50 protein-coding genes and 1 pseudogene (1 of these 51 running past the window's edge) are annotated in these 57,210 nt (G+C 66.2%); 27 read left to right on the top strand and 24 right to left on the bottom strand.

All coding sequences use genetic code 11. From position 1 onward, the window contains the following. Positions 1–199, bottom strand: partial view of a LysR family transcriptional regulator gene (locus tag AOZ49_RS23935; protein ID WP_049054069.1) — the start only. Its footprint begins 701 nt before the window's first position; the window shows 199 of its 900 coding nt (coding positions 1–199); its start codon is at positions 197–199; the stop codon falls past the left edge of the window. Positions 200–307: 108 nt separating this feature from the next. On the opposite strand from AOZ49_RS23935, the gene AOZ49_RS23930 reads away from it, so the two are divergent. The 6 genes from AOZ49_RS23930 to AOZ49_RS23905 all read left to right on the top strand — a co-directional run bounded on the left by AOZ49_RS23930 (position 308) and on the right by AOZ49_RS23905 (position 5,997). Beyond that, complete coding sequence (locus AOZ49_RS23930) at positions 308–1,300, top strand: Bug family tripartite tricarboxylate transporter substrate binding protein (RefSeq protein WP_054478141.1); 993 nt, start codon at positions 308–310, stop codon at positions 1,298–1,300. A 91-nt stretch (positions 1,301–1,391) separates the two neighbouring features. Next, complete coding sequence (locus AOZ49_RS23925) at positions 1,392–2,378, top strand: Ldh family oxidoreductase (RefSeq protein ID WP_242609097.1); 987 nt, start codon at positions 1,392–1,394, stop codon at positions 2,376–2,378. A gap of 27 nt (positions 2,379–2,405) precedes the next feature. Further along, complete coding sequence (locus tag AOZ49_RS23920; RefSeq protein ID WP_054478138.1) at positions 2,406–3,377, top strand: Bug family tripartite tricarboxylate transporter substrate binding protein; 972 nt, start codon at positions 2,406–2,408, stop codon at positions 3,375–3,377. A gap of 4 nt (positions 3,378–3,381) precedes the next feature. Continuing rightward, positions 3,382–4,152, top strand: coding sequence for an MBL fold metallo-hydrolase (locus tag AOZ49_RS23915; protein WP_054478136.1), 771 nt, complete (start codon positions 3,382–3,384; stop codon positions 4,150–4,152). Positions 4,153–4,202: 50 nt separating this feature from the next. Next, on the top strand, positions 4,203–4,997 hold the full coding sequence (locus AOZ49_RS23910; protein WP_197286770.1) for a transporter substrate-binding domain-containing protein: 795 nt from the start codon (positions 4,203–4,205) through the stop codon (positions 4,995–4,997). 151 nt (positions 4,998–5,148) lie between these two features. After that, positions 5,149–5,997, top strand: a complete 849-nt coding sequence (locus tag AOZ49_RS23905) for a class I SAM-dependent methyltransferase (protein WP_054478135.1) — start codon at positions 5,149–5,151, stop codon at positions 5,995–5,997. Positions 5,998–6,773: 776 nt separating this feature from the next. On the opposite strand, the gene AOZ49_RS31940 is transcribed toward AOZ49_RS23905, so the two are convergent. The 3 genes from AOZ49_RS31940 to AOZ49_RS32695 form a co-directional block, all read right to left on the bottom strand. Beyond that, positions 6,774–6,986, bottom strand: a complete 213-nt coding sequence (locus AOZ49_RS31940) for a hypothetical protein (protein WP_082380569.1) — start codon at positions 6,984–6,986, stop codon at positions 6,774–6,776. 544 nt (positions 6,987–7,530) lie between these two features. After that, a complete protein-coding gene (locus AOZ49_RS32700; protein WP_156355736.1) occupies positions 7,531–8,637 on the bottom strand; it encodes a hypothetical protein in 1,107 nt (368 codons plus the stop codon). A 66-nt stretch (positions 8,638–8,703) separates the two neighbouring features. Then, on the bottom strand, positions 8,704–9,603 hold the full coding sequence (locus AOZ49_RS32695) for a hypothetical protein (RefSeq protein ID WP_197286769.1): 900 nt from the start codon (positions 9,601–9,603) through the stop codon (positions 8,704–8,706). A 395-nt stretch (positions 9,604–9,998) separates the two neighbouring features. On the opposite strand from AOZ49_RS32695, the gene AOZ49_RS23895 reads away from it, so the two are divergent. Both AOZ49_RS23895 and AOZ49_RS23890 read left to right on the top strand, forming a co-directional pair. Continuing rightward, positions 9,999–12,011 (top strand): DUF4034 domain-containing protein, encoded by a 2,013-nt coding sequence (locus AOZ49_RS23895; RefSeq protein WP_054478131.1) that lies wholly within the window; start codon positions 9,999–10,001, stop codon positions 12,009–12,011. Positions 12,012–12,047: 36 nt separating this feature from the next. Further along, entirely contained in the window at positions 12,048–12,920 is an 873-nt protein-coding gene (locus tag AOZ49_RS23890; RefSeq protein WP_054478130.1) for a leucine-rich repeat domain-containing protein, read from the top strand. A 93-nt stretch (positions 12,921–13,013) separates the two neighbouring features. On the opposite strand, the gene AOZ49_RS23885 is transcribed toward AOZ49_RS23890, so the two are convergent. Further along, positions 13,014–15,131 (bottom strand): TonB-dependent siderophore receptor, encoded by a 2,118-nt coding sequence (locus AOZ49_RS23885; RefSeq protein ID WP_054478123.1) that lies wholly within the window; start codon positions 15,129–15,131, stop codon positions 13,014–13,016. 427 nt (positions 15,132–15,558) lie between these two features. On the opposite strand from AOZ49_RS23885, the gene AOZ49_RS23880 reads away from it, so the two are divergent. Continuing rightward, positions 15,559–16,344, top strand: coding sequence for a helix-turn-helix transcriptional regulator (locus AOZ49_RS23880; RefSeq protein WP_231690427.1), 786 nt, complete (start codon positions 15,559–15,561; stop codon positions 16,342–16,344). A 37-nt stretch (positions 16,345–16,381) separates the two neighbouring features. Here AOZ49_RS23880 and AOZ49_RS23875 read toward each other — a convergent pair whose 3' ends face one another. Then, the gene (locus AOZ49_RS23875; protein ID WP_197286768.1) at positions 16,382–18,562 is read right to left on the bottom strand and encodes a TonB-dependent siderophore receptor; all 2,181 of its coding nucleotides are present in this window, start codon (positions 18,560–18,562) and stop codon (positions 16,382–16,384) included. Positions 18,563–18,779: 217 nt separating this feature from the next. Between AOZ49_RS23875 and AOZ49_RS23870 the strand changes: the two genes are divergently transcribed. From AOZ49_RS23870 to AOZ49_RS23855, 4 genes are all read left to right on the top strand, one after another. Beyond that, on the top strand, positions 18,780–19,712 hold the full coding sequence (locus tag AOZ49_RS23870; protein WP_054478116.1) for a helix-turn-helix transcriptional regulator: 933 nt from the start codon (positions 18,780–18,782) through the stop codon (positions 19,710–19,712). Positions 19,713–19,834: 122 nt separating this feature from the next. Continuing rightward, positions 19,835–20,467 carry an RNA polymerase sigma factor gene (locus tag AOZ49_RS23865; protein WP_082380565.1) on the top strand — a complete coding sequence of 211 codons (633 nt, stop codon included), beginning with the start codon at positions 19,835–19,837 and terminating at the stop codon, positions 20,465–20,467. After that, on the top strand, positions 20,457–21,488 hold the full coding sequence (locus AOZ49_RS23860) for a FecR family protein (RefSeq protein WP_082380564.1): 1,032 nt from the start codon (positions 20,457–20,459) through the stop codon (positions 21,486–21,488). Before AOZ49_RS23865 ends, AOZ49_RS23860 begins: the two co-directional genes overlap by 11 nt. 100 nt (positions 21,489–21,588) lie before the next feature. After that, positions 21,589–24,108, top strand: coding sequence for a TonB-dependent siderophore receptor (locus AOZ49_RS23855; protein WP_197286767.1), 2,520 nt, complete (start codon positions 21,589–21,591; stop codon positions 24,106–24,108). A gap of 116 nt (positions 24,109–24,224) precedes the next feature. On the opposite strand, the gene AOZ49_RS23850 is transcribed toward AOZ49_RS23855, so the two are convergent. Continuing rightward, on the bottom strand, positions 24,225–26,138 hold the full coding sequence (locus AOZ49_RS23850; protein WP_054478111.1) for a B12-binding domain-containing radical SAM protein: 1,914 nt from the start codon (positions 26,136–26,138) through the stop codon (positions 24,225–24,227). A 255-nt stretch (positions 26,139–26,393) separates the two neighbouring features. Between AOZ49_RS23850 and AOZ49_RS32690 the strand changes: the two genes are divergently transcribed. The 4 genes from AOZ49_RS32690 (at position 26,394) to AOZ49_RS23830 (ending at position 30,387) form a co-directional block, all read left to right on the top strand. Further along, positions 26,394–26,801: a hypothetical protein gene (locus AOZ49_RS32690; RefSeq protein ID WP_054429750.1), complete on the top strand. Its 408-nt coding sequence runs from the start codon at positions 26,394–26,396 to the stop codon at positions 26,799–26,801. Positions 26,802–27,005: 204 nt separating this feature from the next. Further along, complete coding sequence (locus tag AOZ49_RS23840; RefSeq protein ID WP_231690426.1) at positions 27,006–28,001, top strand: AraC family transcriptional regulator; 996 nt, start codon at positions 27,006–27,008, stop codon at positions 27,999–28,001. A gap of 296 nt (positions 28,002–28,297) precedes the next feature. Next, positions 28,298–29,332 carry a DUF1254 domain-containing protein gene (locus tag AOZ49_RS23835; RefSeq protein WP_054429751.1) on the top strand — a complete coding sequence of 345 codons (1,035 nt, stop codon included), beginning with the start codon at positions 28,298–28,300 and terminating at the stop codon, positions 29,330–29,332. A gap of 35 nt (positions 29,333–29,367) precedes the next feature. Further along, entirely contained in the window at positions 29,368–30,387 is a 1,020-nt protein-coding gene (locus tag AOZ49_RS23830; protein ID WP_054478092.1) for an AraC-like ligand-binding domain-containing protein, read from the top strand. 22 nt (positions 30,388–30,409) lie between these two features. Here the strand turns inward: AOZ49_RS23830 and AOZ49_RS23825 are convergent, their stop codons facing one another. The 7 genes from AOZ49_RS23825 to AOZ49_RS23795 all read right to left on the bottom strand — a co-directional run bounded on the left by AOZ49_RS23825 (position 30,410) and on the right by AOZ49_RS23795 (position 37,083). After that, complete coding sequence (locus tag AOZ49_RS23825) at positions 30,410–31,243, bottom strand: hypothetical protein (RefSeq protein ID WP_231690425.1); 834 nt, start codon at positions 31,241–31,243, stop codon at positions 30,410–30,412. Further along, the gene (locus AOZ49_RS23820) at positions 31,240–32,073 is read right to left on the bottom strand and encodes an acid phosphatase (protein WP_054478088.1); all 834 of its coding nucleotides are present in this window, start codon (positions 32,071–32,073) and stop codon (positions 31,240–31,242) included. Before AOZ49_RS23820 ends, AOZ49_RS23825 begins: the two co-directional genes overlap by 4 nt. Positions 32,074–32,323: 250 nt before the next feature. Beyond that, positions 32,324–32,782 carry a carboxymuconolactone decarboxylase family protein gene (locus tag AOZ49_RS23815; RefSeq protein WP_054429755.1) on the bottom strand — a complete coding sequence of 153 codons (459 nt, stop codon included), beginning with the start codon at positions 32,780–32,782 and terminating at the stop codon, positions 32,324–32,326. A gap of 63 nt (positions 32,783–32,845) precedes the next feature. After that, positions 32,846–33,832, bottom strand: a complete 987-nt coding sequence (locus AOZ49_RS23810; RefSeq protein WP_054478087.1) for a Bug family tripartite tricarboxylate transporter substrate binding protein — start codon at positions 33,830–33,832, stop codon at positions 32,846–32,848. A gap of 69 nt (positions 33,833–33,901) precedes the next feature. Beyond that, entirely contained in the window at positions 33,902–34,900 is a 999-nt protein-coding gene (locus AOZ49_RS23805; RefSeq protein ID WP_054478086.1) for a cyclase family protein, read from the bottom strand. A 51-nt stretch (positions 34,901–34,951) separates the two neighbouring features. Continuing rightward, positions 34,952–36,202: a CaiB/BaiF CoA transferase family protein gene (locus AOZ49_RS23800; protein ID WP_054478084.1), complete on the bottom strand. Its 1,251-nt coding sequence runs from the start codon at positions 36,200–36,202 to the stop codon at positions 34,952–34,954. A gap of 35 nt (positions 36,203–36,237) precedes the next feature. Continuing rightward, positions 36,238–37,083, bottom strand: a complete 846-nt coding sequence (locus tag AOZ49_RS23795; protein ID WP_054478083.1) for an HpcH/HpaI aldolase/citrate lyase family protein — start codon at positions 37,081–37,083, stop codon at positions 36,238–36,240. 85 nt (positions 37,084–37,168) lie between these two features. Between AOZ49_RS23795 and AOZ49_RS23790 the strand changes: the two genes are divergently transcribed. From AOZ49_RS23790 to AOZ49_RS23775, 4 genes and pseudogenes are all read left to right on the top strand, one after another. Next, a complete protein-coding gene (locus AOZ49_RS23790) occupies positions 37,169–38,050 on the top strand; it encodes a LysR family transcriptional regulator (RefSeq protein ID WP_054478081.1) in 882 nt (293 codons plus the stop codon). Then, a pseudogene (locus AOZ49_RS23785) lies at positions 38,051–38,821 on the top strand (prephenate dehydratase); the annotation flags it as partial. It abuts the gene before it with no gap. A 169-nt stretch (positions 38,822–38,990) separates the two neighbouring features. After that, positions 38,991–39,434, top strand: a complete 444-nt coding sequence (locus AOZ49_RS23780; protein ID WP_054478080.1) for a DUF695 domain-containing protein — start codon at positions 38,991–38,993, stop codon at positions 39,432–39,434. 128 nt (positions 39,435–39,562) lie between these two features. Beyond that, complete coding sequence (locus tag AOZ49_RS23775) at positions 39,563–40,555, top strand: quinone oxidoreductase family protein (protein WP_054478079.1); 993 nt, start codon at positions 39,563–39,565, stop codon at positions 40,553–40,555. A 15-nt stretch (positions 40,556–40,570) separates the two neighbouring features. Here the strand turns inward: AOZ49_RS23775 and AOZ49_RS23770 are convergent, their stop codons facing one another. From AOZ49_RS23770 to AOZ49_RS23755, 6 genes are all read right to left on the bottom strand, one after another. Continuing rightward, on the bottom strand, positions 40,571–41,020 hold the full coding sequence (locus AOZ49_RS23770; RefSeq protein ID WP_369815858.1) for a TonB-dependent receptor domain-containing protein: 450 nt from the start codon (positions 41,018–41,020) through the stop codon (positions 40,571–40,573). Between the two features lie 63 nt (positions 41,021–41,083). Beyond that, entirely contained in the window at positions 41,084–42,034 is a 951-nt protein-coding gene (locus tag AOZ49_RS32685) for a hypothetical protein (RefSeq protein WP_156355733.1), read from the bottom strand. Positions 42,035–42,173: 139 nt separating this feature from the next. Beyond that, the gene (locus AOZ49_RS32680) at positions 42,174–43,400 is read right to left on the bottom strand and encodes a TolB-like translocation protein (protein WP_156355732.1); all 1,227 of its coding nucleotides are present in this window, start codon (positions 43,398–43,400) and stop codon (positions 42,174–42,176) included. Between the two features lie 341 nt (positions 43,401–43,741). Then, on the bottom strand, positions 43,742–44,302 hold the full coding sequence (locus tag AOZ49_RS23765; protein WP_231690424.1) for a hypothetical protein: 561 nt from the start codon (positions 44,300–44,302) through the stop codon (positions 43,742–43,744). 100 nt (positions 44,303–44,402) lie between these two features. Beyond that, complete coding sequence (locus tag AOZ49_RS23760; RefSeq protein WP_054478074.1) at positions 44,403–45,077, bottom strand: hypothetical protein; 675 nt, start codon at positions 45,075–45,077, stop codon at positions 44,403–44,405. Positions 45,078–45,232: 155 nt separating this feature from the next. Next, positions 45,233–46,378 carry an alpha-hydroxy acid oxidase gene (locus AOZ49_RS23755; RefSeq protein ID WP_054478073.1) on the bottom strand — a complete coding sequence of 382 codons (1,146 nt, stop codon included), beginning with the start codon at positions 46,376–46,378 and terminating at the stop codon, positions 45,233–45,235. 182 nt (positions 46,379–46,560) lie between these two features. Between AOZ49_RS23755 and AOZ49_RS23750 the strand changes: the two genes are divergently transcribed. From AOZ49_RS23750 to AOZ49_RS23725, 6 genes are all read left to right on the top strand, one after another. Beyond that, positions 46,561–47,781 carry a CaiB/BaiF CoA transferase family protein gene (locus AOZ49_RS23750; protein ID WP_049073302.1) on the top strand — a complete coding sequence of 407 codons (1,221 nt, stop codon included), beginning with the start codon at positions 46,561–46,563 and terminating at the stop codon, positions 47,779–47,781. Positions 47,782–47,816: 35 nt separating this feature from the next. Beyond that, positions 47,817–48,614: an enoyl-CoA hydratase/isomerase family protein gene (locus AOZ49_RS23745; RefSeq protein ID WP_156355731.1), complete on the top strand. Its 798-nt coding sequence runs from the start codon at positions 47,817–47,819 to the stop codon at positions 48,612–48,614. A 95-nt stretch (positions 48,615–48,709) separates the two neighbouring features. Next, positions 48,710–49,933 (top strand): CaiB/BaiF CoA transferase family protein, encoded by a 1,224-nt coding sequence (locus AOZ49_RS23740; RefSeq protein ID WP_054478071.1) that lies wholly within the window; start codon positions 48,710–48,712, stop codon positions 49,931–49,933. After that, positions 49,930–52,260: an acyl-CoA dehydrogenase gene (locus tag AOZ49_RS23735; protein ID WP_082380561.1), complete on the top strand. Its 2,331-nt coding sequence runs from the start codon at positions 49,930–49,932 to the stop codon at positions 52,258–52,260. Before AOZ49_RS23740 ends, AOZ49_RS23735 begins: the two co-directional genes overlap by 4 nt. A 44-nt stretch (positions 52,261–52,304) precedes the next feature. After that, the gene (locus tag AOZ49_RS23730; protein ID WP_054478069.1) at positions 52,305–53,276 is read left to right on the top strand and encodes a tripartite tricarboxylate transporter substrate binding protein; all 972 of its coding nucleotides are present in this window, start codon (positions 52,305–52,307) and stop codon (positions 53,274–53,276) included. A gap of 63 nt (positions 53,277–53,339) precedes the next feature. After that, a complete protein-coding gene (locus AOZ49_RS23725; RefSeq protein ID WP_049073298.1) occupies positions 53,340–54,302 on the top strand; it encodes a LysR family transcriptional regulator in 963 nt (320 codons plus the stop codon). Between the two features lie 13 nt (positions 54,303–54,315). Here the strand turns inward: AOZ49_RS23725 and AOZ49_RS23720 are convergent, their stop codons facing one another. From AOZ49_RS23720 to AOZ49_RS23705, 4 genes are read right to left on the bottom strand one after another with little or no spacing between them, the layout of a single operon-like run. Beyond that, positions 54,316–55,212 (bottom strand): amidohydrolase family protein, encoded by an 897-nt coding sequence (locus AOZ49_RS23720; RefSeq protein ID WP_054478059.1) that lies wholly within the window; start codon positions 55,210–55,212, stop codon positions 54,316–54,318. Continuing rightward, positions 55,209–55,823: a carboxymuconolactone decarboxylase family protein gene (locus tag AOZ49_RS23715; protein ID WP_054478155.1), complete on the bottom strand. Its 615-nt coding sequence runs from the start codon at positions 55,821–55,823 to the stop codon at positions 55,209–55,211. Before AOZ49_RS23715 ends, AOZ49_RS23720 begins: the two co-directional genes overlap by 4 nt. Positions 55,824–55,836: 13 nt before the next feature. Beyond that, entirely contained in the window at positions 55,837–56,451 is a 615-nt protein-coding gene (locus AOZ49_RS23710) for a glutathione S-transferase family protein (RefSeq protein WP_054429769.1), read from the bottom strand. Between the two features lie 37 nt (positions 56,452–56,488). Further along, the gene (locus AOZ49_RS23705; protein ID WP_054429770.1) at positions 56,489–57,133 is read right to left on the bottom strand and encodes a flavin reductase family protein; all 645 of its coding nucleotides are present in this window, start codon (positions 57,131–57,133) and stop codon (positions 56,489–56,491) included. Between the last annotated feature and the right edge of the window lie 77 nt (positions 57,134–57,210).

The raw sequence follows: 57,210 nt of genomic DNA, 5'->3' as shown, positions 1-57,210 counted from the left end.
CAAAGCCGCGGCCGATGGTGGTCAGCTCGACCTTGCGCGTGGTGCGCGTCATCAGCTGCACCCCCAGCGCCGCCTCCAGCTTGTCCACGCGGCGCGACAGCGCCGACTGCGACAGGTGCAGCGCCTCGGACGCCGCGCGAAAACTGCCCAGGTCGGCCACCGCCAGAAAGGCGCGCAAATCGGCAAGGTCGAAATTCATGCGTTTTCATCAAGAATTGAACGAATTTTTGCACTTTACTCGATTCCGGGCGCGGGGCACGATGTCTCCCAGCCGCAACCAATAGCGGCCTGAACAGGAGACCCGCCCATGAAGCCGTTACGGAGAGCCTGCCTGCGCACCGCGCTGGCGCTGGCCGCCGCCCCCTTGTTGTCGTCCGCCCCCTTCTCGGCCCACGCCGACACTTGGCCGCAACGCCCCATCCGCCTGCTGGTGCCCTACGGCCCGGGCGGCAGTTCCGACGTGGTGGCGCGCGCCGTCGCGGTGGAAATGTCGCGCGACCTGGGCCAGCAGGTCATCGTCGAGAACAAGGGCGGCGGCCAGGGCAGCATCGCCACGGTGGAAGCGGCGCGCGCCCGGCCCGATGGCTACACGCTGATCCTGGGCCACGTCGGCACCCTGGCGGTGAACCCGACCATGATGCCCAACCTGTCGTATAACCCGCGCCGCGACTTCGCCCCGATCATCCTGCTGGCCAAGCTGCCCATGGTGTTCGCCGTGGGCGCCAAGGTGCCGGCCGCCACCCTGCCCGAATTCGTGGCGCTGGCGCGCGCCAGGCCCGGCGTCCTGAACTACGGCTCGGCCGGCAACGGCAGCGCCGGCCACCTGGCCTTCGAAATGCTCAAGACCGCCGCCGCCATCGACGTGGTGCACGTGCCGTACAAGGGCACCGGCGCCCAGGTCACCGACCTGCTGGCCGGCAACATCGACGCCGCCGCGGCCGGCATCCCCGGCCTGCTGCCGCATGCGCAGGCCGGCAAGATCAAGATCGTCGCCGTCGGCTCGGCCCAGCGCCTGCCAATCCTGCCGGACGTGCCCACCGTGGCCGAGCAGGGCTACCCCGGCTTCGAAAGCTCGCAATGGTTCGGCCTGCTGGCCCCGGCCGGCACGTCGCAGGAAGCGATCTCGCGCCTGCAGGCCGCCGCCCAGCGCGCCCTGCAGACCGACGCCGTGCGCCAGCGCCTGGCCCATGACGCCGCCGAGCCTTCCGGCGCCGGCCCGGCCGAATTCGCCGCCTTCATCGACGCCGAAGAGCGCCGCTGGAGCCAGGTGGTGAAAGACGCCCGTCTTTCCGCCGAATAAGCCCCCTCTTTTTTCACACAAGGATTGCTGATCATGGCCGCCACTGCTGGCTCCCCCTCCCTCGTCCCGGAAACCGAACTGCGCGCTTGGCGTGCGCGCCTTCGAAGGCCTGGGCCTGCCGCGCCAGGACGCCGTCGACGTGGTCGACATCCTGGTGCTGGCCGATCTGTTCGGCCTGTCCACCCACGGCCTGTCGCGCATCGAATCGTATGGCGAGCGCCTGCAGGTCGGCGGCATCAACCGCCAGGCCCGCATCCGCGTGGACAGCCCTGCCCCCGCGCTGCGCCTGGTCGATGGCGACAACGGCGTCGGCCCGCTGGTCGGCATGCACGCGCTGCGCGCCGCCATGCAGGCTGCCAGCGAATGCGGCGTGGGCCTGGCGTTCGCCCGCCAGAGCAACCATTTCGGCCCGATCTCGCCCTACGGCCTGATCGCCGCCGAGGCCGGCTACGCCAGCATCATCGGCAGCAACGCCACCACCACCATCGCCCCCTGGGGCGGCACCGACGCGCGCGTCGGCAACAGCCCCATCGGCTTTGCCGTGCCGAACCCGGACGGCGCCCACTTCCTGCTCGACATGGCCATGAGCGTGGTCGCCCGCGCCAAGATCCGCAACGCCCTGAAGGCCGGCCAGGCCATCCCCGACACCTGGGCCACCGACGCCCAGGGCCAACCGACCACCGATCCCAGACAAGCGCTGGACGGCTTCCTGCTGCCGATCGGCGGCCACAAGGGCTACGGCCTGGCGCTGATGGTGGACCTGTTCGCCGGCCTGCTGTCCAACGCCGCCTACCTCACCCACGTCAAATCCTGGGTCGACGCGCCCGACGAACCGCAAAACCTGGGCCACTTCTTCCTGCTGATCGACACTCGCCGCCTGGGCTCGACCCAATGGCTGGCCGAACGCATGAACGACTTCGCCGCCATCCTGCACGCCAGCCCGGCCGCCGACCCGGCCCGCCCCGTGATCCAGCCCGGCGAGATCGAACTGGCAAAGCTGGCGCGCCAGCGCGCCCACGGCATCGAAGTGGCCGCGGACGTCCTGGCCCTGCTGCGCCAACACGCCGGCCAGGGCTGAGCCAGCATCCCGGAGGAGACCGACAACATGAAGAACATCGCCCGACTCACCCTGGTCCTGGCGGCGACCCTGGCCGCGCCGCTGGCCCGCGCCGCCGACTACCCCAGCCAGCCGATCCGCCTGATCGTGCCGTACGTGGCCGGCGGCGCGGCCGACATCACCGCGCGCGTGGTCGCGGCCCGCATGGCCAAGACCCTGCAGGGCACCATCGTGGTCGAGAACAAGCCCGGCGCCAACGGCATGATCGGCACCGACTTCGTCGCCAAGGCCGCGCCCGACGGCTACACCCTGCTTCTGGACGCCAGCGGCCCGCTGGTGGTCAACCCGTCGCTGTACAAGAAAACGCCCTATGACCCGCTGAAGGATTTCGCCCCGATCAGCCAGATCACCAGCTACCAGTACGCGCTGGTGGTGCCGCGGCAATCGCCCGCGCGCAGCATCGACGACCTGCTCGCCGCCGCCCGCAAGAAACCCGGCGCGGTCACCTATGGCTCGGCCGGCCTGGGCGCCGGCGGCCACCTGGCCGGCGAACTGCTGGCCCTGCGCACCGGCACCCAACTGACGCACGTGCCCTACAAGGGCAACGCCCAGGCCCTGACCGACGTACTGGGCGGACAACTGTCGTTCACCTTCGACACCACCGTCACCGCCACCCCGCACATCCAGTCCGGCAAGCTGCGCGCCTATGCCGTCACCGGCCCGCGCCGCGCCTCCAGCCTGCCCGACCTGCCCACCATGCAGGAACTCGGCTACAAGGACTTCGTCATCACCCAGTTCCAGGGCCTGCTGGCGCCCGCCGGCACCGATCCGCGCATCATCGCCACCCTGCATGACGCCGTGGTCCAGGCGGTGAAAGACCCGGAAGTGGTGCGCAAGCTGGCCACCGAAGGCGGCAACGAAATCATCGCCGGCACGCCCGAGGAATTCACGCGCCAGCTGCGCGACGACCTGCAACGCTACCGCCAGCTGATCAGCGAAGCCCACATCACCGCGGAGTGACCCCATGTACCAGATCGACATCCTGATCCAGGGCTACCCGGGCCGCGCCGTCTGCCATGGCGGCCTGGGCTGGAGCACCAGCACCCTGCTGCGCTCGGACCGCCACAGGATCCTGGTGGACGTCGGCGCGTTCGGCGTGCGCCACCTGCTCGGCCGCCACCTGGACGCCTGCGGCGTCGCGCCGGCCGACATCACCGACGTCGTCCTCACGCACGCCCACTACGACCACGCCGTCAACTTCACGCTGTTCCCCAACGCCACCGTCTGGATCGGCGCGCGGGAACTCGAATGGGCCGCCGCGCAGCCACCGGGATTCAACCCGCTGCCCGAACTGTACGTGCGCGAACTAGACCAACTGGACCGCGTGCGCCGTATCGACGACGGCGACGCCTTCCTGCCCGGCATCACCGCCATCGCCGCGCCAGGCCATACCCCCGGGCATCTGCTGTTCTACGTCGATGACCCGCGCCAGCCCATCCTCTTCACCGGCGACGCCGCCAAGAACCGCGCCGAGCTGGTCTCGGGCCAGGTGGCCGACACCGCCGACGCCGACGCCAGCCACGCCAGCCTGGAACGCATCTGGGAATGGTGGCGCAAGCGGCCCGATACCCTGCTGGTGCCGGGACATGACTTGGGCATGAAGCTCGACGCCCATGGCGCGCCGGTCTACGTCGGCGAACGCCGCGCCGCGATCAATGCGTGGTTCGGGGACGATCTGGAGCCGCAACGGATCGACCTGTGCTGTGCGCCGGGTGCGGGGCGGTACAGCGTGTGAGTTGGCTGCCACCACCTTTGAATTTCCCACCGTCCTTTGCCATGACCACCATGACCGCGATTTCCAACACTACCGCCCGTTCGGACGCCCACGCGCATTCCGGCACCGCCAACATCCCCGCCGACATCATCCAGGCCTTCACCCCCACCGGCGTGCTGCGCGCCACCATCAACCTCGGCAACCCCATCCTGGCCACCCGCGACGGCAGCGGCGCGGCCGCCGGCGTCTCCGTCGACCTGGCCCGCGCCTTCGCGCAGCGGCTCGGCGTCGCCCTGGAACTCATCGTCCTGGACAGCGCCGGCAAGGCCGTCGACACCGTCAGCCAGGAAGCCGCCGACATCGGCTTCTTCGCCATCGACCCCAAGCGCGCCGCCGGCATCGCCTTCACCGACGCCTACGTCCTGATCGAAGGCGCCTACCTGGTGCGCAACGATTCGCCCCTGCGCGAGATCGCCGAGGTCGACGACCCGCGCCACCGCGTCACCGTCGGCCTGGGCAGCGCCTACGACCTTTACCTGACGCGCGAACTGCAACGCGCCGCCATCACCCGCGCCGCCACCTCGCCCACCGTGGTTGACACCTTCCTGCAGACCGGCACCGACGTCGCCGCCGGCGTGCGCCAGCAACTGGAAGCCGACGCCCTCCGCCTGGGCGGCCTGCGCCTGCTGCCCGGCAGCTTCATGACCATCCGCCAGGCCATGGGCCTGCCGCGCGGGCGCGGCGAAGCGGCGGCGCGCGTCCTGGCCGACTTTGTCGAAGACATGAAACGCAGCGGCTTCGTGGCCCAGGCCCTGGCCCGCCACGGCATCGACGGCGCCGCCGTCGCGCCGGCCGCCGGCGGATAACCGCCGGGTAGTCGGCCGACCCGCGCACGGCTCAACGCCAAACAGGCCCACCCTGTCGGCAGCCGGACGGAAAGCCAGCGGTTTTCGTTAAAATGACGCTTTCCGCCTATTCATGCGCCCCGCCCCACGCGGGGCGCATTGCCTTACCCCCATGTCCGACAAAACCCACGACATCCGCCCCGGCCAGTCGATCGAACTGCTCAAGGCCCTGCACATCCTGACCCGCGACGGCAAGATGAACCAGGACAGCCGCCGCAAGCTCAAGCAGGTCTACCACCTGTTCCAGTTCATCGAACCGCTGCTCAAGGACGTCCAGCAACAGCGCGGCGCCGTCACCCTCGCCGACCACGGCGCGGGCAAGTCGTACCTGGGCTTCATCCTGTATGACCTGTTCTTCAAGGAACAGCCCGACGCGCTGAAGAACGGCTCGCACATCTACGGCATCGAAACCCGCGAGGAACTGGTCAAGTCATCGGAAGAACTGGCCAAGCGCCTGGGCTTTGGCGGCATGTCGTTCCTGAACTTGTCGGTGGCCGAATCCATCACCTCCGACAAACTGCCCGCGACCATCGACGTCGTCACGGCCCTGCACGCCTGCAACACCGCCACCGACGACGCGATCCATTTCGCGCTGGAGAAAAAGGCCAAGTACATCGTGGTCGTGCCCTGCTGCCAGGCGGAAGTGGCGTCGGTGCCGAGGAAGAACAAGGTCAAGGCGCTGGCCGATCCGCTGGCGGAGATCTGGCGGCATCCGCTGCACACGCGGGAGTTTGGCAGCCAGATCACGAACGTGCTGCGGTGCTTGCAACTGGAAGCGCACGGGTATCAGGTCAGCGTGACGGAGCTGGTGGGGTGGGAGCATTCGATGAAGAATGAGCTGATCATTGCGCAGTACAAAGATCTGCCGCGTCGGAAACCGGCGGACCGGCTGACGGAGATGCTGGATCGGATTGGGTTGCAGGAGTTGAAGGATCGGTTTTTCCTGCCGCAAGCGGCTTGAGAATTGAAAAAGGACCCTGTGGGGTCCTTTTTGTTTTGAACGCTCGTCTCGGATAGGGATGAGAATGTCACTCTTGGCATTGCTGCCAATGTGCGTCACGCCCATACTCATCTTGCGATCGCAACAACGATCGTCCGGATTGACAGCCGGAATGACCTTGGGCGGACAGCCGCTGCAATAGCGGCGTTTTCATGTTCGTAGGCTGACGCACGTCCCTCCTATGGGCGAGCCTAGGCTGGGGCACGTTCGCGTGCGCCGGTTTCCCTTGGTCATCGGTCTGTCAACCCGGCCTTGCGCTCGCCCACCCCGACTGACAACGGGGGCGTGGGCTTAACGACTGAGGCAGCCGCGATGAACGACCACTCCTACACCCTTGACCGCTGGGCCACGCCGGATGATCCGGAGAGCGTCCCTATTCGATTTGCTGATCTTCGGAAGATTGAACGGGCTTGCCAGGGAATCTGGGCCATCGCCCGGATTGTGGGGAACAGCGCGACGGAACCCGAGAGTACCGGGGCGGAACCGCTGGAACCGTGGATCAGCGCCAACTTGCTAGGCGGGATTGAGAGCCTCTGCGATCACATTGCGGATCTTGCAGAGACGGCTATGGACGGGGCGCATTTGGAGCTTAGGGTAGCAATGACGGAAGGGTCATTGCATTGATTGGCGCGGTTGCGGTGTGCTTGGCGCCATCGGGATGCCAGCACGTCGCCAGAGTGGGCAATCGACAGGATGCCGGGCCATCAGCCGCGCCACCGCCAGCGCTGAGCTATCGCTCAATCCCCCGAGCTTCTACGCAACCGATCGGTCGAGGCCTTGTTCAGGCGCTTCGCTTCCGCTTCTGCGTAGTCTTCTTCGCCTTGTTCATACTTGCCGTCGTACATGCAGCTACTGCGGTTCCACCGGCATTCGTTGGTCAGGGAACAGCCGGAACTCAGCGCGGCGAGAAACAGAACGACACCGCAACGGCCTAGGGTTTGAATCGACATGGGGCTCCTTGGTTGTCGGGGTAGTGTACGGGATGGGGATGAGGGGTGACGGGCGACTCGCTTAATTCTTACTATTTCTCGGCAGCACCTACAAAATACTGGGTTCATCGATCCACTGATTAACGAATCGTGACTGTAGCCTCTTACACCTCGACGTATGTGTGTTGAAAAATCGAAAAAACTTGCTTCGACTCGACAACTTCACTTTATGCTCACTTCTAAATTTTTCGATAGCATCACTGACCTCCAGATTAGCGGCAAGAAAAGTGAACAGCCGCCGAAAAGGCGGCAACTCACTTCGACACGCCGATTCAAATCCGTACATAAGAGACTCTAAGCTAACGATTGCTTGGATGACCAATATCGCTTTCGATCGGCTCAGCGGCTAGCATCTCCCCCACCTTATCAATAGTGCCTGGGGAGTTTTATGACAAAAGAGTGGTAATAAATTTCCCAAATCCAGGAAGCGGCTCCAATCTAAGGAGACTGGAAAAGTCGGCTTACCGAGCATCGATTCGACACAACACATCTATTCCCTAAGTTCTCATACTTTCGCTCTTTCCAGCCCGACTGTATTCGCAGCCGCACTCAACAATTCATCCCCTGGCGTAACGATGAGTTGGTGCCGTTCATAGATTCGACCTGGAGGATTCGCTATTGTCGCCAGTGTATCGCCGCAAAGTTTAGCCAAAGGAGAATTTTCCGCGGCCGAATTGACAATATCTGCCATTTGCTTCTGGAATCCTTGAAATGAAGCAGCAATGGCAGCCTTGTATCCATAGTCTTCCTCCAATCGCTTGGCGAGAGCAGCCTCCCGGCTGGCATGCATGGCAAGCCAAATCAGGGCTGCTGCTATAGGTAGGCGCGCCAGCCACAACCTGCCCAATTCACCCCACGTAAGTGAATTACCCGTGTTGTAAATATTCCATAGTCCAGACAAGGCAAGCAGAACCAGCAAGACTATTGAACCAACGAAGATCATTTGCCAACGTTCGCCGGGTTTCAAGAATGTCTTTCGACGATCGTCAAAGGCGTGGGCTAGACCCGCAGCGGTTGCGCCTGGCAAAAGGCTAGTGATAAGTTCCAACTGGGCTGCAGATTTGACCTCAAGCTCTGATAGCTTTTTTTCATAGGCAGCTATTATTCGCTCGGTGTTATCCGCCTTCTCCGCAAGTAATTTTGCTGTCGCCGATGCAGCTATCGCATCATCTCGAGAAGCCAAAGCAGCATCGACAGCCGCGCTTAATTCTGCCGCGCGTTGCTGAACATCAAGGGCGACGGCTGCTGCCGTGTCGGCAGCACTGAGAGCACGCTGCCTCTGCCCTTCAACCTCAGTCGCCTGTTGTGTCGCAGAAGTTTGAATTCTGTCCAATTCAGCGCGAACGGAATCAGCGTGCTCCTGGGCATTTTGGATATGAGTCGATTTCGTGGCTATAACGACCTGTTCATCAACAACTTGAGTCTTTATCGCGAGCACGGAACTAGCGGCACTCTGAATCTCATCAACTTTAGCTTCCACGGCACTCAAAATATTTCGGAATTGCAAATATGAAGACTCAACGTCTGCAAATCGTCTCTCAAGCTTTGATGTCAGTTCATTTTCTCGACCATCACTTCCTTCAGTACTATTAATTTCATAACCGCTCGACATGCCAATCTCCGGTTTATTAAAATCTTATCCTACTTGCGTCTTCAGCCATCAATACCATGCGAACCATCAGCCCCCAGATCGCGCATTCTCTATTAACTTACGCAACTCTTTGGCAGGCATACCGCTAACGCGGACAGAAATTCCGTCGGTAGATTCAACGCGCACACTGCCGGACATTGGGTCAAATAGGATGATATTTTTGTCCGTCGAGGCAACATGACGCCCCTCGGCTACAAATGAATCCCCCCTCCAAAGAGATAGGCACGTTGCGACCTTAACCCTTTCCCCCACATCACTGCTCTCATCTAAATTCTTTCTATCCAGCCAATCCGCTCGACTGCTAATCGGAGTGCAACAATCTGCCGAAATCGTCCATGAATAAAAATATCTTGCAGCCATTCCTTGCCCAATCAACGGAAGAAAGGCAAATATCAACGAAAGAAGCGTAAAAGCGCCAACAACAAGCCATGGGCCACTGGCGAATGCAAAAAAAGGCAATAGATATAATTTTTCCCTAGCAAACCATCCTCCAAAACCAGAAAAAACTCGGGCAAATATGTTCTGACTAAATCTACGCTTTAGCCCATAACCCCTCACCAAACCCTTCTTTCTTTTCTCCACGCGGTATCTATAAACAAGAAAAGGAATCGTTAAAATCATTCCAAATCCGGCCATTCCTAGCGCATATCTTTGAAATTTCTCTGATTCAACCAAGGACCCCAAGTAATCAATCCAACCTCCGATTGCGTAACTAGCCAAATGCAGAAGGCCGAGTGGCGAACTGTAAGACATATCCCGAGGAATACCAAACGTACTTTCAATTGCAAGGGCCACACCATATCCAAGCAACGAAAGGGTCACTGCTCCCAACAACACTACAACTGGAATTGCCACAGCCAGCGATCGAATAATTTTTCTTGTCACTATCTTTTCCTTAGCCGCCCCAAGATCCATCACACTAATCATTAATTGTTAACCAAGACGCACCATCAAAAAAATCAGACGACTTCTCGAACTCTTTGATTAATCCAATAGTAGCCACGCACCAAAAATAATCTGCTATGTTGCTCCATAGGATTGGTTTTTTTCCTGACTTAAGATCTGAGTCACAAGCCCACAAAAATTCCGACACAAGCCATTTTCGATTGGGCGTTTATTCAGCGATTCGACTGGTCGGCCAACAATGACCTTAGTGATCAAGAGCCTTGATGTACTCCATGCGATCTGATCAAGATTGATTCATGCATATTACATTTAGAAATTAAATATTGTAAATTGTATTATTGCATATAAACTCAGCCAGCAGATAAGGCATCATCCACACTTCTGCAACCCGCTAGCTCATTCACTAGGTAGCCGTCTTGTTCCTGCTTACCGCCATCCGCCACGACCTCCGCGCCCTGGTTCAATCCCGCGCGTTTTCTCAAATCGACGCCTACTACAGCGATCTGGAACAGCAAGATTGGGCCGCCACCGACACCCAGGACTCGCCCTATTCCGAAGCCGTCCTCTCCGGCACCCTCTTCGACTACAGCACCGTTCCCTACCCGCAAGCCGCCGACTTCCTCCAGGCCTGGATCGCCGCCTGCCCCGACTCCTACCACGCCCATCTGGTCCTGGGTAACTTCTGCTTCGGCCGCGCCGCGGATATCCGCGGCTTTGGCTGGGCAGACAGCGTGACGCAGGATCGCTGGATCGGCGCCGCCCTGGCCTGCGAAACCGCCGCCGCCGCGTTGTTGAAAGCCATGACGCTTTCGCCGCGTCCCGTGGCGGCCTGCGTGACCCTGATGCAAATGGCCGCGCATTTCAAAGAGCCGTATTGGCTGCGTCAGCTGTTCGAAGGCAACCCCCCGGAGACCATTACCCACGACGACATCGAGGAACCCGGCCTGATGGATGCCGCGCTGGCGCATCTGGCGGAATACGGCGTGCCGCGCCTGCAGCCGGATCAGGCGCCGCAGGCCCTGCCGGCCTGGCTCGCGCCGCGCGCCGAGCATGAAATGGACCAGGGCAAGGATTATTGGCTGCTGCGCGCACTGGAATTGCGCCCCGGCCACATGGAAACGCTGACCGCATATGCGCAGTATCTGCAACCGCGCTGGGGCGGCAGTTATGAGGATATCGACGGCCTGGCCAGCGGCCCGCTGTGCGAGACGCTGACGGAACCGCAGCGCAACGCGATCCGCTGGATCGGCCTGTGGGACGAGCTGAGCGATTTTCCGGAATCGGTAGAAACGCAGGCGGTGGAAACTCATCGCCAGGCCTTCGAATCGTTCCTGCAGCGCGATTTGCGGCCGGAAGAACGCGGCGAGGCGCTGGGCCGGTTCGCGCATTTCACCAGCTATTCGCTGGACGACCACGCGGGCGCCCGCCAATTGCACGCGCAAAGCGTGGCGGCGTTCCCGGGGAATATGTATTTCGCCAACGTGGACGGGCCGTTCCGCAGTTTTGCGCGCGTGACGCTGATCCACCATTTGCCGGACGACGACGGCGCCTTCAAGCGCGCGCTGGAACGCATGTGCCACTGGAACCAGTTGGCGACGCCGCAGGCGTTGGTGGCGGTGGCGCATCAGTTCGGGCTGTGGGGTTTTGAGCAGGATCCAGCCAAGGCGCAGCAATTGCTCGATCGCGCGACGGAACTCGGGCGGGATCAGGCGGACGACAGTTTCAACGTGCTGGCGGCGGCGGCGATGCTGTGGGACGGCGGCGCGCACGAGGAAGGTTATTTCCTGACGCGCCAGCTGGCGGACCGGCGCCTGCCCGACGCGGCCAGCAGCATGTACGACATTCACCGCGGCTTCCGCGACAACACGCCGGACCATTATCTGGACGAGGCGGTGCGCGACGAATGGCTGCAACGCGCGGTGGACGATGGTTCGCCGCTGGCCAAGTACAACATGGCGCATCGGCACCTGTTCGACGGCAAGATGGATTTCTCGCGCCGCGAGAATGTCGAGACGGTATTGCGGCTGCTACAGGAATCGCGCGAAGAACCGCGAGCCGACGCCCTGGCGCGCTTGCGCATCGGGGTGCTGCTGCGCGACCACGGCACCGACGCGGAAAAACAGAGCGGCGTGCGCGAGTATCTGCGGCCACTGGTCGACGAAGACGACGACTGGCGCGCCGCCCGCGCCAGCGCCGAAATCGGCCTGGCCTATGCGCGCGGTCACGGCGCCAAGAAGAACCGTTTTGCCGCCATCGAATGGGTCGGGCACGCCAGCAAGCTGCAACCGGACGACGACGGTATCGACGATATCCATGGCGAGGTCATGAACTCGCATAGCTTGGTCAAGACCATCGGCACGGTGTTCGGCGCGTATATGGGGCGCGGCGGCGTGACGGCGGAGGATCTGCCGCCCAAGGCCGCGGAATAAGCAATCAGGCCCAGCCATCATCACTCCGGAGCCCGCATGTCGCTGATCCCGTTCTCGACACCCCAACCCGGCCGCGACAAGCGATGGCTGTTGATGCACAGCCGGCAGGCCGCGCAGGTGCATGGCTCGGATCAAATCCTGTTCTACGACGCGCCGCCCGACGCGGCCACGCTGGCGACGATCGAATACGTCCATCTATGGGCACCACCTCTGGATCCGGTGCAGGAATTGCCGGAACTGATCGCCCGGCTGCCGTCTCTGACGCATCTGTCCATCGGACCCGGCAATATCCAGGTCTCGGTGGTCAAGAACCTTCGCGCCGAGATGCTGCCGGCCAGCCTGCGGCATCTGTCGATTTTCGATTGCCCGGGGTCATATACCTGGTCGGCGGGAGTGATGCCGCAATTGGAATCGCTGGAGGTGAACGTTCCGATGCGGTTCAAGGCGGAGGATTTTCCGGCGCTGAAGTCGCTGTCGATGTTGCCGGACAAGGCGGGAAAACTGCTCGATCAGGTCTTGCGACTGCCGCTGCAAGAATTGAATCTGTTCAATGTATCGTTCGATGAATCACTGTTTAACCGCATCGCGGCGTTGCCTCTTGTATCGCTGGGGCTGATGGCGGGACGCTCGTTGAAAACGCTGGCGGGGATTGAACAGCTTTCCGGACTACGGTCGCTGCGGCTCAAGAATCAAGGCCTGTTGGAAACCATTGGCCCAATTGCCGCCCTGCCGGCGTTGGAACAATTGAATATCCAATATTGCAAGCGGATCACCGATATCAACACCCTGGAGGCGTTGCCCGGCCTGCAAGACCTGACCCTGGTGGGCTGCGGCAATATCGGCCTGGGTGTACTGGAAGCCAAGCTGAAAACCAAACTACGGCATTCCAACATCGCGGCGACGACATAGCTGCGTGAGCGCACGCCCCTGCGTCATGGATTCAATAGCCGAGGATGCGGGCCGTCCACCGACGCGCCCGCCCCCGCCATCAATCCGCCCGTCTCACCACTGATACCCCACCTTCAAACTGACCACCCTCCCCGCCCCCGCGAAGCAGCCGTTATCCAGGTCATAGCATCCCCCGCTATACCGCTTGTCCGTCAAGTTCGACACATTCAACTGCACCTTCGTCCCTTTCAAGCTGGGCACCTGCCGCCCCAGATCGTAATGCAGTTGCGCATCCACCAAGGTGTATCCCGGCACGCGGAAGTCCTGCAGCGTCTTGTATCCGCCCCAGCTTCCGCCGTTATGCCGCACTCCAAGCGCCGCGCCCAGGCCGGACGGCGCATCCCACGCCAGCCAGACGCCGCCAAAGCGCGTCGGCACGCGCGACGGCGTCCTGCCCACTTCGTTGGCATTGCCCTTGGTGTATTCGACGTTCTGCCAGGTATACGCCGCGATCACGCTCCACTGCGGTGACAGGCGCGCATGCGCTTCCAGTTCCAGCCCGCGCGAGCGGACTTCGCCCGACTGCACGGATAGGCGCGGGTTGGCGGGGTCAGCGCTCAGCACGTTGGTCTGGGTCAGGTGGTAGATCGCCGCGGAGAACAGGGCGTCCCAGTTCTCCGGCTGGTACTTGAGGCCGGTCTCGAACAACTCACCCCGGGTCGGCTTGAACGGCTCGCCGCTGGCGGACAGGCTGTTCACGGGCTCGAAGGACTGCGCGTAGGTCGCATACGGCGCCAGGCCGCTGCCGAAGCGATACAGCGTGCCGACGCGCACGGTGGTGGCCTGGTCCTTCTGCGTGAAGCCGCTGTGCCATAGCCTGTCGGTAGCGTCGATGGTCGACCAGTCCTGGCGCACGCCGATGGTGGTGTGCCAGTTGCCCAGCGCGATCTGGTCCTGCACGTAAAGGCCGGTCAGCGTCGAACGCATGCCCTTGTCCATGACCGTGGGCGGGACGGGCTGCGGCGCGCCGTAGGCGGGGTTGTAGAGATCCAGCTTGGTGCCGTTGTAGGTCGTGCGGTAGTCGCCATCACCGCGCATCTGCTCCCACACCAGGCCGGCCAGCAGTTCGTGGCGCGCGGCGCCGGTGGCGAAGCGCCCTTTCAGCTGGTTGTCCAGGGTGAAGCTGTTGTAGCGCTCGGTGGAACCCAGCACCTGGCGGTCGATGGTGCGCAGGTCCGGCTGCAAGGCGGCCAGGACCACGGCGTCATAGTCGCTGTCGACGCGGGTGTAGCGGCCGTTCAGGCTCATCGACCAGTCGTCCGCCAGCCGCTGGTCGAACTGGTAGCCGACGGCGCGGATGGTGCGCGCGAATTTGTCGTAGCCCGGCTCGCCCACGTTGAAGCGGGGCGGGAGCTGGCCGTGGGGGTTGGGCAGTACGCTGCCGATGCCCGGCACCGACGAGATCATGCCCAGGCCGGGATCGTCCTGGTAGCGCGCGTACAGCGTGAAACGGGTGGCGGCGCTGGGTTGCCAGGTGAGCGAGGGCGCGACCGCGCGGCGGCGCAGCCAAGTGCCGTCGAGCTGGCCGTCGCTGTTCATGGCGGTGCCGACGACCCGGAACAGCAGCGTGCCGCGTTCGTCGGCCTTGCCACCCAGGTCGAACGAACCGCGACGGTAACGGCTGGTGCCGCCTTCCACTTCGATCAGGCGCACGGCGTCTTCGCGCGGCAGCTTGCTGGTCAGCGCAATGACGCCGCCGGGCGTGGAGGTGCCGTACAGCACCGAGGCGGGACCGCGCAGCACTTCCATGCGTTCGAGCAGGAAGGGATCGACCTGCTGGCCGCCGAAGACGATGCCGCGGCTCAGGCGCATGCCGTCCAGGAAGGTGTCGACGGGGCCGTTGTCCGTGGTGAAACCGCGGATGCTCATGTCGTCATAGGCGGTGACGGCGCCCCAGGATTCGGTGGCGACGCCGGGCGCGTAGCGGAAGGCCTCGTTGACCGAGCGCACGTTGCGCGCGTCCATCTGCTCGCGGGTGACCACCGAGAGGGACTGCGGCGTCTCGATCAGGGGCGTGTCGGTGCGCGTGGCGGAACTGGAGCGGCGCGCCACCACGCCGTCGTCCTGCGGGATGCCGACGACCTCGACGGACGGCAAGGTGGGCGCGTCCCCCGCCTTGGCCGCTTCGGCCGCCAGCACCGCGCCGGGCTGAGCCCAGGCCAGCAGCAGCAAATGAAATCCGACAGTAAGAACCCGGGGCGATGCGCATCTGGCGCGGGATTGGAAGATCATGAGCGTGGTCCGTTTGTTTGATGGCATGCATCCCGAGACCCGGCGCGTGTCGCCGGCGCGATGTATGGACATTGCTTTGAAGCCGTTCCATTTAATATTACGTCTCATTCCTTTAACTACCCGGATCGGGTCGCAGCCCCCGAAACGGTTCCCCGGCACCGCTTTATGAAGACCCACCCCGACATGCCGCGCCACGCCGCCCCTTCCGCCCTGCCCGACTTGCCCACGTCCTCGATGTTCGACACGGACTTCCTGGCGCACTTCCTGCCGGGACAACGGCACCGGTTGGTCTACGTGCAAGTGGCGGAAGGCATCGAGCTGTGCCACTGGCAAAGCGCGTTCGAGCAGCCGTTCACCGTGCACACGCGTGACGACGGCGGCCGTGTATTGCTGTCGTATCAACTGCGCGGCAATACCGATTGCTGGCTGGAAGGCAGCGTCGCCGGACAGGGCGAGGCCGTCAGGGAAACGTCCGGCTGCGTGTACTACACGCCGGATCGTCGCGGACGCTTTGTCCAACAGGGGGGGGTGCGAGAGTCTGACCGTTGCGCTGCGGCCGGACGTGCTGCGCACGTGGATCGAGGACGAAGAGGACGCGCCGCTGCGGCGCTCACTGGACTCCGGCAGCTGCTTTCGCACCGGCTACCGCGGCGAAAAGCTGCATCAAGCCGCGCTCGCCATCAGCCGCGAGTTGAAGCACCTGCGCACGCCCGCCTGCGACACGCCCGGCGCGCGGCTGATCCGCGAAGCGCAGGCCATGATGCTCACCGGCCTGTTTCTCGAAACCGGCCACGCGGACCTGCGCCGCGCCAATACCGCCACGCCGCAACGGCAACGCCTGATGGCGGCGCGCGACTATCTGCTGGCCGACCTCGCCCACCCGCCCACGCTGGCGCAGATGGCCGCGGAGACGGGCTTGAGCGCCATGCGCATCAAGCGCGGGTTCCGCGAGCTGTTTGGGCACAGCGTCTATGGCCTGTTCCAGCAGACGCGGATGCGCGAGGCGCAGCAGCGGCTGCGGGCGGGCAAGGTGACGGTGATGGAGGTGGCGTTCGACCTGGGGTATTCGAATCCCAGCCACTTCGCGGCGGCGTTCCGGAAGGAGTTTGGCGTGGGGCCGGGGGAATACAAGCGCAGGGCGGCGGGCGTCTGACGCGCCGGCGTCGCCTCGCAATGCCGGCCCCGTCCCGCTACCACTGATACGCCAAAGTCAGATTCACCTGCCGGCCCAACCCAGGGAAGCAACCCGTGCCCATGTCATAGCAACCCGCCACGTGGCGCTTGTTGGTCAGGTTGGCAACGTTAAGCTGCAGCCGGGCGCCCTTCATGGACGGCGATTGCCGCCCGAAGTCGTAGTGCAGTTGCGCATCGAGCAGCGTGAATGACGGCGTGCGGAATTCCTCCACTTGCATGCCGCCGGCGGTACCGCCGTGGTAGCGCGCGCCCAGCGCCGCGCCCAGGCCCGACGGCGCATCCCACGCCAGCCAGACGCCGCCGAATTGCGCCGGCACGCGCACGGGCCGCTTGCCGACGATATCCGCACTGCCCTTGGTGTATTCGACCTGCTGCCAAGTGTAGGCGGCGATCACGCTCCATTGCGCGGCGAGGCGAGCACGCGCTTCCAGTTCCAGGCCGCGAGAACGCATCTCGCCTTCCTGGATACGCTGCCATGGATTGGCGGGGTCGGGGATGAGCACATTGGCCTGCGTCAGGTTGTAGAGGGCGGCGGTGAACAGCGCGTCCCAGTCCAGTGGCTGGTATTTGAGGCCCGCCTCGAACAGTTCACCCCGGCTGGGCTGGAACGGCGTGCCGCGGGCCGATAGTTGATTGATGGGCTGGAACGACTGGGCGTAGGTGGCATAGGGCGCCAGGCCGTTCTCGAAACGATAGAGCGTGCCGATCCGGCCGGTGGTGGCGCGATCATGCTGCGTAAAGTCGTTGCGCCAACGAAAGTCCACGGTGTCGATGGTGGAGCGGTCATGCCGCAGGCCGAGCATGGTGTGCCAACCGCCGAACGACAACTGGTCTTGCAGGTAGAAGCCCATCTGCGTCGAGCGCACGCGATTGTCCATGCCCACGGGCAAGGCGGCGGGGATGGGCATCCCGTACACCGGTTCGAAGATGTCCAGCGACGGGATGTCCAGCGACGGGGGCTTGCCCTTTCTGAAGTCGCCACGACCCCGCAGTTGTTCCCAGCTTATGCCGGCCAGCAGTTCGTGTTGCAAGACACCGGTGGCGAAGCGTCCACGCACCTGGTTATCGAGCGCGAGGGTGTTATAGCGTTCGTCCGACGCGTTGGCGTAGCGATCGATGGTGCGCAGGTCCGGCCGCAAGCCTGTCATGCGCACGGCGGCGTACTGCACGTCGATATCGGCGTAGCGGCCGTTCAGCGACAGCGACCAGTCGCCGGCCAGACGCTGGTCGAATTGATAGCCCGCCGCGCGCTGGGTGCGGGAGAAGCGATCATACGAAGGCTCGCCCGTGTTCAAGCGCATTGGCAGCCGACCGTGCGGGTTGGGTAGCATCGTGCCCTGCGCGGGCAGCGAGCCGATCATGCCGGACTGGGGGTCCCCCTGATAACGCGCGTACAACGTAAAGCGGGTGGCCGCGCTCGGTTGCCAGGTCAACGACGGCGCGACCGCGCGGCGACGAACCGGCGCGCCGTCCATGTGGCCGTCGCTGTTCATGGCCGTGCCGACGACGCGAAACAGCAGCGTGCCGCTCGCATCGGCCGCGCCGCCCAGGTCGAAGGAAGCGCGCCGGTTGCCATACGATCCCCCCTCCAGCTCGACCCGCCGGATGGCCTGCTCGCGCGGCAACTTGCTGGTCAGGACCACCACCCCGCCGGGATTGGCCCTGCCATACAACACCGATGCCGGACCGCGCAGCACCTCCATGCGTTCGAGCAGAAAAGCGTCGATCTGCTGCGACCCGAAGACCAGGCCCTCGCCCATGCGCAAGCCGTCCAGAAAAGTGTCGACCATATCGTTGGTCGACGTGAAACCACGGATGGTGAGTTCGTCATACGCGCCGACGCCGCCCCAGGCTTCCGTGGCGATGCCGGGCGCGTAGCGGAAGGCTTCATTGACGGAATGGACGTCTTGCGCGTCCATTTGCGCCCGCGTGACGACGGAGATGGACTGCGGCGTCTCGACCAACGGCACGCTGGCGCGCATCGCCGCGCTCGCGCGCTGGGGCACGAGGCCTTCGTCCTGCGGCAGACCGTCGACCTCGATGGCGGGCAACGTGGCGGCCTTATCCGCATTGACCGATTGCGCGGCGCCCGGTTGGGCCCAAGCCAGCATCAGTAAATGAAATCCGACTGTCAGAAGCCGGGGCGATGCGCATCGGGAACGGAAATGGAAGATCATGGGCTCAATCCGGTGGGTTGAAGGAAATGCCTCGCCGCGCCATCCGGCCATTGTTCGGACGCGCGCCGGCGAAGGTTTCAAGCAGCCTCATTGGATGTTGCGTCTCGTTCCCTTCCACACCTGAATCGGGTTCGTTCCACCCGTATCGGCTCGCCATCGCACCATGCCCCAGCGATTCCCCGCCGCGCCTGCTGCTTGCGCCCTACCGGCCTCGGCCATGTTCGACCCGGTCCGCCTTGCGCCGCATCTGGCGCGGCAGCGCCACACGCTGATCTCGGTGGCCGCGGGCGACGGCGTCGAGCTCTGCTATTGGCAAAGCGCCTTCAGGCAACCGGTGTCGATCGATACGCAGGGCGGCGACCGCGTGGTGTTTACCTATCAGTTGCGGGGCCTGACCCGTTGCTGGACGGAAGGCGGCCCGGCGGATCAGGGCGAACACGCCCGCGAAACGTCGGGCAGCGTGTATTTCGCGCCCGGACGGCGCGGCCGCTTCCACCAGCATGGCCCGTGCGAGAGCGTGTCAATCGCCGTACGTCCGGACGTGTTGCGCGGCTGGATCGGCGACCTGGACCGCCCGCTGCAGCGGTCATTGGATTCAGGCGCCTGCTTCCTGGGCGGCTATCGCGGCGCCAGGCTGCACGAGGCGGCGTATGCGGTAAGCCGCGAACTGAAACACCTGCCGCCGGCGGCCCCGGCCACGATCGCCGGCATCCGCCTGCTCCACGAAGGCCAGGCGCTGTTGCTCGCGGGCCTGTTCCTGCAAGCCGGCCGCGCGGGCACGGGTCTGCCGAACCGCACCGTGACGCACCGCCAGCAATTGCTGGCGGCCCGCGATCACCTGCTCGCCGACCTGGCGCACCCGCCCACGCTGGCGCAACTGGCCACCGAGGCAGGCATCAGCGCCATCCGCATCAAGCGCGGGTTCCGCGAACTGTTCGGGCATAGCGTGTATGGGCTGTTCCAGCAGGAGCGCATGCGCGAGGCGCAACGGCGCCTGCTGGCGGGCGGGGTCACGGTGATGGAGGTGGCGTTCGGCCTGGGGTATTCCAACCCGAGCCATTTCGCGACCGCCTTTCGCAAGGCGTTTGGCCTGGCCCCCGGGGAATTCAAACGCCGGGAAGGATTTGACGGCGGGGAACGCTGCCCGTGATCCGCGCCGCGCCACCCGGGTAAACGCCCGCTTGCACGACCGCCCGCAAACAAACCATAATACGAATCATTCTTACAAAATCCTTCTCGCTCCGCTGGCCGGGGCGGCGTTCTCCTTGCCCGATGTCAGCGCCCTCCCCGCCCCACGCCACCAAGCGGACCACCCCAGCCACGACGCTGCGCGAGTTCGTCGACGAGTTGCTCAGCCACTACCGGGACCTGTATCGGCACCTGACCTATCAGCTGCGCAATTCCGATGACGCCGCGGATATCGCGCAGTCCAGCTTCGAGCGCGCCTACGCCAGCAGCCTGAGCCGCCGTCCGGACGAGAGCCCGGGCGTGGAGTCGTCGCGCGGGCTGCTGTTTCGCATTGCCCACAATCTTTGCATCGATGAAGCGCGCCGCCGCAAGGTGGCGCAGGCCTGGTTGAGCGAGCGCGCGCCGCTGCAGGCGGAGCTGACGGCGCCATCATCCGAGCAGCTGGTGTCGCAGCGCCAGATCGTGGAGCGCGTGGCCGCGGTGCTGGCGTCGCTGCCGCCGCGCCGGATGCAGGCCTTCGTGCTGTTCCGCGCCTATGGCTACAGCCGCGCCGAAATCGCGCAGCAGCTGGGCATTACCGAGGCGGCGGTGGCCAAACACCTGGTGCGCGGAACGCTCGATTGCGCTCGCGCGTTGCGCCATCTGCACCTGGACCTGGGGCCGGCCGGCGCCTGCGCACCCGCGACATCCGAACCAGTGACGGACGATGGCAACTGAGATGATGCGGGACGGCCCCGACGAAACGCTTGTCGAGCATGCGCTAGGCCTGATTGCCACGTCCGAGATCGCCACGGCGCGCGCCGCCCGCCAGGCGGCGTCCCGGCTGACGGCCTGGCGGCAGCGGGCGCCGGTGCATGAGCTGGCCTACCTGGAGGCCCAACGGCGCTGGCAATTGCTGGCCAGGGTGGCGCCGGACATGCGCGAGCATTTCCAGGAAGACAACCCGGCCGCAAAGGCCCCCGGGCTGTCACGCCGCACGCTGCTCGGGCTGGGCGCGGCGGGCGCCTGTACGGCTCTGCTGGGCACGGGCTGGGCCTGGCGCCGGCCGTTGTATCAGGCGTCCTACGAGACCGGCCCGGGCCAACTGTCGCAGGCCCAGGTGCCCGACCAGGCCGATGGCGGCGGGCTGGGGACGCGCATCGACCTGAGTCCGCAGACGCGGCTGTCGGTCAGCCTCTACCGCCACGAACGGGTGGTGCAATTGAGCCATGGTGAAGCCCTGTTCACGGTGATGCCGGACGCCGACCGGCCGTTCCGGGTGCGCACCCGGGGCGGCGACGTGGAAGTGGTGGGCACGGTGTTCACGGTCAGCGACCGGGGCGGACCGGTATCGGTCGCGGTGGAAGAAGGCCATGTCCGCTTTCAACCGGCGCCGCGCGATGCGCGCTGGTACACCCTGTCGCGCGGCGGTCCGACCGTGGACCTGCGCGCGCCGGCGGCCGTCAGCTGGCGCAATGGCGAGGTCGACGCCGTGCGGCGCATCGACCCGGAAAGCGTGGCGGCGTGGCGCAACGGCTGGTTGTGGTTCGACAACCAGCGACTGGACGAGGCCTTGCCCGCGATCAACGCGTTCCGGAATCACCCCCTGAAAGCGGCCGACCCGGCGGTCAGCGCCTTGCGGTTGACGGGCCGGTTCCGTAGCGCGGACGCCGGCAACGCCGCCCAGTTGCTGGAGGCCATCCTGCCGCTGCAGGCGGCAACCCGTCCCAACGGCGATGTCGAATTGCGCCTGCGCTGATTTTTTTCGCGCGGGGTGTCTCCGTTTCCGCGCCTCGTCCGTCTTCTGTATCGATAGGCCGCCCAGCAGGGCGACGATTCTCTCGATAGACGGAGTTGAAATGCACCAATTCGGTATGGGCCAGGGCCCGATTCGCCAGCCAGCCGCCGCCAGGCGGCAGACGCCCCACGGGGCAGCTGCCCGCGCCCGCGGCCCGCGCGGCATGGGCGCCGCGTTCCTGCGTTCGTCGCTGGCCTTGGCGCTGGCCAGCGCGGTGGGCTTGCCGCTGGCCACCCTGCCCACCCCCGCCCGCGCCCAGGCGCCGGCCGACGCGCGCTACAGCATCGATCTGCCCGCCCAACCGCTGAACACGGCGCTGACGGCGTTGTCGCGCCAGACCAATACGCCCATCATGGCGGGCGGCGCCGCCACCGCCCGCCATCGCGCGCCTGCGGTCACGGGCCGGATGACAGTGCAGGACGCCCTGTCGCAATTGCTGGCCGGCACGGGCCTGTCCAGCGCGGCGCTGCCCGGCGGCGGCTATGCGGTCACCGCGCCCAGCCAGGGGCCCGCCGTCACCACGCTGGCCCCGGTGCAGGTGACGGGCCGCCCGCAATTGGCCGAGCCTTACGCCGGCGGCCAGGTGGCGCGCGGCGGCCGGGTCGGGATGCTGGGGGAACGCGACCTGATGGACACGCCATTCAACCTGTCCAGCTACACGTCCGAACTGATCCGGAACCAGCAAGCCAATTCCATCGCCGACGTGCTGGCCAATGACGCCTCGGTGCGCACGGTCAACGACGGCCAGGGCTCGGTGGCCGGCACCGGCGACGAATTCCAGATCCGCGGCTTTCCGGTGCGCAACCAGGACGTGTCGTTCAACGGGCTGTACGGCATGCTGCCGCTGCGCACCATCGCGATGGACGCGGTGGAACGGGTGGAAGTGCTGAAAGGCCCCACCGCGCTGCTCAACGGCATGAGCCCGCGCGGCAGCGTCGGCGGCGGCATCAACGTGGTGCCCAAGCGCGCCGGCGACGAACCCCTGACGCGCCTGACCGCGACCTACCAGTCCGATTCGCGTTTTGGCGGCATGATCGACATGGGCCGGCGCTTTGGCGAGAACAACGAATTCGGCATCCGCTTCAACGGCTCGTACCGCGATGGCGACACCGCGGTGCAGAACCAGTCCAATCAACTGGGCACGGCCGTGGTGGCGCTGGACTACCGCGGCGACCGGCTGCGCGTTTCGCTGGACGCGGGCCACCAGACCAATGACATCGACGCGCCGGGCGATTCCGGGGTGCTGATCTTCGGCGACAACCTGCCGGTGCCGCGCGCGCCCAAGGCGTCAAAGGGCTATTCGCCGGACTGGGGCTATTCCAGGTCGCGCGACAACTACGGCGTGCTGCGCGCCGAATACGACATCACCCCGCAACTGACGGTGTTCGGCGGCGTGGGCTACCGGCGCAGCGAGAACCGCTACCTGTACGCCGATCCCATCGTGGTCGGCCAGGGCGGCGAACTGCTGATGCGGCCGTATTACTGGCCCAGCTTCGAGCAGAACACATCGTCGGTGTGGGGCGCGCGCGGCAATTTCAATACCGGGCCGGTCAAGCACGAGGTGAGCCTGAGCTATTCCACGTTCGAGCAGCGCGCCGGCTATTACGACTACTACATCTTCGGCATGTCGCCGTCCAACCTTTACGACCCGGTGGAAATTCCCAAGCCGTCCATCGACGGCCTATCGAGTTCGCCGCCGCGCACCTCGCTGCTGAAGCTGCCCACGATCGCGCTGGCCGACACGCTGTCGTTCGCCGACGACCGCGTGCAGCTCACCGCCGGCGTGCGCCACCAGACGGTGAAGGCCACCAACTACAGCTATGTGACGGGCAAGGAGACCTCGCACTACGACAAGTCGGCGGTGACGCCGGCGTTCGGCCTGGTGGTCAAGCCGTGGGACCATGTCTCGCTGTACGCCAACTACATCGAAGGCCTGACCACCGGCCCCATCGCCCCGGCCGGCACGTCCAACGCGGGCGAGATCTTCGCGCCGATCAAGACCAAGCAGGTCGAGGCCGGCGTGAAAGTGGACTTCGGCTCGGTGACGACCACCTTGGGCCTGTTCCAGATCAAGCAGCCCGCCGGGCTGACCACGTTCAGTGGCGGCGTGACGCGCTATGACGTCAGCGGCGAGCAACGCAATCGCGGGGTGGAGCTGAATGCGTTCGGCGAACTCGCGCCGGGCGTGCGGCTACTGGGCGGCGTGACGTATATCCAGCCGAAGATGACGCGCACCGCCAGCGCCGACACCGAAGGCAACAGCGCCGTGGGCGTGCCGCGCTGGATGGCCAACATCGGCATGGAATGGGATCCGTCGTTTGCGCCCGGGGTGACGCTGAGCGCCCGCGCGCTGTCGACCAGCTGGCAATACCAGAACCTGGAAAACACCCGCCGCATCCCCGGCTGGACGCGCTGGGACCTGGGCGTGCGCTATGCGACGCGCGCGTTCGACCATCCCGTGACGCTGCGCGCCACGGTCAACAACGTGTTCGGCAAGGACTACTGGTCGTCGGCGTCCGAGGGCTATCTGCGCCTGGGATCGCCGCGCTCGGTGATGCTGTCGGCGTCGGTGGACTTCTAGGCGGCTGGCGGGGCGTCGATACCCGACGGATACCGGGCCGTGGCGATGGCTCGGTATCCGTGGCTTCACGGCACGTCGGCACGGGACGGCAAAGCCCGGCCCGGCCGGCAAACGCCCTATGCGTGCTGGCCCAACGCCTTCGCAATCCGATGCCGCCCCACCGTCGTCTTCGGCACCTTGAACGGAAACCAGCTACGCACGTCCTCGTCCAGCCCGATCCCGTGCATGTAGTTGTAGATCGCCTTCTTCAGCGCCCGTCCCAGCGCGTCGTGATCCACCCCGGTCGGGTCGTCGAAGCCGATGTCGTTCTTGGCGAACGTCACGTCCGGCAGCGGCCGCAGCGTCACGCCGTATTCCTCGGGGTTCAGCCCCACCGGGGAATGCACCGTACAGGCGAAGCGGTGGAAGAACCCGCTCTGGATACAGCCGTTTTCGAACAGCTGGCGCACGTATTCCAGCGCGTCGACGGTGTCCTGCACGGTCTGCGTGGGAAAGCCGTACATCAGGTAGGCGTGCACCAGGATGCCGGCGTCGGTGAAGGCGCGGGTCACGCGCGCCACCTGGTCGACCGACACGCCCTTCTTCATCAGGTTCAGCAGGCGGTCCGAGGCGACCTCCAGGCCGCCCGAGACGGCGATGCAGCCGCTGTCGGCCAGCAGTTCGCATAGCTCGGGGGTGAAGGTCTTCTCGAAGCGGATGTTGCCCCACCACGAGATGCCGGCGTTGCGCGCGATCAGTTCCGTGGCCAGGGCCTTGAGGGACTTGGGCGGCGCGGCCTCGTCGACGAAGTGAAAACCCGTCTGGCCGGTTTCCTGCACGATGGCCTCGATGCGGTCGGCCAGCACGGTGGCCGAGGCGCCTTCGTAGCGGCCGATGTAGTCCAGGCTGACATCACAGAAGCTGCACTTCTTCCAGTAACAGCCGTGGGCCACGGTCAGCTTGTTCCAGCGGCCGTCGCTCCACAGGCGGTGCATGGGGTTGAGCATGTCCAGCAGCGACAGGTAGCGGTCCAGCGGCAGGCCGTCCCAGGTGGGCGTGCCGACTTCGGCGAAGGCGACGTCGGGCTCGACCAGGTTGACGTAGCGCACCGCGCCGCTGTCGGCGTCGCGCAGGAAGGTGCGCACCAGGCGCTGGCGCGAGCGCTTGCCTTCGACGTGTTCCATCAGCGCCAGCAAGGGGCGCTCGCCGGCGTCGAGACTGACGAAGTCGAAATAGTCGAAGACGCGCGGGTCTTTCAGTTCGCGCAGCTCGGTGTTGACGAAGCCGCCGCCCAGCACGGTGATGATCCTGGGGTCTTGCGCCTTGATGGCCTGGGCGATGCGGAAGGCGGCGTAGACGGCGCCGGGGAATGGCACCGACAGCAGCACCATGGTGGGCTGGTGGCGCGCCAACGCTTCCAGGGTCAGGTCGCGCAGGGTGTCGTCGACCAGGTTCAGCGGCGCGGCCAGCGCTTCGGCCAGCGGGTCGAAGGTCGGCTGGCTGCCGGCCAGCGATTCGGCGTAGCGCACGAATTCAAAACGCGGATCGATGGCGTCGCGCAGCACGTCGGCCAGGTCGTTCAGGTACAGCGTGGCCAGGTGCTTGGCGCGGTCCTGCAAGCCCAGGGCGCCGAAGGCCCAGCCCAACGGGTCGCCGCCCTCGTCGTCCATGTACACATCCAGCGAAGCGAAGCGCGGGCCTTCAGGCAGGAAGTTACGGCCAACGATGCGGTGGGCCAGCGTCGAGTCGCGCCCTTGCAGGAAGGCGATCACCGGGGCGATGGTGGCCAGGTAGCGCGGCTGCATGGCGACGAAGGCCTGGATCGCGGGAGTGTGCTTGTCCAGCGGCAACGCATCCACCCTGGCCGCCACGGCGCGCAGGCCGTCGGGCGACAGCAGGCGCAAGACCAGCGCCAACGCCAGGTCTTCCTGCGTGGCCGTGACGCCGCGGGAGCGCAGGAAGCCGGTCAGGTAGGCGGTGGACGGGTATGGCGTATTGAGCTGCGTCATCGGCGGGATGACGGACAGCACGCGTAGGGGCGTGGCAGACATGAGACACGGCGGGAAATGCCGTCAAAGCGAGGATCGAGGGGGGATTATAGTTACCGGCGAGTCCGTGCCGGCGTGACACGGAAACACAAGGGGCATCGCGTGCTGAACGGGGCCGGTGGTGATTCGGTATTGCGTGATGCCTGCCGATCAGCGCCCGGATACTGATCCGGTATATTCGTTTCACTATCAGCGGGCGCTGCCGCCGCCTGCGATGGAACCTCAGAAACCAAGTCGATACAGGATCCCCCGATAACAATGCCCAATCCGAAACCCGCCCTGTCTGCCCCCCGGCTGCGCCGTTCCGCCCTGGTTCTTCCCCTCGTCCTGCTGGCCGCCTGCGCCGCCCCGACCACGTATCGGCAGGACGTCAGGGGCATTCCGGTCAAGGGAGAACCACTCACCACCGATCCCCCCTACGTGCTGGAAAAGCTGGTGCCCTTGCTGTCCATCACCAGCGGCTGCAAGGAGACGCCGAAATCCGTGGCTGTCGCGCTGGTCAGCAAGTCCGACGACATCCGCGCCAACGCCGCCGGCACCGCGCTGATCTCGGGATCGGCGCGGGAGGCATGGAATTTCGAGGCCTGCGCCCGGACGATTCCGATGTACGTCACGTATACGTTCACGCCGGATGGGCGGACGGCGTATAAATTCTCGGCGAAATGATTCGGCAGACGGCCCGCTGAAAGGCGTCGGGCGGGAAACGGCCTCCCGACGCCACAATGCCGTGAAGGTTCCACACGGCCGCCGCGCCAAATGTCTCATCATTTGCGGCGATTCGTCTCACCGGGCCAGGTCATGCGCTCAGGGCGGAAGACCTCGGGGTAAATTCGGCCGGGAATTCCCTCTCAAGCCGGCCATTCCTGTTCCGTGTCCGAACCCGCACCGCCCTACGCGCCATCCATCAAGCTGCGCAGTTTCCTGCAGATGGCCCCTTACCTCGCCAGTCGAGGCGTGTCCCCGCTCGAGTTCTTCAAGCGTCTGGGCATCTCGCCGAACATTTTCCAGAACCCCGATATCTGGCTGCCCCGACAGGCCTGCTTCCACATCGCGAATGAAATGGCCCGCATTACGCAGGACCCGTTCGGCGGCGCCCATGTGGGGCAGTTGACCGAACTGCGTTCGCTCGGGGCATGGGGCCACCTGGTCTTGCGTTCGGCCAATATCGCGCAAGCGTGCGCCATGGCCGCCAACAATGCGGAAATGCTGCACCAGGGCGGCAGGGTCCGCATCGTCACGGAGGGCCGCAGCACCCGGCTGGTTCACAGCTTCACCAGCCGGCTCGACGCGGATCCGCGGCAGTTCATCCTCGGCAGCCTGGCCGTGCTGCGGAAGATTCCCCTCATGGCCGGCGACGCCTCGGCCATACGGGTGCATCTGAAAACGCCCCGGACACGGGGCGACGACGCCCTGGAGGCGAGCCTGGGGCCGAACATCGTGACCGGCGCCGAGCATGACATGATCGAATTCGACCGCGATCTGCTCGACAGCCCCCTGCGCACATTGAAGGACGATGCCAGCAAGATCACCGCGGCGCTGGAATGCGCGATCAATACGGCGAGCCTGCTCGCCACGCATATGTCCGATCAGGACAAGGCCAGACTCGCCTGGATCGCCAGGACCATCGGCCTGTCGCCGCGCACGCTGCAACGACGCCTCAAATCCAGCGGCGTCGATTTCGACGCCTTGCACGACGAGACGCGCCGATGCGAGGCGCTGCGGCTCATGGGGCAACACCGCTATTCCGCCACGGAAATCGCCTACATGATCGGCTACAGCGATCCCTCGCATTTCACGCGCGCGTTCAAACGATGGACCGGGCAGAACCCCGCGCGCTTCCGGGCGGCGCTGCGCCACCGCGCCTGACCCGAAGCCTCGGTGGCGGGACGGGCCGGCGCGCATGCGCTTTCTGGCGTGAGTTTTGGGCGCCGGCCTTTGGCGCCGGCCTTTTTGGCCCCCGTTTTTGGCGCCCGCGTTTTGGCGCCCGCGTTTTTGGCACCCGCGTTTTTGGCACCCGCGTTTTTGGCACCAAATGGCAAGCCCGCCGCGGACCGTTCTTGTACAGTCCGCCTCGACCCTCCCGCAGCCCAGGCAAGCCACGCGCGAGCAGCGCGTAAGCGCTTTGGAATGCGGCATCAAGCCCCTATGATCGAAGGACCTCAATGTCACGCACCTCCGCCTCCCGCCTCGTTGTCCTGACGATGGCCATTGCCGGCGCCGCCCACGCGCAGTCCTCTCCCGATGCCGCCATCCCGGTGGGCGTCGACAATTTCGTGCGGGCCGAGACCGACCTGTACATGGCGAAAATCGTGGCCGATGGCAGCTTCGGGCGGTTCGTCCATAGCCGCGAGCCGGTTTCGATCGACGCGCAGAATGTCATCCGCATGAACCGGGACACGCTGTATTCAAGCGCCGTGTTCGACCTGGATGCCGGCCCGGTGACTATCACCCTGCCCAAGACCGGCAAGCGCTTCATGTCGATGCAGGTGGTCGACCAGAACCATTACGTGCCGGCTGTCTTCTACGGCGCCGGCCGCCATACCCTGAGCAAGGAGGCGATTGGCACCCGCTATGTCTTCGTGGCGATCCGCACGCTGGTCGATCCCGCCTCGCCCGAGGATATCCGCCAGGTGCATGCGCTGCAGGACGCCATCGCCGTCGACCAGGTCCGCACGGGCGAATTCGTGGTGCCGAAGTGGGACGCGGCCAGCCAGAAGACCGTTCGCGATGCGCTGCTGGTGCTGGGTTCGACGGTGCCCAACTACAACCGCGCGTTCGGCACGAAGGACAGCGTCGACCCCATCCAGCACTTGATCGGCACCGCCACGGGCTGGGGCGGAAACCCCGCCAAGGACGCCACCTATCTCGGCGGGGCCGTGCCCGACAATGATGGCAAGACCATCTATCGGCTCACGGTCGGCCAGGTGCCCGTCGACAGCTTCTGGTCGGTCAGCGTCTACAACGCGCAAGGCTACTTCGAAAAGAACCCGTATGGCGCCTACTCGTTGAACAACCTGACCGCCAAGAAAAGCGCCGACGGCTCGATCGCCATCCAGTTCGGCGGCTGCGACGGCAAGATCCCGAACTGCCTGCCCACGATGGCGGGCTGGAACTACACCGTCAGGCTGTATCAGCCGGGCCAGGCGATCCTGGACGGCCGCTGGCGCTTTCCGGAGCCGCAACGCGTCTCGCCCTAGCCTTCGAGGCGCCCGATTTGGAGTAAAACGTCACCATGACCTGCCTGGAAGCGTTCATTTCCACCGATGGCATTGCCCCCTCGCTTCGTAATGATTACTGGCGCGAGGTGACGCGCCCGTTCTGCGACACGACCGTGGTCTCCAGCGACAAGGGGGCCACGCTCGAGGGCACCATGCGCATCCGCCACCTGGGCGGGTTGACGCTGGGCGCCACGACCTTCAATGCGCAGCGCTACAAGCGCGACCGGCCGACGATCGCCCGCAGCGGGCTGGACCATTATCTGGTGCATGTCGTGGTCGCGGGCTCCATACATGGGGATTTCGACGGCCGCGATGTGGTGGCGGGCCCGGGAGGCATCTGCTTCATCGACCTGGCGCGCGCCTACCACTGCCAGGTGGACGCCGGGCAACGCCTGGCGATGACGATTCCCCGGGCCGGTATCAACCAGGCGCTGGGCGCGCGCGACCTTCACGGACTGGTGCTGCAGGCGGGCAATCCCATGACGCGCCTGCTCAAGGATTACCTTTGCGGCTTCCACGCGGTCTCGGGCCAGCTCTCCGCGAGCGAAGACGCCGCGGCGCTGGAGGCGCTGGGCACGCTGCTTTCCGCGGGCCTGGTCACCACGGCGCCTGTCGAGCATTCGCCGACCTCGGTGCTGGGCCAGGCATTGCGCATGCGCGTGCTGGACTATATCGACCATCAATTGACGCAGCCCGATCTCGGCCCGGAGCGGCTGATGCAACGGTTCCGGGTGTCGCGCGCGCATCTCTACCGCGTCTTTGCCGACCTGGGCGGCGTTGCCCACGTCATCAAGCGCAAGCGGCTGGATGCGGCCTATGCCCGCCTGGTCGATCCGCGCCACGCCGCGCAACCGGCGAGCCAGGTCGCGGCGCATTTCGGTTTTCGGGACATGGCGCGATTTCGCAAGTCATTCATTGCGCGCTTTGGCCTGGCGCCAGACGAGGCCAGCGACAGCGGCCGGCGGGGTTGTCCGCCCGCCACCGACGGCGACAACGCGCTGTCCAGCCATTTTTCCGCGCACAGCCGGCCGTGAGCCGCTCAAACGCCGCGCGGACTCAAAACCGGTAGGACAGCCCCAGGATAGGCCCCTGCTGGATGACGTTGTAGACAAAGCCATTCCGATTGAAGTTGACGCCCAGCGCGCGGTATCCCAGCACCGCCGCCAGGTCTGACTTGAACTGATAGGCCACCGCGGCCGTCGCGTCCCAGTCGAGCTTGGCCTGCCCCGCGCCCACCACGCCCCAGCCGGTCAGGTACCAGTGGTCGCTCAGGGCATATTGCCCCCGCAGGCCGGCGACCGCGTCGATCCAGGTGGCGCTGTCGCGCTCGCCACGGCCATCCAGCAGGCCGCCTTTCACGGAGAGCCTGGTGCTCGCGTACCAGAGCCGTCCGCCGCCGATGACGTCAAGGTGCCCCTGGTCGCCCCCGAGCACTTCGTACCCCGCCCCGAAGAAGCCGGAGAAGGGCTTGGACGTGACATCGACGCGCCTGCCGAGCACGCCGCGCCCGATGCTGCCGCCGGCGGAGAGCTGCGCGTACATGACATCCGCGACCAACGAGAAGCGCTGATAGCGCGCCTCCATCGCCCCCATGAAAGCCAGGTCCAGCTCGCTCATCACGTCGCTGAAGCTGGAGTCCAGGCGGGTCGCTGGCTGGCCGAACTGGCCCACCGTCCCGCGGATGCCTGACGCCCAGGCGTAGGGGCTGGCGTTGAATTGCCACTGCGCGGCCGAGCGCGATGACTTGTCCATCAATGGGCTGATCGGCAGGGCGCCATCGGCGAACGCGGCCTGGCATAGGCCCAGCGCCAGACTCGGGGCAATCAGGGCGGCGAAAAAGGATTTCATGGTGTCTCGATGCGGCAGCGTGATAAGGGGAGAACGCGTCATCGCGGTTGCGACAGCGCCGCTTCCTCCGCCGCGCAATCCAGGCCCGGCGCCGACCCGGCGGCCTGCATCGCCCGCACCTCCTGGCGCGCGCCATTCAGGTCCGCCACGAACTCGGCGTTGTCACGCAGCAGCGCCACCGTGGCCGCGCCCATCGTGCGGCCGGCGTCCACGTCGCTTTGCCAATGCGCGTTGCAGATGACCCGGCTTTGCCCGAACTCCAGGCCGCGCCGCAGCAGGCGATTGGCGCGCTCGGGATTGACTTCGGCCAGCACCAGCGCCCAGGCCCAGCCCGCCGCCGTGTGCCCCGACGGGTATGAGCCATCCTTGCGCAACAGCGGTTCCTGTTCCGGAAAGCACGTGCCTTCATCGTGGACCACGAACGGCCGCGCGCGGTTGTAGGTGTTCTTGACGCCGTAAGTGGACAGTCCGGCATCGGTAAGCACTTTCTGCATCAGCCGGTACAGGTGCGGGGTCTGCCCTTCGGTGATGGCAAAGCCCATGGCGCACGAGAAACTGCGGGCCGGTTGCGGAAACTGCAGATCCGCATCCAGGCGGGCCAGCGTGGCGCGCGCGGAATTGCGCAGGGGCACGGTCGCCGCCCTGGCCTCTTCATCGCGCGCCAGCGCCGCGCTGGCCGCGGCGGGCGGCGGCCCGAGCAGTTCCAGGCTGTCGGGCAGGCGCTCTTTTGGCAGATAGCCCGGCGCCAGCTGAAAATGCGGGTCCGTGATCGCGGGATCCGGCTCGTTCCCCGCCCCGCTTGCGAGCGCGGCGCCGATACCGAGGGAGAGAAAGAGAGCGCAGCCTGCCTTGCGACGTAGTTTTGCGAGCATGGATGATCTTGAGCATCAGTCGAATTGCGGAACGCTTCATCGCGGCCGGTCGCGCCGTGGCGACCGTCTGGAGCGTGAAAGCGTGGGCGAATTTACACGGATGATCGAGATAAGAAACGCAAATACCGCGCGCTGAGACAGAACGGCGCGATTAATGGGACATTGTGCGTCGTGGGGGCCGTCCGCGCGGGACGCAGGCCGCTTTTCTCCGGTCATTGCAGGCGTCACCGATGCGCCCGCCATGCCAGGCTCACTTGCCGCCGTCTCCAAACAGATCCGCCTGCCGCGCCTGCGCCGGCGCCAGCACATACCCGATCTCCTCCGCCACCTCGCGCAGAATTCCCTGCGCCAGGTTGAACGCGGTATTGGCCGCCGGCACGCCCGCGTAGATCGCGTTCTGCAGCAGCACTTCCTTCAGTTCATCCGGACTCAGCCGCGATTCGTCCTTCGCCGTCAGGGCGGCGCGCACGTGCAGCTCGAATTCCTCCCAGCGGCCCAGCGACAGGGTCACCGCCAGCACCATCATGCGCCGCGCCTTGTGCGGCAGGCCCGGACGGCTCCAGATGTCGTGCCAGGCGTAGCGGGTGATCAGGTTCTGGTAGTCGGCGGTGAAGGTGGTGGCGCGGTCCAGCGAGCGCTGCACCCATTCTTCTCCCAGCACGGCGCGGCGGTTGGCCAGGCCGCGCTCGAAATCGTCTTCCCGGCTCATTGCGGCATCTCCTTGGGGGCTTGCATCGGCGGGGCGGGCAACGGCGCTGCCCGCCCCCTCCGATCAGTTCACGGTGATGTTATTGGTTTTCACGACCTCGGCCCAGCGGACCTGCTCGGCGTCGACGAACTTGGCGAAGTCCGCCGCGCTGCTGCCGACCGGGGTCAGGCCGAGCTTGGCGAGCTTGTCGCGGGTTTCGGGGCGGGCCAGCGCTTTCTGCACCAGGTCCTGCAACTTGGCGACGACTTGCGGGTCGCCGCCCGCGGGCAGGAAGAAGCCGTTCCATTCGACGACGTCGAAGGCCTTGACGCCGCCTTCGCTGACCGTGGGCACGTTGGGCAGGTCGGGCATGCGCGCGGCCGACGAGACGGCCAGCGCCTTGAGCTTGCCGGTGCTGACGTAGTTCAGGCTGGACGCGGCGTTGGCGAAGTAGACGTCGACCTGCCCGCCCATGACGTCGACGATGGCCGGCGCGCCGCCCTTGTACGGGACGTGCACGACGTCGATCTGGGCATCCTTCTTGAGCAGTTCGGCGGCCATCTGCGCCAGGCTGCCCGGGCCATACGAGGCATACGTGTAGCGGCCGGGATTGGCGCGCGCGGCCTTGATGAAGTCCGGCAGGCTGTTGAAGGCCGAGCCGGTGGCGGCGACCAGGATGTTGGGCACGCTGACGGCCTGCGAGACGGGAATGAAGTCCTTCTTGGCGTCGTAGGGCAGCTTGCGCAGCACGGGGTTGATGGAGAACGCGGAGGCGTCGTACAGCACGGTGTAGCCGTCGGGTTTGGCGCGGGCCACGTAGGCGGCGCCGATGGAGCCGCTGGCGCCGCCCTTGTTCTCGATGACGACGCTTTGGCCGGCGACTTCACCCATGCCTTGCGCGATGATGCGGGCGGCGTTGTCGGCGCCGCCGCCGGCCGAGTACGGCACCACCACGGTGATGGGCTGGTCGGGGTAGCCGGCGGCCTGGGCCGCGCCCAGGGTGCAGGCCAGGCCCAACGCGGCGGCCACGGGACGCAATGCGGCCAGGGCCGCGTGACGGGTTTTCTTCATGTGTGCTCCTCACGTCTCCCCTGCGGGGATGTTGAATCGATCAAGGATCGTGGCGCGATCCGCCCGAGGTCAGACGGTCGCGATGGGGTTGACCGGCGCGCCCACCAGGCCGGGCACGTACATCGGTGCGGCGGTCAGGAAGAAGGCGTGGCGGCCATGCTGGCGCAGCCAGCGCGCCAGCGGGGTCAGATGCCAGAGTTCGCCGAGCGGCAGGCCCAGCTTGAACAGGCATTGTTCGTGCAGCGGCAAGAGCGGCCCGCTGCCCGATTCCAGGTGATGGTTGCGCAGTTCCACCGCGTGGTTGTCGGCGGCGATGGCGGCGATGCGGCTGTCCTTGATCCAGGCGAGCAATTGCGCGTCGGCGCCGTCCAGCACGCAGCAGCTGGTCTTGAGCCGTTCCTGTTCGTCGTCGCCCAGGGTGAGCGCCAGGTCGGCCAGGCCGGTGTGCAGGCACAGGATGTCGCCGGGACGCGCCTGCACGCCGTCGGCCTGCATCACGTCCATCAGGTCCTGGTACGAGACCTTGCGATGCGCGTCGCCGAAGCGGGCGCGCAGGTCGACCATGACGCCGCGGCCCTGGATGCCGTGCCGCGCCATGGGCGCGATGGACAGGTCCTGCGTGCCGGTGAAGCCGTCGGCGCGCGGTTCGCTGACGGTAAACCCGTTGTAGCCGGTGGGCTGCGGCTGGCCGGTGCCGTGGGCGTCGTACATCGCGCCGACGTGGCCCAGGGCGTCCCATTGCGTGGAGTACTGCGGCGACAGCGTGACGCGGTCGTCGCTGACGACGTCGGTGGCGCCCGGCACGTCGCGCGCCAGGGGATAGCGGTAGACCGGCACGCCGTTCTTCTCGGCGGGCTGGATCACCGGGCCCTTGCGCCGCGGGTTGAGCACGGGCGCGCGCGGCACCGTCAATGGCAGGCTCAGGGAAAAAGACAGCCCTTCCCGGATTTCCGCGACGGCGGCCAGGCGCGCCTGGCGGTCCAGGTGGTTCAGGGTGCCGAGCTGGTCGTCGTCGCCGAAATCACCCCAGTTGGAGCCTTCGGGACGCTTCTGGTAGCGTGGACGCATTTTTTTGTCTCCTCGTTCTGTCTCGGACGAGTCTTGTGATCGTTTTGCTGGCTATTGCACCACCGAGGATTGCCGCAGTCGGTCGATTTCGGACGCGGTGTATCCCAGGGTGGACAGAATTTTTTCGCTGTGTTCGCCCAGGCCGGGCGCGCCGCGCCGCGTCCCAGACTCGCCGCGTCCCGCTCCGGAGTCGCCGTGCCCTGCCCCGGGCTCGCCGACGGGCGTTTGCGCGGCGTCGCCGAAATGGGCCCATTGCGCCAGGCCGAGGCAATCGCCGGCCTGCGGGTTGTGGTACGGACGCATGAGTCCCATGGCCTCGACCTGGGGATGGTCGAACATGTCCTCGACCGGGCGCACTTCGGCGCAAGGCACGCTCTGCCCAAAGCGCTCGGCCCATTCGCGCGCCGATGCGCGCGACAGCGCCTGGCGCACCCGCGGCACCAGCACGGCGGCCTGCGCCGCGCGCTTCTTGACGGAGTCGTAGTCGGGGTGTTCGGCCAACTCAGGCAGGTCGAGGTGGCCGCACAGCGCGCGCCAGAAATGCGGCGTATTGGCCGACAGGTACAGGTGGCCGTCGCGGGTGGGATGGATACCGGTGATGCCGCCCGAGCGCATGTCGCGCTCGATGTGACGCGATTCGCCGTCGGCCCACACCAGGCGGGCCGACTGCATCGCCAGCGCGCTGCCCAGCAACGAGACTTCGATCGCCTGGCCGCGTCCGGTCTTCTCGCGGCGGTAGAGGGCCGCCGCCACGCTGTTCGAGATCAGCGCGGCGCCGCAGTAATCGACCACCGAGCCGTACAGCACCTCGGGCGGACCGTCGGCCTTGGCCTGGGCCGCGCACATGCCGGTCATGGACTGCAGCACCTGGTCGTAGCCGGCGTGGCGCGCCATCGGGCCGACCGCGCCATAACCAGTCATGGCGCAATAGACCAGGCGCGGGTTGACCGCCGACAGCGTGGCGAAGTCGATGCGCAGGCGCTCGGGCACGCCGGGCCGGAAGTTGTGGACCAGCACGTCGGCCTCGCGCACCAGGCGCAGCAGGATCTCGTGGCCGGCGGCTTCCTTCAGGTTCAGGCACAGGCCGCGCTTGTTGCGGTTGATGCCCAGGAAGGCGCGGCTTTCGCTGGCCAGCGTCGACGGGTATTTGCGCAGGTTGTCGCCTTCGGGCGGCTCGACCTTGATGACGTCGGCGCCCATGTCGCCCAGCAGGGCGCAACCATAGGGGCCGGCGATATAGGCGCTCAGGTCCAGGACCTTGATGCCGGCCAGCGGCAGGTCGGCGGGGGATGCTTGTTGCATGGGGAATTCACTCATTGTCGGTGTCGGGACCGGCCTCACGCTACCCGGCCGGCGGCCAGCAGCACGTCCTGGGCGCGGCGCACGAACGGGGCGTCGATCATCTTGCCGTCGAGCAGGAAGGCGCCGACGCCGTCATGCTCGCGGCTGGCGGACACGATGCGCTCGGCCTGCGCGACCTCTTCGGCGTTGAAACCGAACACCTCGTTGGCGATGGCGATCTGGCTGGGATGCACGCACGACTTGCCCAGGAACCCGAGCGAGCGCGCCAGTTGCGCCTCGGCCCGAAAGCCGTCGGCGTCGCGCACGCGGGCATAGGCCGCGTCCATGGCGTACTTGCCGGCGCACCCCGCGGCCAGGCGCAGCGACAGCATCACCATGCGCAGCGTGTCGGGCTGGTAGCGCTCGATGCCGAGCGGCTCGAACAGGTCGGCCAGGCCCAACTGCAAGCCGGCAACGCGGGGATGGGCCGCGGCCAGTTGCGCGGCGTCGGCCAGCGCCCGCGGGGTTTCGACGGTGACCAGGAATTCACCGGCGAAGCCCGCTTCCATGGCCTCGTCGATCGCGGCGCGCAACGCGGCGGCGCTTTCGACCTTGGGCAGGTTCAGCACGTCGATGGGCAGGCCGCGCAGCGCAGCCAGGTCGGCGGGATAGTCGGGGGTGTCCGCGGCGTTGACGCGGACGATAATTTTCTTGGGATGTTGCGCATTGGCCGTGGCGACCGCGGGCGCGCCCAGCCAGGCGGCCAAAGCGGCGCGGGCTTCCTGCTTGCGGGGCGGCGCGACCGCGTCCTCCAGGTCGAAGGACAGCGCATCGGCCGCGCTGACCAGGGCCTTGTCGAACAGTTCCGGACGCGAGGCCGGGACGAAAAGCTTGCTTCTCATTGATGTCTCCTGGGGGCATTGTGGCGCTGGAGACGTGCGATCGGGGACAGCCAAATTACGATAAGACGATAGAATATCTATCATCATGAACACCGACTTCCTGCACACGCTGGCCGCCGTGGCGCGCCATGGCTCCATGGCCGAGGCCGCCCGCCGCCTGGGGCTGACCCACGGCGCGGTGGCGCAGCAGATCCGCAAGCTGGAACAGGAGCTGGGCGTGGCGCTGGTGGCGCGCGCCGGCCGCACCGTGCACCTGACCGCCAAGGCCACCGAACTGATCGGGCCGATGCGCGAGGTGCTGGAGCGGATCGAGAAGATCCGCTACCTGGCGCGCTCCGACGAGATGATGGGCGAGCTGCGGCTGGGCGCCGGCAACACGGCGCTGAATTCGATGGTGCCGGCCATCCTGGAACACCTGGTGCGGCGCCATCCTTTGATCAACGTCGAGATCCAGCCTGGCCATTCGGCGCGCTTCTACCCCGCCATCGAAAGCGGTGAACTGGACGCCGCCATCGCGCTGGAAGCGCCCTACCCGCTGTCCAAGAGCCTGGGCTGGCAGTTGCTGCGCGAAGAACCTTACGTGCTGGCGGCGGCGCCGCGCCATGCCGGGCGCCACCCGCACAGCCTGCTGACGGCGGAGCCGTTCATCCGCTACCAGCGCAGCGACTGGGGCGGCCAACACATCGACGATTACCTGCGGCGCGTCGGCATCACACCGCGCGAACGGTTCGAGCTGAACGCCATCGAATCGATCGCGGTGATGGTCAGCCGCGACCTGGGCGTGGCGATCCTGCCGCGTTCCACCAACGGCGCGATCGAACGGCTCGGCCTGCTCGCCCTGCCGCTACCCGAGCCCTGCGAGCCGCGCCGCTTCGGCCTGATCTGGTCGCGCGGATCGCCACGGCTGGCGCTGATCCGCGCCTTCCGTGACATTGCCGTTGTAGAGTATGGCAACGCGGGCGCCTGACCCGCGGGTTCCTGGACGCACCAGGCCTGTCTGGACCTGTTCGGTCCCACGGACCTGGTCGCGCTGTCGCGCGACGACCTGTTCAAGGGCTACCAGTCCGGCAAGATCGAACACGCGTGCGTGCCCGTCACGACGTCGGTCGTCGGCGTAACGCGCTATCTGGACGCCGTGCTGGACCTGCCGGACGTAATGATCGTGGCCGAGTATCCAAAGATGCTGGGTTATAGCCTGCTGGCCAGGCCCGGCACCAAGTTGGCGGACGTCAAGGAAGTGCTGGCGCATCCGGTCGCGTTCGAGGAAGTCAAGCCGTGGGTCGATCGCGAGATGCCCGCGGTCAAGCGCACCGAAGCGGCCGGCGGCGGCGCCGCCGCCAAGACGGTGGCCGACAGTCCGGGCCATGACAAGGCGTCGTTCGGCCCCAAGGTCGGCGCATCGGTCTATTCGCTGGTGTCGCTGGTGGATGGCATCGAGCAAGGGCCGCACAACGTGACCCGCTGGTGGGTGCTGGGCCGCGCGATGCCCGCGCCGACGGGGCGCGACAAGACCTCGCTGCTGGTCGACACGTCGGACGACAGGTTCAACGACACCCTGGCGGCGCTGGTCGACGCCAAGGTGCCGGTGCTGACCCTCTACGAGCGACCCAGCAAGAAGACGCTGGACACGCATCGCTACGTGATCGAGGTGGCCGGCCACGCCCGGCAGGAGCCGCTGGCGTCCGTGCTGGCGGCCCATCCGGGGATACGGTTGTTGGGTTCGTACCCGCGCAAGTGAATCCGCGCTCGTCGGCCTGACGAAAAATCCCGTTGCACTTTATTGGGGACACACGCAAATCCGCCATCGATAATGCGGACCTTCCCTCGTCAGCGCGTGCGCGCAACGCTGCCGAGCCATAACAAGCGCCGAGCCCGCAAGCCCGGCCAGCCACACAGGATTCGATTCAATGAGCAGTATTTTTCCAGGCGATCTTTGGTCCGTGGGCGAAGCCCGCATCAACGATCTGTTGGTCGTGGTCCGTTTCCGCACCGGCCTGCCGCCTGCGCCCGCGCGCCAGGTCAACGAGAACCTGGTCATCATTTCCTGGCCGTACACGGGCATCGAAAACGGCATGCCCAATGAAGCAGACAAGCAAAGCACCAACGCCTTCGAAGAAGCCATCGAGCGCAGCTTCGACGACTCCGCGCTGGCGGTGCAGGTGGCTTGCCTGACCGGCAACCACCAGAAGGAATGGCGTTTCTACACGCACGACGTCGAGGCGTTCCTGGACGCGTTCAACGCCTGCCTGGCGGGGCATCCGGTCTATCCCATCCAACTGCACATGTACAAGGATCCCGAGTGGAATGCCTTGGCGGGATTGCAGCCACAGGGCTCGGATCAGCTGCATTGAAGGCCAAGCCGGTTTGAGCCTGCCGGGTATCGATCCCGGCGGGTCCCCTCTCGAAAACCAGCATCGCTTTTCTCCATAATTATGAATTATGCTGGGCGGGCACCCTGATTCCCACCCTGGAGATCCGCATGCCCGCAGCCGCAATTTCCCGCCGCTTGATCCAATTGGACGCTTTCGGAGACGTTGGCGTGCTCCAGCTTCGGGAAGAAGCAATCGCCCCGCCCGCCCAGGGGGAAGTCCAGCTTCGGCAGATCGCCATGGGCTTCAACTACATCGATATCTATCAGCGTTCCGGAAAATATCCCCTGCCCCTGCCGACGGGGCTGGGACATGAAGCCGCCGGCGTGGTGGAAAGCGTCGGGCCGGGCGTGACGGATTTCCGCGTGGGCGACCGCGTCATTTACATGAACGCCGGCATCGGCGCCTACACCGACCGCCGCAATGTGGACGCCACCAAGCTGGCGCACATTCCCGACGGCGTCGATGAATTGAATGCGGTAGCCGTGTTCTTCAAGGCCATGACGGCCGAATACCTGCTGCGCAGGACCTATCCCGTGAAGGCCGGCGATACCGTGCTGGTCCATGCCGCCGCGGGTGGCGTGGGGCAAGTCCTGAGCAGCTGGGCCAAGGCCCTGGGCGCCGTCGTCATCGGCACGGCGGGATCGGACGAGAAATGCCGGATCGCGCGCGAGGCGGGCTGCGACCATGCCATCAACTACAGCGAGGAAGGATGGGTCGAGCGGGTGATCGCGGCCAGCGGCGGCCGCAAGGCGCAGGTGGTGTATGACTCCGTCGGGCGGCATACCTTTCTGGGCTCGCTGGACTGCGCGGCGAAATTCGGCACCGTCGTGGTGTTCGGCGCGGCATCGGGGCCGGCGCCTGCCATCGACCCCGAACTGCTGAACAAGAAAGGCTGCCTGTTTCTCACGCGGCCTTCCGTGTTTCCACACAATGCCGATGCCGCCACCTTCCGGGCCAACGCCGCGGCTGTCTTCGAGGCGCTGCACAAGGGCTGGATCAAGCCGGCGATCTCGGCCCGCTTCAGCCTGGACCGGATCGCCGATGCCCATCGCATGGCGGAGAAAAGAGAGAACGCGGGCGCCATCGTCATCGTGCCGTAGCGCCCGCGTGTTTCCTCAATACTGATACCGCATCGTCAACGTCGCGCTGCGCCCCGCCGCCCACGCGCCCTGGCTGTAGAAGCCGATCTGCGAGTAGTACTTGCGGTCCATCAGGTTGTTGACGTTCAGCTGCGCCGACAGGCTCTTGTCGAACTTGTAGCGCGCCATCAGGTTGACCAGCGCATAGCTGCCCTGCCCCACGCGCTCTTCGCCATTGGGACCGTTGGCGATCGTGTAGACATGGCTCTGCCAGTTGACGCCGCCGCCCACCGTCAACCGGTTCCAATCGCCCGGCAACTGATAGGTCGTGAACAGGCGCACCAGGCTGCGCGGCTGGTCGGTCTGGATCGGGCTGCCCTCGCCGTCACGCGCGGTCCAGTGCGACCAACCGGCCGCCACGTTCCAGCCCGGCGAGACCTCGCGCGCCCGGCCAGTTACTCGCTCCTGCGCGCTCGACGATCTCATTCCTGGGTAAACGCTTGCGATGCATGAGGCAATCGGGCAGCAACTAGGCCCGATGTTCAGCATTTATCGTGCCATCTTGGGTACGGCTACGCATTCATTAGAGACGCAAACCCAAGCATCGAATTCTCCGGATGCCTTTTTCGACCATCGCGTGCCGTCAAAAACGTAAAACCCGTTCCAGAAAAATCGCGCTGCGTTAGGGTCCTTGCCCGCGCCGGGCACAGGGTTAACGAAACTTCCAGCCAATGGTTGTGGCACACCACTCGCCGATGGGCTGGTCAACTGCATCTGACGAAGTCCCTCAATTAGAGTAATCGTTCCGTCAACCCATACTTTGAGGACTGCACCCGTATTGGGGTCATAAGCACTATCAACGCCAGAATAGAGATCCTGATAGCCGTCCCTGTAATGAGTGAATGTCGCAGTTCTACCACCAGGTCTTGTGCCGGTCACTCCCTTTATTACATACGCCAGGCCTTCCACGTTTCCTGAAAATGAAGTCCCAACAATGGTACTGCCAAAAATGTCCGTATATGTCAGGCCATTGAGCCGATCCAGCAAGCTCATTACCCAAGCGGTGAGCCCCTTTACTTTACTCCATACCGCCTCACCACCCATACGAGGCCAGTCGATAATCACCAACTTGTGATAGAAAGCAAATGCCATAAACGTCGCATACCCGCCTTCCTGCTCGGGAAGCGACTTAAAATCCACCGCTCGCAACGCTTCAAGCAGAGCGCTATCTGCCTCCGCAATCAAATATGCCTCGTTCGGTTGCCCCGCTGCCTTCGCATAAGCGATGTCGTGCGCCTTGCATATTGTGTCGATAATACTCGCCTGGCCTCCCGGAAGCATCAGTACAGGACTGTCCAGCATTTGCTGAATTGTTATATTTGGATTTCTCTGCCCAGCAGACCATCCAGGACCGCACCACTCGCCGTACACAGGCATCCAAGCTGACGCATCAAAAACAGTAAACCCATCAACACCAGTTGATTGTTGTTCTGCAGCCATTTAGCCACCTCATCGAAGTCATGAACAGAAGTGGTAGCGCATTATCAATCAACTCCAATATTGAATTGGCCGAACCGGGCAACAGAGATGCACTTCAAAGAGAAACCACGCCGAGCTTGTATAGCTGAGCCTCGCAGTTTTAGAGATCTACAGCAGACACTTGGATCAATGTCGCTTGCTCCACAGAGGGTATGCGCACGTTCTCCCAGGACTGAGTTTCAAGGCTGAATTTGGCCAATCCCACCCGTTTTTCACCTCGACTCGTGGGAAGATCCCAGAATATTGCCGCCACAAAACGACCTGCCGGGTCCGCCTCGAGTTCTTTGGGGTAGCTGCGCGTACGTGCTCTCCAAATGGTTTGACGCTTATCGGGAGAAACACGCATCAGGCCCTGAGATGGATCTTGAATCGTGCCAGCCCACACAAAGACATTTCCCTGGTCATCAGCGGTCCTAAAACTGGCATTGATGACATTGGGATATTGAACAGGCACTGGATCTTCAAGCTGCCCCCGCCTTAGCGTAAAAATTTCATTGCCATCATATTTCTTTCCATAACCCGGATTTCTTAACCGGGAGCTCGGGCCATAAGAACCAAGAAAGATTTCATTGCCATTGCGATAGAACAATTCTCTGCCACTCAGAAAATCGAACTTCTTGCCAGCAAATAATCTCTCAGACTTAGACGCAAGATCGTATTCCCAAATATTCAAATCCAATAACGAAATCTGCCCGGGAGGCAAAACTCGATCGCTTCTCCAGAAGGCGATTCTCCTTTCGTCCGGAGACATCCCCGGCGAAAGGTTCACACCAGGGGAAACTGGCAAAATTCGAAGATCCGTGCCATCACTTCGCATCATCAGAATTTGAGACGCGCCCACCCCCCGTTCAGCGTCTGCGTAGGTCTTACCATAGATAGGGTTGCGACTCATCAAGATATATGTGCCGCGAGGCGAGTAATGCGCGTAAGAATACGAATAACCTTCAGGCAACACAAAACGGGAGAGTATTCCCGACCCTAAGTTGTAGCGCATGACAAAACAACTATCTTCCTGATCGAGGCATTCCAAAAACAGCCAATACTGACCGTTGGGATGCACACTTAGAGACCGCAGATTCCGGCCCCCGTTTTGCTGTTGGAAAGCGGTTTCGTACTCGGTGATAGTCTCGAACGCTCGCGCCGCGCGCATTGGTTCCACGGTTGATATACATACCGCGGCCATGACCAATGCGAGAACCTTAACCGCCATCTTTACCAACTTTCCAACAATGATCATCGTTCCCTCGCCAGGGGACACAAGGGCCGCCATGCGTTTATCGGCGAGGCGCGCCAGCATCACAAAGAAAATAATGAGATACGATCTCATTCAACTTATAGTGTCAAGTGGGGAGCTGAATATTTAGGACGTACCGACAACACAATATGCGTAGTCAGTCTGTCATTACCTCACCCTCTACCAATCAGGCACTGGCCCACAAGCACCGCCCCACTTTGGAGGTCCAACGCCCTGAGGCGCTATCCTGACTCGCGCTCCTGATGTCGTGAACTGCGGGTTCGGCACGACGAGCCCCGAAACGTTACCGATCCACCGACTTCATATCGCAAGCCGTCTGCCCCACATCGCCGACCCCGCCGAACCGCGCACACCCGGCGTGTTACCTGCCCTCGGCGCGTTCGACAATCGTGCAATAGCATCGCGAAGAAGTATCAGGCGGCGCTAGCACCCTTCGGAACAAATAGGGCATGTGCTCCATTGGCCAGATAGGCGCCGTTCAGGCCATCAAATTTCCGTGCCGCGTCTGGCCACGCAATGAATTTCCGATCAACCCGTGTTCCGCGCTGACCCGTCGCAGCGTCAATTGACACCACCTTCTGTCCGCGCGCCCTTGCCTCATGCAGCACGATCGCCACGAATGCCTCGGTATGCTCGTCACCCGCGGGAATGGACGCTCGCAGCTCGCCGTTGAGCATCGAATCCGGAAGAAAGTCCGCGGTTCTTGACCGCAAAAGGCTGACCAGCCCCGATCCCACCAGCGCGTAGATCCACCCCTTTCCCGAGGGATGACGTTTCACATAGCGATTGTGAAAATCCGCTTCGGAGATGATGGATGCATCCACGATCGTCACGTGAACCCCGCCACACGCATCGATTCGATTCCTGTATCCCGGCCGCTCGACGTCCGGCTGCTCCCGCATGTCGACGAAGCGGATCGAGGGACGTGCTTTCAATAGCGCGGCAGCGAAGTCAGCCTCATCCACTGAAGTCATGAATAGGCACTGCTGAATCATCCTGGAGTCGGCCACGGGTCGCCCTATTCCGGTTCCGCAATGGGTGCCCGCGCCGGGATCACCGGCATGAAGCCTGCCATTACTGATCCACCGACTTCATATCGCAGCTCGTCTCCTGCACGTCGCACAGCCCCCGAAACCAGGCGCGCCCTGCCAGTTGCTCGCCCTTGGGGCGTTCGACGATCTCGTCCTTGGGCGAGCGCTTGCGGTCCACCAGGTAATCCAGCAGCACCCAGCTTTCATGGCAGGCGCGGATGCCCTGGATCTTGCCCACTTCGGTCAGCCAGTCGCTGCCCAGGTCCACCAGGCGCTGGCTGGCGGCGTCGGGCTTGGCATAACCGCGCGCGGATTGGATACCGACCCGGGCATCGTCGGCGCGGATCCAGCCTTCGCCCTTGTAGAGCTTGCGCGGCGCGCGCTCCGGATATTCTTCCTCGTTGTAGGCGTCGCTGGCGTTGGCGATCCTGAGCCAGCCGTCCCTGGCTTCCTTCACGTCGAAGGTGACGCTGTACGAATACTCCGGCTCGCCGGCGGCGGGCTTGGCGGGGATCTGGCCCAGGGCCTTGGCGCTGGCGGACGGCGCGTCGCGCACGGTGATCGACGGTTTGTCGTAGTTGGCCCAGGCGCTGAAGGCGCAGGTGGTCGCGCCCGTGGGGGCTTCGGCTTGGGCAGAGGCGGCGATGACCGGCGGCGCGGCCAGCAGCGCCAGCGTCAGCGCGGCGATCGAAGCGGTCAGACGGGGACGAATATGCATGAAAACTCCAAAGCGTCGACGATCCGGGCCCGGCCGGTCCTCGACATCCCGCAAGCCGGATTGCTATCCAACTGGCGGGCGGCGGTCCACCGGCAGGGTGTTTCTGTTTATCGGGCAGTTCCGCGACTGTATCAAACCCGCCGCCGGCGGCCGCTTCAACGGAACCGCAGATGCCGCCGCTGCAGCTCCGCCACCGTCCGGCAGCCCATCAGCTTCATCGCGCGCTCGATCTCCACGCGCATCTGCTCCAGCGCCCGTTCCACGCCGGGCCGTCCGGCGGCGGCCAGCGGGAACAGGTAGTAGCGGCCCAGCCCCACCGCCTTGGCGCCCAGCGCCAGCGCCTTGAGCACGTGCGTGCCGCGCTGCACGCCGCCGTCCATCATCACGTCGATGCGGTCGCCGACGGCGTCAACGATCTCGGCCAGCTGGTCGAAGGCGCTGCGCGAGCCATCGAGCTGGCGGCCGCCGTGGTTGGACAGGACGATGCCGGTGCAGCCGATATCGACGGCGCGCCTGGCGTCCTCGACCGACATGATGCCCTTCAGGCAGAACTGGCCGCCCCACTCGCGCACCATGGCGGCGACGTCGTCCCAGGTCATGGCGGGGTCGAGCATCTCGGTGAAATAGCGGCTGATGGACATGGCGCCGCCGCCCATGTCGACGTGGCCGTCCAGCTGCGGCAGGCGGAAGCGTTCGTGGGTGGCGTAGTTGATGGCCCAGGCCGGCTTGATGGCGAACTGGGCGATGCCGGCCAGGTTCAGGCGGAACGGGATGGCAAAGCCGGTGCGCTTGTCGCGCTCGCGGTTGCCGCCGGTGATGCTGTCGACCGTCAGCATCATGACCTGCACCCCGGCGGCCTTGGCGCGCGCCATCATGTCGCGGTTCAGGCCGCGGTCCTTGTGGAAGTAGAACTGGTAGACCTGCGGGCCGCCGCTGATCTGGCGCGCCTCTTCCAGGCTGACGGTGCCCAGCGACGACACCCCGAACATGGTGCCGAACTTGCCGGCGGCGGCGGCCACGGCGCGTTCGCCGTCGTGGTGGAACAGGCGTTGCAGCGCGGTGGGCGAGCAGTAGACCGGCAAGGCCAGCTTCTGGCCCATGACGGTGACCGACATGTCGACGTCGGCCACGCCGCGCAGCACGTCGGGCACCAGGTCGCAGGCCTCGAAGGCCTCGGTGTTGCGGCGGTAGGTGGTCTCATCGTCGGCGGCGCCGTCGATGTAGTTGAAGATCGGGCCGGGCAGCCGCTGGCGCGCCATGCGGCGGAAGTCGTGGAAATTCTGGCACTGGTTCAGGCGCATCGGGGGACCTTTGTCTACGCTGCACGGACTACCGGAATGCCCCTTGCGACCCGGGCATGCTGGGCCGAATTGTACCGGGGACGGCGTCCCATCACGCATAACAGCTTTGCCATCCGGGTGGAGCCTGCCGCGACGCGGAAATCCTAGACTGGCCGCACTTCACAGCAGTCAAGGAGAAGGCGTTGCAGCCGCTGTTATCAAACCTGAAAGTGCTGGACCTGAGCCGCGTGCTGGCCGGCCCGTGGGCCAGCCAGATCCTGGCCGACCTGGGCGCCGATGTCATCAAGGTCGAGCGGCCCGGCCAGGGCGACGACACCCGGTCCTGGGGGCCGCCCTTCCTGAAGGACGAGCAGGGCCAGGACACGGCGGACGGCGCCTACTTCGTGGCCACCAACCGGGGCAAGCGCTCGATCACGCTGGACCTGCAGACGGCCGAGGGCCAGGCGCTGGTCAAGCAGCTGTGCCGCGACGCGGACGTGGTGCTGGAGAACTACAAGGTCGGCACGCTGGCGCGGCTGGGGCTGGACTATGCGTCGCTGTCGGCGATCAATCCGCGCCTGGTGTATTGCTCGGTCACGGGGTTCGGCCAGACCGGGCCGCGCGCGGCCGAGCCGGCCTACGACTTCCTGATCCAGGCCATGGGCGGGCTGATGAGCGTGACCGGCGAGCGCGACGACCGGCCGGGCGGCGGGCCGCAGAAGGTGGGCGTGCCGATCGTCGACCTGACCACCGGCGTGTACGCGGCGCTGGGCATCGTGGCCGCCCTGCTGCGGCGCGCGCAGACCGGCCAGGGCGAGTACATCGACGTGGCCATGCTGGACGTGCAGGTGGGCCTATTGGCCAACCAGGCCATGAACTTCCTGCTGGGCGGGCGGGTGCCGCGCCGCACCGGCACCGCGCACCCGAATATCCAGCCGCAGCGCACCTTTGCCTGCGCCGATGGCGACATCGTCATCGTGGTGGGCAATGACGCGCAGTTCGCCACCCTGTGCGAGGCGCTGGGCCAGCCCGGCCTGGCGCGCGATCCGCGCTATGTCAGCAACAGCCAGCGCGTGAAGAACCTGGACACGCTCGATCCGCTGCTGGACGCCATTTTCATCGGCGAGCCGCGCGCCCACTGGCTGGACCTGCTCAAGCGGGCCGGGGTGCCGGCCGGCTCGATCAACACGGTGCCCGAGGTGTTCGAAGACCCGCAGGTGCTGCACCGCGGCATGCTGCGGCGCCTGCCCCACCCCGCCGCCGGCGAGGTGCCGCAGGTGATGAACCCGCTGCGCTTCGGCCAATCGGCGCTGCGGGTGGACCGCGCGCCGGCGCTGCTGGGCCAGCACACCGACGAGGTGCTGGCCGAACTGGGACTGAGCGCGGCGCAGATCCAGGACTACCGCGACCGCAAGATCATCTGACCGGCCCCACAGACCGGACCACAAGGAGACACACCATGACCATGCCGGAAAACCTGGCCGGGCCCTACACCGCGCTGGACGTCAGCCTCGACGGCGGCGTCGCCACCATCCTGCTGGCCAATCCCCCCGTCAACGCGCTCAGCACCGAGATGATGAACGAGCTGTCGTGGGTGCTGGACCGCATTTCCGAGACGCCCGAGGTGCGGGCGGTGGTGCTGTCGGGCCAGGGCAAGACCTTCTGCGCCGGCGCCGACCTGAAGAACCGCGCCGCCACCATCAAGGGGCCGGGCGACCTGCCTCAGCATTCGCGCCGCACGCGCGAGTGCTTCCATGCGCTCCGCGAATGCGCCAAGCCGGTGGTGGGCGCCATCAACGGCGCCGCGCTGGGCGCGGGGCTGGCGATCGTGGCCTCGTGCGACATCCTGCTGGCGGCGTCCGACGCGGTGGTGGGCCTGCCGGAGATCAACGTCGGGCTGCTGGGCGGCGGCCGCCATGGCATGCGGCTGTTCGGCCATTCGCGGCTGCGGCGCATGATGCTGACCGGGCTGCGGGTGGACGGCAACGAGCTGTACCGCCTCGGCGTGGTCGAGGAAGCGCTGCCGGCGGACGCGCTGATGCCGCGCGCGCTGGAGCTGGCGCGCGAGCTGGCCGCCAAGAGCCCGCTGGCGACCATGCTGGCCAAGCAGACGCTCAACGCCATCGAGGACATGAGCCTGCGCGACGGCTATCGCTACGAGCAGGACATGACGGCGGCCATCGCCAAGACCGAGGATGCCATGGAGGCGCGCCGCGCCTTCCTGGAAAAGCGCGCGCCGGTGTTCCAGGGCCGTTAGCGGCACGGCCCCCGCGCATAACAGCTATTGCGGCGGCGCCGTAGGTGCAAGGCCCGGCGCTGCCTACACTTCGCAAAAAAAACCAAGGAGACGACATGACGAGCGCGTTGGACGGCGTGAAGGTGCTGGACCTGAGCCGGGTGTTTTCGGGACCGTGGGCGGCGCAGATGCTGGCCGACTTCGGCGCCGACGTGATCAAGGTCGAGCGCCCCGGGCGCGGCGACGACGTGCGCCACCAGGGCTATCCGCTGCCTGGCCGCGACGGCGCGCCGAGCCCGCAGACCTCGTCGTTCGTGGCCATGAACCGCGGCAAGAAGTCGCTGACCATCGACATCTCCCGGCCCGAGGGCCAGGCGCTGGTGCGGCGGCTGGCCCAGCAGGCGGACATCGTCATCGAGAACTTCAAGGCCGGCGACCTGCGCCGCTACGGGCTGGACTATGCCGCGCTGGCGGCGGTCAATCCGCGCCTGGTGTATTGCTCGATCACCGGCTTCGGCCAGAGCGGGCCGTACAGCCATCTGCCGGGCTATGACCCGATCTTCCAGTCCATGAGCGGGCTGATGAGCGTGACCGGCGTGCCCGACGGCGAGCCGGGCGCGGGGCCGGTCAAGGCGGGCTACTCGGTGTCGGACCTGACGGCGGGCTTCTATGCGGTATGCGCCATCCTGGCGGCGCTGCGGCACCGCGACCAGGTGTCGGGCGCGGGCCAGCACATCGACCTGGCGCTGCTGGACGCGCAGATCGCAGCGCTGTCGCACATCGGCATGAACTATCTGGCCAGCGGCCAGTTGCCGGCGCGCATGGGTTCGGCCTCGCAGATCACCGCGCCGTTCCGCGCCTTCGAATGCCGGGACGGCCACCTGATGGTGGCGGTGGGCAACGACTCGCAGTTCCGCGCCTTCTGCGAGGTGATCGGGCTACCCGAGCTGGGGCGCGATGCGCGCTTCGATACCAACCCCAAGCGCGCCGCCGCGCAGCCGGCGCTGTCGCGGCTGATCGAGCCGGCGCTGCGCGCCCGCAGCGTGCAGGACTGGAATCAGGCGCTGGCGGCGGCCAACGTGCCTTGCGGGCCCATCTACACCATGGACCAGGTGTTCGAGGACCCGCAGGTGAGCCACCGCGAGATGCTGGGCAGCGTCGAGCACCCGCAATTGGGCGCCCTGCCGGTCATCCGCAACCCGATCCATTTTTCCGGCACGCCGATCGCGGGCGGCCTGCCGCCGCCCCTGCTGGGCGAGCACACGGCCGAGATCCTGCGCGCCGAACTGGGGCTGTCCGATGACGAGATCGCCCGGCTGCAGGCGGAGGGCATCGTATGAGCGGCGTGGACCATGACCTGATCGAAGAGATCCGCGACAGCGCGCGCGACTTCCTGCAACGGCGCGACCAGCGCCAGCGCAAGCGCGCCGAGACGCCGCCGGACCGCGACTATTGGCGCGAGATCGCCGAGGTCGGCTGGCTCGGCATGAGCGTGCCCGAGACGCTGGGCGGCCTGGGCCTGGGCTGGCGGGCGATGGCGGCGGTGCTGGAGGAAGCCGGCCGCGCGCAGCTGCCGGAGCCGCTGGTCGGCGCCGGCGTGCTGCCGGCGGCGCTGCTGGCGCGGATCGAGCCGGTCGATGCGGCGCGGCGCGACGCGCTGTTGCAGGCCGTGTGCGGCGGCGAAACGCTGCTCGGGCTGGCCTGGCAGGAAACCGAAGGCCAGCTGGAGGCCGGCGAGGCCGCCACGGCCTTCGGCGTCAGCGTGATCCAACGCGAGGGCGCGTATGTGCTCAATGGCGAGAAGCGCCACGTGGTGCCGGGGGCCGGCGTCGATGGCTGGCTGGTCACGGCCGATGGCGAGCGCGGCACCGCCCTCTTCTTCGTCGCGGCCGACACCCCGGGCGTGACCGCGCAGGTCCACGCGCGCGCCGACGGCGCCGCCGCCTGCCACCTGGCGATCGAGTCGGCGGTGGTGCCGGCGGACGCGCTGCTGGCGCGCGACGGCGTGCTGGACGCGGTCGACGAGGCGCTGGACCTGGGCCGCCTGATGCAGTCGGCGGAACTGGTGGGGGTGGCGCGGCAGGCGCTGGCCGATTCGGTGGCCTACCTGAACACGCGCCAGCAGTTCGGCCGGCCGCTGGCGTCGTTCCAGGCCCTGCAGCACCGGCTGGTGGATGCCGCCATGCAGGTCGAGCCGGCGGCCAACAGCCTGCTGGACGCGCTCGATGCGCTGGCCGCGCGGCCGGGCGACGCCACCCTGCGCAAGACGGTGGCCAGCCGCGCCAAGGCCCGCGCCGCGCGCGCCGGCCTGGAGGCGGCGCGGCTGGCGATCCAGCTGCACGGTGCCATCGGCTACACCGAGGAATGCGACGTCAGTCTGTATTTCCGCAGCGCGCTGCACCTGGCGGCCTGGCTGGGCAATGCCGCCGCCCATCGCCAGCGCTACGGCGCGCTGGCGGCGCTGCCCGCGCCCGGCGCCGATGACGACGACGCCGCGCCCATCACGGACTTTCCGCGCGAGGCCGACTGGAACGGCATGCCGGAAGCCGATTTCCGCCGGCTGGCGCGCGGCTTCTTCCGCGCCCATTATCCCGAGCACCTGCGCCACGTGCCGTGGCGGCTGCACTGGGACGAGATCAAGGACTGGTATTTCACGCTGGCGCGCCAGGGCTGGATCGCGCCGTCGTGGCCGCGCGAGCACGGCGGCATGGCGCTGTCGCCGGCGCGCCAGATCGCCTTCATCGAAGAGGCCGAGCGCCACGGCGTGGCGCGCGCGCCCGACCAGGGGCTGGTGATGCTGGGGCCAATCCTGATCCGCCACGGCACCGAGGAACAGCGCGCGCGCTTCCTGCCGGGCATCCTGTCGGGCGAGGCGGTGTGGGCGCAGGGCTATTCGGAGCCGAACGCCGGCTCGGACCTGGCCTCGCTGCGCTGCGAGGCGCTGGTGGACGGCGACGACCTGATCGTGAGCGGCCAGAAGACCTGGTCGACGCTGGCGCAGGACGCAACCCACATGTTCATGCTGGTGCGCACCGACAAGACGGTCAAGAAGCAGGCCGGCATCAGTTTCCTGCTGGTGGACCTGGCCAGTCCGGGCGTGAGCCGCCGCCCCATCCGCACGCTCTCGGGCCACGAGGAATTCTGCGAGGTGTTCTTCGACCAGGTGCGCGTGCCGCGCGCCAACCTGGTGGGCGAGCTGAACGCCGGCTGGGGCATCGCCAAGGCGCTGCTGGGCTTCGAGCGCCTGTTCAGCGGCAGCCCCAAGCACGCCAACCATGCCCTGCAGCAGATCTTCAGCATCGCGCGCCAGCGCGGCCTGCTGGCCGACCCGGCGTTCGCCGACCGGCTGGCCGAGCTGCGGCTGGACGCGGCCGACCTGACCGCGATGTACAGCGTCTTCGCCGAGCTGGCCAAGGCCGGCCGGCCGCTGCCGCCCGAGCTGTCGCTGCTGAAGGTCTGGGCCACCGAGACGCACGAGCGGCTGGGCGCCCTGCTGATCCAGATCGCCGAGGAATACGGCGGCGCGGCGATGCGGCTGGGCTATGGCAACGGCCAGGTGCACGCGCTGGCGCCGTACGTCAACGCGCTGGCGGCGACCATTTTCAGCGGCACCAACGAGATCCAGCGCAATATCTACGCCAAGCAGTTGGGGCTGGAAGGCGCATGACAACGACGCGCCGGCCGCGAGCCGGCGCCACAGGAGAGAGACAGATGAAACACGCTACCGCACTGACGGCGGCCGCCCTGCTGCTGGGCGCCGCCTTTGCCGCCCCGGGCCACGCCGCCGCGCCCTGGCCGAGCCAGCCGATCCGGCTGATCGTGCCCTACCCGCCCGGCGGCTCGGTCGACAACCTGGCGCGACTGCTGGCGCCGGCGCTGGGCCAGCGGCTGGGCCAGACCATCGTGATCGAGAACAAGGCCGGCGCCAGCGGCACCATCGGCGTGGACGCCACGGTGCGCGCCACGCCCGACGGCAACACCTTCGGCTTCGGCGTGCCCGGCGCCATCACCGGCCTGCCGCACGTCATGAAGGTGCCGTACGACGTGTCCAAGATCCAGTACGTGTCGCTGGTGGCGCGCATTCCGCTGGTGCTGGTGGTCAACCCGTCCCTGCCCGACGCCACGCTGGCCGATTTCGTCGCCAGCGCCAAGCGCCAGCCCGGCAAGTACAACTATGGCTCGGCCGGCAACGTCACCACGCCGCACCTGGGCGGCGAGCTGCTCAAGCAGCAGACCGGCATCGACATCATGCACGTGCCGTACAAGGGCGCCTCGCCCGCGGTCACGGCGCTGCTGTCCAACGAGGTGCAGATGTTCCCGGGCGACGCCTCGGCGGTGCTGGGCTTCATCAAGGCCGGCAAGCTGCGCACGCTGGCGGTGGCCAGCCCGACGCGCTTCGAGGGCCTGCCGGACGTGCCGACCACCCAGGAAGCGGGTTTTCCCGGTGTGATCGTGGAATCGAACTACGGCATCATCGCCCCGACAGGGACGCCGCCGGAGATCGTGCAGAAGATGTCGCAGGCCATCGCCCAGACCCTGGCCGAGCCGGCCCTGCGGCAGAAGATGATCGACCAGGGCGCCATCCCCACGGCCACCACGCCCGAGGCCTACCAGGCGCTGATGCAGGCCGAGTCGAAGAAATGGGGCGAGGTGATCCGGCGCGGCAAGCTGGGGCTGGAATAGTCCCATGCCGGCCCGCTTTTGCCGTACCCTTATGCCGTCTCTTTTGTTGCCGCCTTATCGATCATGCCGCCTGCCAAAGCCACGGGCCTGAGCCTGGACGTCACCGCCGACCTGCACAAGTGGCGGGCCTTCCTGGCGATCGCGGAACTGGGCAGCATCTCGCGCGCCGCCCTCTATCTGGACCAGGACCAGTCGGTGCTGAGCCGCCGCATCAACGCGCTGGAACGCGAGTGCAACGCGCGGCTGTTCAACCGCACCGGGCGCGGCGTGCACCTGTCGGAAGTGGGCGAGCGCCTGTTTCCGCTGGTGCGCACGCTGCTGGGCGACGCCGAGCGGCTGGAACTGGAGCTGAACGGCGAGGCGCGCGAGCCGGCCGGCGAGGTCACGCTGGGGCTGCTGCCGTCCACCGCGCACCCGCTGATCCGGCGGCTGTTCTCGCGGCTGCGCAAGCAATTTCCCAAGGTACACCTGAAGATCCTGGAAGGCTCCAGCGGCCAGATCGAGGAATGGCTGACCGACAGCCGCGTCGATATCGCCATCCTGTACCGCTACGGCGACAAGTGCCCGCCGGGCGAACAGGCGCTGGCCTCGGTCGATTCGTACCTGGTGGGCGCGGCGGGCGACCCGCTGACGCGCGGCGGCGAGGTCGCGTTCGAACAGCTGGACGGCCTGCCCTTCATCCTGCCCGGCGCGCCCAACGGCCTGCGCAATGCGCTGGACGGGCTGGCGCGGGCGCGCAAGATCAGCATCGCGCCGCTGATCGAGGCCGATTCGCTGCCGCTGATGAAGTCCATCGTCGAGCACGAACACATGTACACGGTGCTGCCGCTGCACGCGGTCTGGCAGGAGGTGCAGGAAGGCCGCCTGGGCATCGCGGCGCTGCGCGATCCGGCCATGGGCCGCATCATCTCGATGGCGTTCGCCCGCGCCAAGGGGCCGGGCCGCACCGTCACCGAAGTGGCCGCGCAGATCCAGAGCCTGGTGCGCGAGATCGGCGGCGAAGGCGTGTGGCACGCCAGCCCCTGACGGGGCCGGCGCTTCAATCGAAGCCGTAGAGCCGCGCGGGATTGTCGACCCAGACCTTGCGGCGCATGGCGTCATCGCCCAGCCAGCGCTGCGCCACCGCCACCAGGGCGTCGGCGGACGGCGCCGACTCGCCCATGCGCACGAACGGCCAGTCCGAGCCCCACAGCACCTGGTCGGGGTTGGCGGCGACGAAGGCGTCGTGGAGGAAGCGCGCATTCTCGTAGTCCGGCGCGCTGCCGACGCGGCACAGCGTCAGCCTCATCCACAGGCGGCCGTCGGCCAGCAGGCCGCGCAGCAGCTGGAACGCCGGGTCCTGGTCGCCACGCGCCGGGACCAGGCTGCCCAGGTGGTCGATCACCAGCGGCAGGTCCAGCTTCGCCAGCGCCGGCAGGTGGCGCAGATAGGTATCGCAAGGCGCCCACAGCTGCGCGTGCAGGCCGTGGTGTTTCATGCGCGGGGCCAGCGCGGCGACCTGGTCGAACCCCACGCTGCCCGGAAACAGGTTGCCGGCGGGGTCGCGCGCCTCGACGAAGCGCAGTCCGCGCACGCCGCCGTCATACAGGGCTTGCAGTTGCGCATCGCTGACCGACGGGTCGGCCACCGCGATGCCGCGCAGGCGATCGCCGCCTTGCGCCAGCGCGTCCAGCAAGGCATCGGGGTGTGTGCCGTAGGGCGCCGGCTGCACCAGCACGCCGCGCGCGGCGCCCAGGGTGTCCAGCATGCGCAGATAACGCGTCGCCGGCGCGTCGGGCGCGGCATAGGACGACGGGTGCCAGAGCGGGAAGCGGTCGTAGGGGCCGAACACGTGGCAGTGCGTGTCGCAGGCCCGCGGCGGCAGGGGCTGCACGGGCGCGGCAGGCATGCGCGGCGTCTCGACGCGGTCGGGCACGTAGGCGCGGGCGGCGGTCATGCCTGGCCCTCCCCGGCCAGCGGCGCCAGCCGGCTCAGCGCCGGATGGCCGTCCTGTTGCGGCAGGTCCAGCGGCGCGGGCGCGTCGTCCGGCATCGGGATCTCGTGCGCGTTCAGCGTCATCGACACCATGGTGTAGTAGCCGATGACGGCGGTCAGCTCGACCACGCCGACGGCGGCCCAGCGCTGCACCGCCTCGGCATACAGGGCGGGCTCGACCTGGCCGGTCTCCTGCAGCTGGCGGGCGTAGGCGTAGACGATCTCGTCGTCGCGGTTGTCGAAGGCCGGCTCGCGCCGCGCCTGGATGGCGTCCAGCACCGCGTCCGCAATGCCGACGGCGCGGGCGGCCTGGGCGTGGATGTGCCATTCGATCTGGCTGTTCCACCGGCGCGCGGTGACCACGATGGCCAGCTCGCTGACGCGCGGCGGCAGGCTGGTGCCAAAGCGCAGCAAGGCGCCCAGCGCCTGCCAGCGCTCGGCCAGCTCGGGGTTGTGCAGCGCGGCGCGCAAGGGGCCGACCAGCCGGCCGCGCGGACCGGAGACGATGCGCTCGTAGACGCGCTTCTGGTCGTCGCTCATGCTGTCGGGCGTGGGCAGGGGAATGCGGCTCATCATCGTCCTTCGCTCAAGGCGTTTCGTCGGGTTGGCTGCGCGCTACCGAGGGCCGCGCGCTGAAGTCCTGGTGCCAGGCGGCCAGCGCCGGATGGCCATCGCGCCAGGCCAGGTCCGGGAAACGATAGTCCAGATACGACAACGCGCAACCGATGGCAATCAGGCCCAGGTCGAAGCGGCTGGCGCGCAGGGCCGGCGCCTCGGCTTCCAGCACGGCCAGCACGGCGCCGGTCTTCAGCGCGAAGGCGTCGAGCCAGGCCTGGGTCTGCTTCTCGACCGGCTTGTTGCGTTCCTGCCGGTACAGCAGCAGCGCGTCCAGGAAACCGTCGCCCAGCGCCTGGCGGCGCTCGGCCAGCAGGCGCGCGGCCGGGTCCGCCGGCAGCAGGCCGGCGCCGGCCAGGCCGTCCAGATAGGCGCAGATGACGCGCGAGTCGTAGACCGGCGTGCCGTCGTCCAGCACCAGCGTCGGCAGCTTGATCAGCGGGTTGTCGGCCACCAGGTCGAGGTTGGGCTTGTCCATGGCGACCGGCGTGCGCACCAGCGTCACGCGGTCGGCAATGCCGGCTTCGTACAGGACGATCATCACCTTGCGCACGAAGGGCGAGCGCGGCGACCAATGCAGTTTCATCAAGAGGCTCCCAGGAGATTCGATATCGCGATGCGGTTCAATGGCCCTGCGCGGGCCGCACCGCCGGATCGTTGGCGGCGTCCGGCGCGCGCATCTGGAACAGGTCGCTGGTGTGCGCGTACCAGCCGGCGCCGTGCATGCGGCCCAGCAGGCGCAGCGCGGGGGTGTCCACATGGAAGCGCTGCGCGTCCAGCAGCGCGTCGTCGCGCAGGTACAGCGCCACCACCCGCGCCAGCACGATGACGCGCTGCGGCGCGGCATCCAGCACCTGCCACACGCGGCATTCCAGCGCCGCCGGGCTGAGCGCGATGCGCGGCGGCGCGACCACCAGCGAGGGCTCGGTCGCCAGCCCGGCGCGCGTCAGCTCATCGACGTCGGCCACGTAGTCCAGGCTGGTGTGGTTCATCTGCGCGGCCAGTTCGGCCGACACCAGGTTGATGACGAACTCGCCGGTCTCCAGGATGTTGCGCGAGGTGTCCTTCAACTGCCCGCCGCGCGGGCCGATGCCCAGCGCCACGATCGGCGGATCGCTGCTGACCACGTTGAAGAACGAGAACGGCGCGGCGTTGCGTTGCCCCTGCGCCGACTGGCTCACCACCCAGGCGATGGGGCGCGGCACCACCACGCTGGAGAGCAGCTTGAAGGCATTGGTGGTGCTCAGTTGGCTGAAATCGAAATTCATGGATGCGTTCCTCGCGCCCTCATTTGGCCAGCAGCCCCAGCGCGCCCAGCAGCCGGCGCATGTCGGCCTGGTCCTTG

Source organism: Achromobacter sp. 2789STDY5608615, from assembly GCF_001298995.1.
Taxonomy (GTDB): Bacteria; Pseudomonadota; Gammaproteobacteria; order Burkholderiales; family Burkholderiaceae_B; genus Achromobacter; species Achromobacter insuavis.
Note: the sequence above shows the minus strand (reverse complement) of the source record. Positions and strands in the feature narration are given on the sequence as shown.

Excerpts from the sequence above, each read along its gene's own strand:
- AOZ49_RS23830 (WP_054478092.1), top strand. The coding sequence starts at position 29,368 with ATGACCTGCCTGGAAGCGTTCATTTCCACCGATGGCATTGCCCCCTCG.
- AOZ49_RS23775 (WP_054478079.1), top strand. The coding sequence starts at position 39,563 with ATGCCCGCAGCCGCAATTTCCCGCCGCTTGATCCAATTGGACGCTTTC.
- AOZ49_RS31940 (WP_082380569.1), bottom strand. The coding sequence starts at position 6,986 with ATGTCGATTCAAACCCTAGGCCGTTGCGGTGTCGTTCTGTTTCTCGCC.
- AOZ49_RS23820 (WP_054478088.1), bottom strand. The coding sequence starts at position 32,073 with ATGCTCGCAAAACTACGTCGCAAGGCAGGCTGCGCTCTCTTTCTCTCC.
- AOZ49_RS32680 (WP_156355732.1), bottom strand. The coding sequence starts at position 43,400 with ATGAGATCGTATCTCATTATTTTCTTTGTGATGCTGGCGCGCCTCGCC.
- AOZ49_RS23795 (WP_054478083.1), bottom strand. The coding sequence starts at position 37,083 with ATGAGAAGCAAGCTTTTCGTCCCGGCCTCGCGTCCGGAACTGTTCGAC.
- AOZ49_RS32690 (WP_054429750.1), top strand. The coding sequence starts at position 26,394 with ATGCCCAATCCGAAACCCGCCCTGTCTGCCCCCCGGCTGCGCCGTTCC.
- AOZ49_RS23805 (WP_054478086.1), bottom strand. The coding sequence starts at position 34,900 with ATGCGTCCACGCTACCAGAAGCGTCCCGAAGGCTCCAACTGGGGTGAT.
- AOZ49_RS23920 (WP_054478138.1), top strand. The coding sequence starts at position 2,406 with ATGAAGAACATCGCCCGACTCACCCTGGTCCTGGCGGCGACCCTGGCC.
- AOZ49_RS23905 (WP_054478135.1), top strand. The coding sequence starts at position 5,149 with ATGTCCGACAAAACCCACGACATCCGCCCCGGCCAGTCGATCGAACTG.
- AOZ49_RS23865 (WP_082380565.1), top strand. The coding sequence starts at position 19,835 with ATGTCAGCGCCCTCCCCGCCCCACGCCACCAAGCGGACCACCCCAGCC.
- AOZ49_RS23850 (WP_054478111.1), bottom strand. The coding sequence starts at position 26,138 with ATGTCTGCCACGCCCCTACGCGTGCTGTCCGTCATCCCGCCGATGACG.
- AOZ49_RS23890 (WP_054478130.1), top strand. The coding sequence starts at position 12,048 with ATGTCGCTGATCCCGTTCTCGACACCCCAACCCGGCCGCGACAAGCGA.
- AOZ49_RS23870 (WP_054478116.1), top strand. The coding sequence starts at position 18,780 with ATGTTCGACCCGGTCCGCCTTGCGCCGCATCTGGCGCGGCAGCGCCAC.
- AOZ49_RS23915 (WP_054478136.1), top strand. The coding sequence starts at position 3,382 with ATGTACCAGATCGACATCCTGATCCAGGGCTACCCGGGCCGCGCCGTC.
- AOZ49_RS23910 (WP_197286770.1), top strand. The coding sequence starts at position 4,203 with ATGACCGCGATTTCCAACACTACCGCCCGTTCGGACGCCCACGCGCAT.
- AOZ49_RS23730 (WP_054478069.1), top strand. The coding sequence starts at position 52,305 with ATGAAACACGCTACCGCACTGACGGCGGCCGCCCTGCTGCTGGGCGCC.
- AOZ49_RS23930 (WP_054478141.1), top strand. The coding sequence starts at position 308 with ATGAAGCCGTTACGGAGAGCCTGCCTGCGCACCGCGCTGGCGCTGGCC.
- AOZ49_RS32695 (WP_197286769.1), bottom strand. The coding sequence starts at position 9,603 with ATGATTAGTGTGATGGATCTTGGGGCGGCTAAGGAAAAGATAGTGACA.
- AOZ49_RS23835 (WP_054429751.1), top strand. The coding sequence starts at position 28,298 with ATGTCACGCACCTCCGCCTCCCGCCTCGTTGTCCTGACGATGGCCATT.
- AOZ49_RS23735 (WP_082380561.1), top strand. The coding sequence starts at position 49,930 with ATGAGCGGCGTGGACCATGACCTGATCGAAGAGATCCGCGACAGCGCG.
- AOZ49_RS23705 (WP_054429770.1), bottom strand. The coding sequence starts at position 57,133 with ATGAATTTCGATTTCAGCCAACTGAGCACCACCAATGCCTTCAAGCTG.
- AOZ49_RS23810 (WP_054478087.1), bottom strand. The coding sequence starts at position 33,832 with ATGAAGAAAACCCGTCACGCGGCCCTGGCCGCATTGCGTCCCGTGGCC.
- AOZ49_RS23765 (WP_231690424.1), bottom strand. The coding sequence starts at position 44,302 with ATGACTTCAGTGGATGAGGCTGACTTCGCTGCCGCGCTATTGAAAGCA.
- AOZ49_RS23855 (WP_197286767.1), top strand. The coding sequence starts at position 21,589 with ATGCACCAATTCGGTATGGGCCAGGGCCCGATTCGCCAGCCAGCCGCC.
- AOZ49_RS23725 (WP_049073298.1), top strand. The coding sequence starts at position 53,340 with ATGCCGCCTGCCAAAGCCACGGGCCTGAGCCTGGACGTCACCGCCGAC.
- AOZ49_RS23755 (WP_054478073.1), bottom strand. The coding sequence starts at position 46,378 with ATGCGCCTGAACCAGTGCCAGAATTTCCACGACTTCCGCCGCATGGCG.
- AOZ49_RS23715 (WP_054478155.1), bottom strand. The coding sequence starts at position 55,823 with ATGAGCCGCATTCCCCTGCCCACGCCCGACAGCATGAGCGACGACCAG.
- AOZ49_RS23860 (WP_082380564.1), top strand. The coding sequence starts at position 20,457 with ATGGCAACTGAGATGATGCGGGACGGCCCCGACGAAACGCTTGTCGAG.
- AOZ49_RS23720 (WP_054478059.1), bottom strand. The coding sequence starts at position 55,212 with ATGACCGCCGCCCGCGCCTACGTGCCCGACCGCGTCGAGACGCCGCGC.
- AOZ49_RS23760 (WP_054478074.1), bottom strand. The coding sequence starts at position 45,077 with ATGCATATTCGTCCCCGTCTGACCGCTTCGATCGCCGCGCTGACGCTG.
- AOZ49_RS23770 (WP_369815858.1), bottom strand. The coding sequence starts at position 41,020 with ATGAGATCGTCGAGCGCGCAGGAGCGAGTAACTGGCCGGGCGCGCGAG.
- AOZ49_RS23710 (WP_054429769.1), bottom strand. The coding sequence starts at position 56,451 with ATGAAACTGCATTGGTCGCCGCGCTCGCCCTTCGTGCGCAAGGTGATG.
- AOZ49_RS32700 (WP_156355736.1), bottom strand. The coding sequence starts at position 8,637 with ATGTCGAGCGGTTATGAAATTAATAGTACTGAAGGAAGTGATGGTCGA.
- AOZ49_RS23875 (WP_197286768.1), bottom strand. The coding sequence starts at position 18,562 with ATGATCTTCCATTTCCGTTCCCGATGCGCATCGCCCCGGCTTCTGACA.
- AOZ49_RS23815 (WP_054429755.1), bottom strand. The coding sequence starts at position 32,782 with ATGAGCCGGGAAGACGATTTCGAGCGCGGCCTGGCCAACCGCCGCGCC.
- AOZ49_RS32685 (WP_156355733.1), bottom strand. The coding sequence starts at position 42,034 with ATGGCTGCAGAACAACAATCAACTGGTGTTGATGGGTTTACTGTTTTT.
- AOZ49_RS23780 (WP_054478080.1), top strand. The coding sequence starts at position 38,991 with ATGAGCAGTATTTTTCCAGGCGATCTTTGGTCCGTGGGCGAAGCCCGC.
- AOZ49_RS23825 (WP_231690425.1), bottom strand. The coding sequence starts at position 31,243 with ATGACGCGTTCTCCCCTTATCACGCTGCCGCATCGAGACACCATGAAA.
- AOZ49_RS23745 (WP_156355731.1), top strand. The coding sequence starts at position 47,817 with ATGACCATGCCGGAAAACCTGGCCGGGCCCTACACCGCGCTGGACGTC.
- AOZ49_RS23800 (WP_054478084.1), bottom strand. The coding sequence starts at position 36,202 with ATGCAACAAGCATCCCCCGCCGACCTGCCGCTGGCCGGCATCAAGGTC.
- AOZ49_RS23740 (WP_054478071.1), top strand. The coding sequence starts at position 48,710 with ATGACGAGCGCGTTGGACGGCGTGAAGGTGCTGGACCTGAGCCGGGTG.
- AOZ49_RS23790 (WP_054478081.1), top strand. The coding sequence starts at position 37,169 with ATGAACACCGACTTCCTGCACACGCTGGCCGCCGTGGCGCGCCATGGC.